We start from the raw sequence: 54,064 nt of genomic DNA on the forward strand, positions 1-54,064 counted from the left end.
GATCGGGTCGAACGGCATCGTCGTACTCCTCACGTGGGCCAGATGACAGGGATCAGCAGGACGGCGACCGCGAACCACGCCAGCGTGGTCGCGAGGCCGAGCTTCCAGTAGTCCGAGAACGTGTAGCCGCCCGGCCCCATCACCATCATGTTCGCGGGCGTCGCGATCGGCGTGAGGAACGAGGCGGCGCCGGCCACCGCGACCAGCATGAGCACCGGGGCCAGCGCGACGCCCGACTCGCCGGCGATGGCGACGGCGATGGGGGCGACGATCAGCACCGTGGCGGTGTTGCTCACCACCTGGCCCAGCAGCAGCGTGAGCACGAAGAGCGCCGCGAGGACCACCCGCGGGCCGCCGTCGCCGATCACCTGCAGCACCCAGCCGGCGACGAGGTCCGCGGCACCGCTGGAGGCGATCGCGGTGGACAGCGGGATCAGCCCGCCCACCAGCACGACGGTCTCCCAGGAGACCGCGCGGTACGCGTGCGCGACGCCGACGACGCCGGTGATCACCATCGCCGCCGCGCCGACCAGCCCCGCGATCGCCGGCGGCACCACCCCGCTGGCCAGCAGCGCGACCGTGGCCACCAGCACGACGATCGCGCGCCACGCCTTGGGCCCCAGGGCGACCGTCTGCCGGCGCACCAGCTCGGGGTTGTCGACGATGAGCACGTCGTCGTCGGCCTCGAGCGCCTCGACCACCGGCCAGGGACCGTGCACCAGCAGCGAGTCGCCCTCGGCGAGGCTGAGGTGGTCCCCGCCGCGGTCCTTGCCCAGGCGGCGCACGCCCAGGATGGTCACGCCGCCGCGCACCACCCCCGCGAACACCACCTCGCCGATCAGGCGCGAGCGCGGGCGCACGACGACCTCCCCCACCCCGACCTCGCGGCCGAGGAGCGCCTCGCGCGTGCTCCGGGTGAGCGGCGTCGTCGCGACCGTGAGCGCGTGGTCCTCGACCAGGTTGGCGATGCCGACGCTGTCCCCGGACACGACGACCACGTCGCCCACGCGCAGCACGTCGGCCTCGTCGGCGGGCAGGCCGTCGGCGCGCTGCACCCCGATGAGCACCACCCGGTCGGGGACGGACACCTGGTCGCGCCGCAGCCCGACCACGTCCGAGCCGGCGTCGACCGTGAGCCGGAAGAAGCCGGCGTCCAGGCTGTAGTGGTCGACCAGCGTGTCGATGTGCGCGGAGTAGTCGGCGGGCAACGACGTCGGCGACCGGTCGGGCAGCAGCCGGCGACCCGCCACGAGCGCGACCCCGATGGTGGCGAGCACGAGCGGGACGCCCATCAGCCCGAACTCGAAGAAGCCGAACCGCTCCCCGGTCGCCTGGTCGAGCGCGTCCGAGACGATGACGTTGACCGTGCTGCCGCTCAGCACCAGCAGCGCGCCCGCGCTCGCCGCGAACGCCAGGGGGATGAGCATCTGCGACGTCGACTGCCGCGAGCGCCGGGCGGCCACGACCACGATCGGGATCAGCGCGGCGGCGGCGCCGTTGGGCGTGACGAGCGCGGCCATGACCGCCGACAGGCCCATGAGCGCCACGAGCAACCGGCCGCGGCCCGTCCCCGCCCGGGCGATGAGCTGCTGCCCGGCCCACGCGGTGACCCCCGAGGACTCGAGGCCCTCGCTCAGGACGAACAGCGAGGCGATGAACACCACGACCGGGTCCCCGAACCCGCCGACGGCCTCGGCCGCGGTGACCAGGCCGGTGAAGTACAGGGCCAGCGCCGTGAGCAGCGCGACCACGCTGACGCTCAGCCGGTTCCAGATGAACAGCCCGACGCAGCCCGCGAGGACGAGCAGACTGACCGTGGCGTCGGACACATCGCCAAACTAGGGCACAAGCACCACGCTGCGGTCCAACCTCGGCGCACCCGTCGCCAGCAGCCAGAGCAGGAACGCGATCTCCGACAGCCCGCCCACCATGCCGAGGGCGGTCGAGGCCGCGTCCGCCGCCGGTGCGACGAGCTCGACCGCGAACCCCGCCAGGTACCCGAGCCCGCCGACGACCAGCGCGTACCCGAACCCCCGCGGCACCCATCCCGACCGCACGACGAGGTAGCCCAGCGGGACCAGCCACGCGCCGAAGAAGATCTGCGCGATCAGGTATCCCACCCCGTGCAGGTCGAGGAACAGCACCGCGAGCTCGTCGGACCCCCGCTGTGCCGCGAGCAGCGCGCCGGCCTGGTTGACCATGTTGAGGCACTGGATGGCCACGCTGATCGCGTTGAGGGTGAGCATCGCGACCGCCGCGGTGCGGTCGACCTCCCGGAACAGGGCATAGAGCGCGATGCCGACGAGCGCGAAGCACGTGAACGCGACGAGGTCGGCGGCGAACGCGACCTTCATCAGCCCGGCGTGCTCCCGGAGGGCCGCGGCGACGTCGTCGGCACCCCGGACCGTGGCCCGGGCGAACAGCTCGGCGAACCCGCCGAGGACGGCGACGACGAGGTAGAGCAGACCGGCGAGGCGTGCAGTGCGCATGGCTGTGCCCTTCGACTGGCGTGCGGGGGATCCGGGCGGGTCAGCCCGGGTACTGGAAGACGTCGTCCAGCGGGACGCCGAAGACGCGGGCGATCTGGAACGCCATCTCGAGCGAGGGCGAGTAGCGGCCCTGCTCGATCGCGATGACGGTCTGGCGCGTGACGCCGATGCGCGCCGCGAGCTCGGCCTGGGTCATCTCGCCGTGCGCGAACCGGAGGGTGCGGATGGAGTTGGTGACCGCGGTGGGCTTCACCATGCGGAGAAGTCCCGGCGGTAGGCCGCGAGCTTGGTGACGGAGCCGAGGATCGCCGACAGGACGAAGCAGAGGTAGATGACGTTGGCGATCCAGAACCAGTCCACCTCGAGCATGGCCAGCGCCATGGCCGCGAGCGCCCCGATGACGACGAACGACTGGCCCGTGTACTCGCCCAGCCGGTTGATCTCCCGGTCGCGCTGGTCCTTGACGTGGCCGTCGCGACGGTTGGCCAGGGAGACGAGGATGCTGCCGACGATGGATGCGACGATCGCCAGACCGATCGACCAGAGCAGCGGCGCGACGTAGGCCACCTCGGTCAGCGGGGTGTCGCGGGCGCGGCTGAGGATCACCGCGACGTACGCCCCGTACGCGAGCACGGCGACCACGGCGAAGACCCAGACGTTGCGTTCCTCGTACGACATCGGTGCTCCTAGGCGACGGTGAGGACGGTCTTGCCGCGGGCGTGCTCGGCCACCAGGCGCCGGAGGGCCTCGGGTGCGTCGCTCAGAGGGTAGGTGCGCTCGACGGCCGGCGTGACCAGCCCCGCCTCGGCGAGCTCCCGCAGCCGCTCGAGCTTGGCGCGGCTGCGGGTGGCCGTGACGGGACGCAGGTGCTGGCCGACGACCAGGTTCACGACCACGGCCCGCGCGAGGCGACCCATCGGGCCGATCACCGCTCCGCCGCCGCCGGACGACAGCGCGAGGGTGCCGTGCGGCGTCAGCGCGCGGCGGCACGCGGCCAGCGACCGGTTGCCGACGAGGTCGACCACCAGGTCGTAGCGGTGCGCGCCGGTGGTGAAGTCCGAGCGGTCGTAGTCGAGGACGTGGTCCGCGCCGAGGCCTCGCACCAGCTCGACGTTCCGCCCGCTGCACACGCCCGTGACCTCCGCGCCGAGCGCCTTGGCGATCTGCACCGCGAACGTGCCGACGCCGCCCGACGCCCCGTTGACCAGCACCGCCTGCCCGGGCCGGACGCCCGCGAGGCAGTCCAGCGCCGTCCCGCCCGCGAGCGGCAGGGTGGCCGACTCCGCGAAGCCCAGGTTCGCCGGCGCGCGGGCGACGACCGACGCGGGCACGCACACGTACTGCGCCCAGGCGCCGGTCACGGCCTCGGCGAACACGTCGACGCCCGGCTCGAGGTCGGTCACCCCGGCGCCCACGGCGACCACCGTGCCGGCCACGTCCTTGCCGGGCACCGGGCGCTTCGGCGCGCGGAGCCCCGTCACGGCCCGGATCAGCGACGGTCGGCCGGTCACGGTGGCGACGTCGGCGAAGTTGAGGGACGACGCGTGCACCCGGATCTCGACCTCGCCGGCCCGCGGGGCCCGCCGGGGCACGGTCCGGTGGTCGAGCACGGTCTCGGGCGACCCGTAGGCGCGCTGCACGATCGCCTGCATGATGCGGGTCTCGGTCTCGCCGCTCATCGGAGCCTCCGGTGTAAAGAATTGCTGACATGGCGAAGGTAAGACGAACCAGACACCATGTCAAGAGTTCTTTACACGACTACAGCACCCGCGCGAGGGCCTCCAGCGCCGCGAGCGGGTCCGGGCCGACCGGGATGAGGACCGTCGTGGTGACGCCGGCGTCGTGCAGCTGCCCGATCCGCGTCCTCGCCCCGGCCGCGGTCCCCACCACCGCGAGCTGGTCGACCCACTCGTCGGGCAGCGCCGCCGCGAAGTCGGCGCGGCTGGGCGCGGAGGCGCGCAGGGCGCGGAACTCGTCGGCGAACGGCAGCGGCGCGATGTGCACGTCCCAGTCCGGCTCGCCGATCCACTCGAGGGCTGGCCGGACGACGTCCCGCGCCGCCGAGGCGTCGTCGTCGACCGCCGCGACGCAGTAGGCCACGATCCGGTGCTCGCGGGTCGGCGCGATGTGGCGCAGGGCCTCGGCGACGTACTCGGGCGTGACCGGCTCGGCCAGGACCGTGCCGTCCGCCGACCGTCCCGCGAGCGCGAGCGACTTCGGCCCGCGGACGCCCGCCAGGACGCGCGTGGTCGGCGGCACGGACTCGAGCTGCACGCCGTCGAGCGTCACGTAGCGCCCGTCGGTGCTGGTCCGCGAGCCGGCCAGCACCGCGCGCACCGCCTCGAGGTGCTCCTCGAGCATGGTCAGCGGGCTCTGCGGCCAGGCGCCGACCTGCCGCATCCAGCCCGGCATCCCGTGCCCGATCCCGACGTCGACCCGCCCCGGGAACAGCTCCGCCAGCGTCCCCGCCTCCATCGCGGTGAACGCCGCGTTGCGCACCGCGGCCGGCAGGATGCCGATGCCCACCCGGAGGCGCTCGGTCATCGCGAGCGCGGCGGCGGCCTGCGCGACGCCCCCGCGGAAGAAGCAGTCCTCGACCACCCAGAGCTCGTCGAACCCGAGCGCCTCGGCCCGCTGCGCGTACGTCCGGAACCGGTCGGCGGGCAGGTCCCGGGGGAGCATGACGCCGACGGCGCGCTCGGTCATCAGATCTCCTTGATCACGCGCGCGGGGTTGCCCACCGCGACGACGTTGGCGGGCAGGTCCTTGGTGACCACCGAGCCGGCACCGACCACCGTGTTGTCGCCGATGGTCACGCCGGGGCACACGATGACGCCGCCGCCGAGCCAGACGTTGTCGCCGATGGTGATCGGCCGGGCGGCCTCGAGCTTGGCCCGCCGCGGCTCCGGGTCCACCGGGTGGATCGGGGTCAGCAGCTGGACGTTCGGGCCGATCTTGGTGTCGTCGCCGATCTGGATGTGCGCGACGTCGAGCGCCACCAGCCCGAAGTTCACGAACGACCGCGCGCCGAGGTGCAGGTGCACCCCGAGGTCCACGTACAGGGGCGGTCGGATCCACGAGCCCTCGCCCAGCGAGCCGAGCAGCTCGCGGAGCCGGTCGACGGCGTCGTCGTCGCCCTCGCGCACCGCCTGCGCGAACCGCTCGGCCCGGGCCTGCGCGGCGGCGGTCAGAGCCCCGATCTCGGCGTCGGCCTCGTACCAGTCGCCGGCGACCATGCGCTCGTACTGCGTGCGGGTGTCCTCGTCGGTCATGCGTCCGACGCTCTCACAGCCGCGGGTCCACCGGCTCCGACTCGAGCGCGAGCACCGCGAACACCGGCTCGTGCACGCGCCACAGCGGCTCACCCGCGGCCAGCCGGTCCAGCGACTCCAGGCCGAGCGCGTACTCGCGTAGCGCCAGCCCGCGCTTGCGGCCCAGCGACCGGACCTTCAGCCGGTCCAGGTGCTGGGTGTACTCCGGCCCGTAGATGATCCGCAGGTACTCGCGGCCGCGGACCTTGAGCCCGGCCTGCACCAGCCCGCGCCGGCCGTGCACCAGGTTGGCGAACGGCTTGACCACCATGCCCTCGCCGCCGGCCGCGGTGAGCTCCTCCCACCAGTCGATCCCCGCCTGCGGCTCGCGGACATCGAGCTCGAGGCGCCCCGTCCGCCGGAACAGCACCGGATCCGCGTCGACCAGCCGGTCGATCGCGGCCAGGTGCCAGCCGTGGTCGCGGTCGTGGAACGTGGCGCCCTCCGCGGCGAGCACCTGGAAGGGCGCGAGCTGGACGCCGTCGAGCCCGTCGGTCGGCCAGACGTAGCGGCGGTAGGCCTCGACGAAGGCGTCCGCGTCCACGGCCCGCCGCCTGGTCCGGTCCAGCAGGTCCCCGACGTCGAGGCCTCTCGACTCCGCGGCGACCAGCGTCGACACCGCCGCCGGCAGCATCGCGCGCGCGGCCGCGCCGGTCGCCGCGTACTGCTCGCGCAGCAGCGGCCCGGCCTTGAGCGACCACGGCAGCAGCTCGCCGTCCAGCAGCAGCCAGTCGGTGGCGAGCTCGTCCCAGAGCCCGGCGGCGGTCACTGCGGCGCGGACGCCCGAGAGGAAGACCTCTGTCAGCGGCCGGTCGAAGAAGGCCCGCCCGGTCCGCGTCCACACCGCCCCGGTCTCGCCGTCCGGCGCACCGAACCAGCGGAAGCCGTCCCGGCACACGAGCACGGTCGCCCGCGACCCCATGTGCTTCTCCTCGCAGATCACTCGCGTGACGCCGCTCGCCGCGAACGCCGAGAACGCCTCCGACGGGTGCTCCAGGACCCCGGGCAGCGGCGACGTCGCGACGGGCGCCATCGTCGGCGGCAGGTACGGGACCCAGCGCGGATGCAGCGCGAACCGGCTCATCACCTCGAGCGCGGCGACTGCGTTCTCCTCTTCGATCGTGACCCGCCCGTGGTGCCGCGTCTCCACCGACCGCCGACCGAGCACGTCCTCGATGTCCAGCACGTCGTCGGGCCGCGTCGCCGCCGGGACGAGGAACGGCTTCGCAGGCTCGTACCAGACCCGCTCGGCCGGCACCTGCACGAGCTCCTTGCTCGGGTAGCGCAGGGCGGTCAGGTGACCGCCGAACACCACCCCGGTGTCCAGGCACATCGTGCGGTTGACCCACTGCGGGACCGGCGTCGGGGTGTGCCCGTAGAGCACCATCGCGCGGCCGCGGTACTCGTCGGCCCACGGGTAGCGCACCGGCAGGCCGAACTCGTCGGTCTCCCCGGTGGTGTCCCCGTACAGCGCGAAGCTGCGCACCCGACCCGACGTGCGCCCGTGGTACGCCTCCGTGAGCCCGGCGTGCGCGACGACCAGCCGCCCGTCGTCGAGCACCAGGTGCGACACCAGCGCGTCGGCCCAGGCCCGGACCTGCGCCGAGAACGCCGGGCCCTCCGCGGCCAGCTGCTCGAGCGACGTCTCGAGCCCGTGGCTGACCGTGACCTTCCGACCGTCCAGCGCACGGACCAGCTTGTGCTCGTGGTTGCCGGGAACCGCGAGCGCGTGGCCCGCCGCGGTCATCCCCATGGCCAGCCGCAGGACGCCGGGCGTGTCCGGCCCGCGGTCCACCAGGTCGCCGAGGAACACGACCGTGCGCCCCTCCGGGTGCGAGGCGTCGACCGGTCGACCCTCGTCGTCCCGGACGAGCACGTACCCGAGCTTGTCGAGCAGCGTCTCCAGCTCCGACCGGCAGCCGTGCACGTCTCCGATGACGTCGAACGGCCCGTGCTCGGTGCGCAGGTCGTTGTGCAGCCGCGTGCGGACGATCGTCGCCTGCTCGACCTCCTCAGGCGTGCGCAGCACGTGCACCTGCCGGAACCCCTCGCGCGCCAGGCCGCCCACCGCCCGCCGGACCAGGTCGCGCTGCCGCGTCACCACGCGCTGCGGCAGCTCCCGCGCACCCCGTCCGCGGTTGCGTTCGAGGCAGACCTCCTCGGGCAGGTCCAGCACGATGGCGACCGGCAGCACGTCGTGCGCGCGGGCCAGCTCGACCACGTGCTTGCGCGCGTCGCGCTGCGCGTTCGTCGCGTCGACCACCGTCAGCCGGCCGCGGTCCAGGCGCTTGCCGACGACGAACGACAACACCTCGAAGGCGTCCTTGGTGGCGTCCTGGTCGGTCTCGTCGTCGGACACCATCCCCCGGCAGACGTCGCTGGACACGACCTCGTAGCGTCCGAAGCGCTCGGCCGCGAACGTCGACTTCCCCGAGCCCGACGCCCCGACCAGCGCGACCAGCGCCAGCTCCGGGATCTCCAGCGCGCTCATGCGGCCGCTCCCCGCGTGAAGACGAGCAGCTGCGTCGGCGGCCCGACCTCGGGGTCGACGTCGCCGACCGCTCCCGTACGGACCGTGTAGCCATACGCCGCGCAGACCCCGGCGGCCCACGCCTCGCCCTGCGCCCGGGTCCACTCGAACCGGTGGTCGGCGTGCCGCATGGTCCCCGCGAGCAGGGTCGGGTACCGCACGTTGAACTCCTCGTTCGGCGTGGTGACGATGACCGTCCGCGGGCGCGCCTCGCCGAACACGGTCCGCTCCAGCGCCGGCAGCCGGTCGAGGTCGACGTGCTCGACCACCTCCATGAGCACCACGGCGTCCGCCCCCGCCAGTCGCGCGTCCCGGTACGTCACCGACGACTGCACGAGCGTCAGCCGGGCGCGCACGGTGTCAGGCATCCGGTCCAGCCCCAGCCGCTCGGCCGCCTTCCGCAGCGCGCGGTGCGACACGTCGGCACCGACCACCCGCGTGAACGCCGGGTCGGCCAGCAGCTCCCGCAGCAGCGCGCCCTCCCCGCACCCGAGGTCCACCACCGACGCGGCCCGCGCCGCCCGCAGCTCCGCGAGCACCACCTCCCGCCGGGTCGCGGCGAGCGGCGGAACAGCCGACTCGATCTCGGTCTCCGCCACCACGCCCAGCCGCTCCACCGCGTCGGCCACGTACTCGCGCCGGTGAGCCAGCGACCGGCGCAGGATCCAGTCCCGCTCCGGGTGCTCGCCCAGCCAGTCGCCGGCGCTGCGCACCAGCTTGTCCACCTCGTCCGGACCCACCCAGTAGTGCTTGCCGCCGTCGAGCGCGGGGAGCAGCACATACAGGTGCCGCAGGGCGTCGGCGACGGTGAACGTCCCGGTCAGCCGCACGTCGGCGTACGGCGCGTCCCCCCACGCCGACACCTGCGGGTCCAGCGGCGCGACCCCCACGGCCACCGTCCACCCGAGCGGCTCGAACAGCCGCCCGACCAGCTCCGGGTCCCCGTCGTCGGGCACCGCCGGCACGCGGACCTCCAGCGGCAGCGGGACCCCGACCAGGTCCGGCCGTGTGGCGCACGTGCCCGCCATCGCGGACCGGAACACCCGCCCGAGCGCCACGGCCAGCAGCGAGCTCGCCGCGTACCCCCGGTCGTTGACGTAGGCCGCGAGGGCCTGTCCGTTCCCGAACCGGCCGCCGCGCACCAGCTCGACCGGGTCGACCTCGAGCAGCAGCGCGACCGTGCACCTCCGGTCGTCCGACTCGGGGTAGAAGACGTGCGCCCGGCCGACGGACAGGTCGAACGTCTGCACGCGGTCGGGGTGCTTGTGCAGCAGGAAGCCCAGATCGCTCGCGGAGTCGGCCGTGGAGGTCAGGGTGAGGAACACGGGCTCATTGTGTCGACCACCGTGCCCGCGGTCGTGGCCTTTACCCCTGGGCCGCCCGGAGGAACTGCTCGAGCAGCGGCCCGGCGGTGGTCGAGCCGTAGTCGCCCACGTCGACGAACACGGCCACGGCGAGGTCACCCTGGACGGCGATCATCCACACGTGGTTCTGCAGGTTGCCGGCGTCCCCGAACTGGGCCGTGCCGGTCTTGGCCGCCACCGGCTCCCCGGGGACGTCCTGCAGGAACGCCGCGCCGCCCTCGGTGACCACGCCGCGCATGAGGTCGTGCAGCGTCGCGGCCTCGGCCGCGGTCAACGGCACGGCCGGTCGGGTGGTCTCGGTGGGGGCGGCGCTGGTCTCGTCCGCCGACGGCTCGGGCGTCGCCGCACCCTCGGCCGGGAGCACCAGCCGCGGCACCACGGTCGACCCGTGCGCGACCGACGCGGCGACCGTCGCCATGCCGAGCGGGGAGGCCAGGACCCGGCCCTGACCGATCATCGACGCGGCGTGGTCCGTGCCGTCCGAGTCGCCGGGCACGTCGCCCAGGAACGCGGGGAAGCCGAGCGCCGCGTGCGAGTCGAGGCCGAGCGAGCCGGCCGCGTCGATCAGCGCGTCCTGGTCCGCCGAGTCGCGCGCCGAGATGAAGGCCGTGTTGCACGAGTTGGCGAAGGCCGTGCGCAGGGGGATGGTGCCCAGCTTGTCGGTGGGGTACTCGGGGAAGTTGGTGAAGCTGCGGCCGTCGACCGACACGGTGGCCGGGCACGTCACGGCGCTGTCCGGCGTCAGCCCGGACCGCAGCAGCGCGAGCGCGCTGACCACCTTGAACGTGGACCCTGGCGCGAACTGGCCGAGCGTGGCGGTGGACATGCCCTCGCCGCCGGCGCCGCTCGCCGCGGCGAGGACGTCACCGGTCGACGGGCGGATCGCCACGATCGCGCTGGCCGGCCCGACCCCCGCGAGCACGTCCTCCGCGGCGTTCTGCAGCCCGACGTCGAGCGTCGTGAGCAGCGGCGTGCCGGGCGTCGGCTGGACGTCGTAGAGCTGGCGCGGCGCCGTGCCGTCGGCCTGCGAGGCGCTGATGGTCAGCCCCGGCAGCCCGCGCAGCTGCGCGTCGTACTGCCGCTGCAGGCCCGACAGGCCGGCCAGGTCGCCGGCCGCCACCGCGCCGTCGGACTTCTCCACGATCTCCGCCGTCGCCTCGCCGACCGCCCCGAGGATGGGCCGGGCGAACCGGCGGCTCGGGGCCAGGGGCAGGGTGCCGACGACGTCGTGGACCCCGGGCATCGCCGCGAGCGTCGCGAGGTCGTAGCCGGGGTCGCCGTCGCGGACGGTGATCGCCTCGACGAACGCCTTCTCGCCCGCGGCCGCCACCTTCGCCGCGTACGCCTCCACGTCGAGACCCAGGGCCGCGGCCAACGCCCGCGCGGCCGCGTCCTGGTCCGCCGCCGCGATCCGCGTCTTGTCGATCCCCAGCCGGTGCACGGTCCGCGGCTCCACGATCACGGCGCCGTTCGCGCCGAGCACGTTGGCCCGCTCTGCGCGCGTGCGGGTGACGGAGAGGACCTCGGCCTGGGTGAGGTCGGGCGCCAGCAGGGTGGGCGCCCAGGCGACGTGCCAGACGTCGTCGTCGTCGCGGGTGAGCCGGGCGTGCGTCTCGTACGTCCAGTCCGCGTCGCTCTCGTCGACGTCCCACGTGAACCCGAGGGTCGCCGTGGCCAGGTCCTCGTCCTTCTCGTCCACCGTCGTGGACACCACGGTGACCTTCGGCTCCCACGGCGCGAGGCCCTCGTACGCCGCGGTGCGCAGCGCGGTCGCCGCGTCCACGTCGTCCTGGCCGCCCGCGAACGGCGCGTGCGAGAAGTCCCCGGACGTGAGCGCCGCCGCCAGCGCCTTGGTGGCGCCCTCCGGGCCCGGCGGCTCCGCCGAGCACGCCGTCAGGCCAGCGGCCGCCACCAGCAGGGCGAGCCCGCCCCCCGCCCAGCGGCGTCGAGCCCCCGTGCGTCCACCCGCGAACCTCATGCTGTCCTCTCGTCGTGCGGCACCAGCGCCGCGACCTGCACGATCACCCCCGCGAGCGTGCCATCACCCGGCGGTCCGGCGGGCGCGAACGGCGCACCTTTCACCACTCCTCCCCAGACGGCTCAACCGAGCACGCCCGCCGGGTCGTAGGCCCGCCGCACCCGGTCGAGGCGCTCGGCGGTCGCCTGGTCCCACACCGCCGCGCCGGTGCCGGCGAAGTTCGGGTTGAGCTCCGCCGCGGTCCAGGGGCGGACCGCCTGGGCGATCCGGTCGGCCGCGGCGGGCATGGTCGTGGCGAACTGCGACGGGTCGAGGCCGACCACGCTGAGCGTGAAGGCCGCCCCGCGGCCCGAGACCGCCGAGCCGTCCACGCCGTCCGGCCTGGCGACGTGCCGCACCTCCGCGGCGACGAAGGGCTGCTGCACCCCGGGCCCGACGACCTCGAGCAGCGCCGTGGCCAGGTCGTCGTCGGCGCCGCTCAGCATCGTGCCCCGCACCCAGCTGGGCGCCGGGTCGGTGGGGTCGTTGTGGATCTCCGCCGCCCGCGCCACGGGCAGCACCCCGACCGTGTCGGCCACCGTCGGCGCGAGCGCGCGCAGGGGTGCCGCCACCCGCTCGCCGGTCGTCGCGTCCCCGGGACGGGCCACGCGGAGCACCAGCACGGTCCGGCCGCGCAGGAACGGGGGCACGGCGTCGATCGGCGGGAAGCGGACGATCGCCGCGCTCGTCGTCGTCTCCGGGTCCGCCTCCGCGGTCCACGCGAGCCAGCCGCGCAGGGCCGCCTCGATGTGCTCGGTGTCGAAGAACAGCGCGCCCGCGTAGAGCTCGGGCATCGCGACCAGCCCCAGCCGCACCTGCGTCACCACGCCGAGGCCGGTCTTGCCGCCGCGCAGCGCCCAGAACAGGTCCGGGTGCTGGTCCGCCGACGCCTCCAGAACCTCGCCCGCACCGGTGACGACGGTGACCGACTCGATCCGGTCGGAGCTGATCCCGTGGCTGCGGACGAACGGGCCGATACCCCCGCCGAGGAGATAGCCCACCACGCCGACGTGGGGGGACGAGCCCGCGATCGCCGCGAGCCCGACGGCATCGGCCACCGGCACCACGTCGGTCCACGCGGACCCGGCGCCGATCGTCGCGACCCGCGTGGCCGGGTCGACCGTGACCCCGCCCAGCCGGTCGGTGGTGAGCAGGACGCCGGACGTCACCGGGGTCACCGAGCCGTGGCCCGTCGCCAGCACCGCGACGGGCACGCCCTGCTCGGCGGCCCACCGCACGGTCTCGACGACGTCCTGCGTGCTCGAGGCCCCGACCGCCACGTCCGGGGTGTGGGTCACGGCTCTGTTGTGGGCGGCGACCTCGTCGGCGAACCCCTCGTCGTCCGGGGTCAGCACGGGGCCGGTGACGCGGGAAGCGAGGGGATGGGACATGCCGAGCGCTCCTTGCGGGGTCGGGGTCAGGGGAAGGCTGCCACGAGAGCGGCCTCGGGAGCACGACCTTTCCACCGACCTCCGACAGCCGGCCCCGACCTGCGACGCTCAGGGGGTGGCCGACGACTTCACCTACGTCACTCGCGAGCCGCCCGGCCCGCTGGGTCGGTACGTGGCGAGCATCTGGTACGCCCGCGGCCGGCTCCGGGCGCCCGCCGAGCGCATCGCCCCGACCGGCTCCGCGGTGCTCGGCCTCGTGCTCGGGCCGCCCATCGTGCAGGTCGCGCGGAACGGCTCCGGCGACATCCACCTGGCTCGCACAGGGTTCCTGCTCGGCCCGGACGACCGGCCGATGCTCAACCGGCCGCTGGGCGAGACGTGGGCGGTCGGGGTCGTCGCGACGCCCGTCGGCTGCGCCACCGCCTTCGGCGTCGACCCGCGGGCCGTGCGGGGCCGCGTGGTGGGCGCGGAGGCGTGGGCGCCCTTCACCGCGGTGCGCCGGGAGCTCCTGGACCTCGACCAGCCCTCGGCGATGCTCGCGGCGGTGGAGCGGGCCCTGCAGGACTCTGCGGCGCTGCGCGAGCCCGCGCTGCCTCGGTGCACCGCGGCGGTGGAGGCTGCCGTCGCGGCCCTCGTCGAGGACCCGGGCCGGCCCGTCGCGGCCGTCGCGCGCGAGGTCGGGCTGTCGCACGGCCACCTCGACCGGGCGTTCCGGCGGGTGGTCGGGCTGCCGCCCGGCACGTTCGCGCGCGTGGTCCGGATGCGGGACCTGCTGGCGTCGCTGGACACCGGGCGGCCGGTCGGCTGGGGCCAGGTGGCCGCCGACCGGGGCTGGTACGACCAGGCGCACCTGATCCGGCACTTCCGTCGGCACACCGGCACGACACCCGCCGCCTACGTGGCCGCCTACCGTGCGGTGTACGGGTCGGAGCCGACGGAGCCCGGGTTCGCCCCGGTGGTCAATTCCGTCCAAGGCGCGACGCCAGGGAGCGGCTAGCGTCGTTCGCATGGCACTCGCGATCGACACGACGACGACCGTCGCGGCACCACAGGACGCCGTCTGGCGCGCGCTCACCGACTGGTCGCTGGCGCACCGGTGGATGCCCGGCGTCACCACGATGCGCGGCCCGCTCGAGCCGGGCGCGGTCGTGACGTTCACCGTCCGCGGCGCCGACCGCACCGCCGTCGTCGAGGTGCTCGACCCCCCGCGGGCCCTGGCGCTGCTCTCCCGCTCCGGCCCCGTCACCGCCGTCTACACCTACACGCTCGCCGCACGGCCGGGCGGCACGACTCTGCGCCTGGTCGCCGACGTGGTGGTGCGCGGGGCGCTGCGCCCGATGGCCCCCGTGATCCGCCGGTCCATCGCGAAGGAGGACGGCGTGCAGCCCGAGCGGCTGCGCGCGCTCGTCGAGGAGGTCAGCCGACCAGCCGGCTGACCGCCCGGTGCAGGTCGGCCCGCACGTGGTCCGGGTCGGCCCATCCGGTGAGCGCCACGCCGTGCACCAGGCCCAGCACCTGCCCCAGCAGCCGGTCCGCGGGCCAGTCGTCGTCGCCGCGCTGCGCGCGCAGGGCCGCGACCTTCTTGCCGGTCGACTCCACCGACTGCGGGAGCCGTGCGAGCACACCGGGCCGCTCCAGGTTGTGCCACATCAGCAGCCGGACCAGCTCGGGGTGCGCCAGGTTGAAGTCGAGCAGCCGGGCGGCGTAGCCGGGCAGGTCCACGGCGTCGAACGGCACGGCGTCCAGCAGCTGCTCGATGCGGTCCTCGATCACCCGGTCGAACAGCTGGTCCTTGCTGCCGAAGTAGGCGTAGATCCGCTGCTTGTTCGCCCCGGCGCGCTCGGCGATCCGGTCGACGCGCGCGCCGGCCAGCCCGCGCTCGGCGAACTCGTCGGCGGCGGCGTCCAGGATCCGGCGCGGGGTGTCGGCGGCCATCACGCGGGCAGCGCCGTGCCCGTGAGGTCTTGTGCCACGGCCCACAGGCGCGCCGCGGTGTCGTCGTCGCGCATCCGGCGGTTGAGGCTTGCGGGCCCGGTGGGCCCGACCATGCCGAACCGGCCGGACGGCCCGTAGTAGCCGCCCTCGGCCGCCAGCGGGTCGGTCGCCGCGAAGAGCATGGGCTCGGCCCCCTCGGGCGGCAGCTGCGACGGGACGAACGGCAGGCGGCCGATGGGCGAGCGGTGGGTCGTCTCGCGGCCCAGGGAGGCGCCCGCGGTCTGCAGGTTGGTCCGCGTGAACCCGGGGTGGGCGGCGTTGCTCATCAGGGGCCAGCCGCGCTGCGCCGAGACCCGGGACAGGTGCCGGGCCAGCAGCAGGTCGGCCAGCTTGGACTGCGCGTAGGAGCGCGTGGGGCTGTAGCGCCGACGGGTCCACTGCAGGTCGTCGATCCGGATGCGGCCGACGTTCGCCATGCCGCTGCTCATCGTGGTGACCCGCGGGGTCGGCGACTCCAGCAGCAGCGGCAGCAAGCGGTTGGTCAGGGCGAACGGGCCCAGGTAGTTGCTGCCCATCTGCAGCTCGAACCCGTCCTCGGTCTCGAACCGGGTGGGCGGCGCCATCACGCCGGCGTTGTTGAGCAGGGCGTCGAGGTGCGGCAGGTCGCGGCCCAGGGCGTCGGCGAACGCCTGCACCGACGCCAGCGAGGCCAGGTCGACGATCCGCACCTCCGCCGAGGCGTCGGGGTGCGCGGCCAGGATCTCCGCGAGGGCCTTGTCGCCCTTCTCGGCGTTGCGGACCGCGAGCACGACGTGGGCTCCGGCGGCGGCCAGGCGCTCGGCGGCCTCCCGCCCGGTGCCGCTGTTGGCGCCGGTGACGACGAACGTGCGGCCGGTCTGGTCGGGGACTGCGTACATCGGGGGCTCCTCGCCACGGACAACCAACTAGTTAGTTGGCACGGTGTCACGCACGTCTCCCCCCGTCAAGAGGCAGCCGCCGCGCCGAGAGGGTCGAATGGAGGCATGAGCACCGTCCCGAACGTCACCCTGAACAACGGCGTGCAGATCCCCCAGCTGGGATTCGGCGTCTTCCAGATCGACCCCGCCAAGACCAAGGACGCGGTCCTGCAGGCCTTCGAGGTGGGCTACCGCCACATCGACACCGCGCAGATGTACCGGAACGAGAAGGGCGTCGGCGAGGCCGTCGCCGCGTCCGGCCTCCCGCGCGACGAGGTCTTCGTCACCAGCAAGCTGAACAACGACTCGCACGACCCCGAGGTGGCGGCGGCGGCCTTCGACCGGACGCTCGACACGCTCGGTCTCGAGCACGTCGACCTGTTCCTGATCCACTGGCCGCTGCCGACCGTCAGCAACTTCGTCGAGACCTGGAAGGCCATGGAGGACTTCTACCGGTCCGGCCGCGCCAAGGCGATCGGCGTCTCCAACTTCCAGCCCCACCACCTGCGCCGCCTCAACGCCGAGACCACGATCACGCCCGCCGTGAACCAGGTCGAGGTGCACCCCTACCTCACGCAGGAGGAGGTCCGCGCGTTCGACGCCGAGCACGGCATCGCGACCGAGGCGTGGAGCCCCATCGCGCAGGGCAAGGTGCTCGACGACCCGACGATCGTGCGGATCGCGGAGTCGCTGGGCAGGACCCCCGCGCAGGTCACGCTGCGGTGGCACCTGCAGCGCGGCGACATCGTGTTCCCCAAGTCGGTGACCCGCAGCCGCATCGAGGAGAACTTCGCGCTCTTCGACTTCGAGCTCAGTGACGTCGACCTGGCGGACATCTCCGGCCTGAACCGCGACGAGCGGACGGGCCCGAACCCGGACACGTTCGACTACGTTCCCCGGTAGCTGTCGATCCGGCTGCTCACCGTTCGTACAGAGGGTGAGCAGCCGGCGCAGGGCCGGCGCAGCCCGAGGAGGACGTGATGAGCCACTACCTGCTGAGCGTGATGGAGCCTGCCGGCCCGATGCCGGACGCGGAGTTCCTGGACCCGATCATCAAGGCCGTCGGCGAGGTCGACCAGGCCATGAAGGACGCCGGCATCTGGGTGTACGCGGGCGGCCTGCACGACCCGAGCACGGCCACGGTGCTCCGGGCGAAGGACGGCGAGGTCATCCCGACGGACGGTCCGTTCGTCGAGGCCAAGGAGCACCTGGGCGGCTTCACCATCGTCGACGTCGACGACCTGGACGCGGCGCTGGACTGGGGCGGCAAGCTGGCCGTCGCCACGACGCTGCCCATCGAGGTGCGGCCCTTCCGGTACCAGTGACGGCTGTCGGTGCCGACGACGTCGCGCGGGTGTTCCGCGCCGAGCACGGCCGCGCCGTCGCCGTCCTGACCCGCTCCTTCGGCGACCTCGACGTCGCCGAGGAGGCGGTGCAGGACGCGTTCGTCGCCGCGCTCCAGCACTGGCCGGGCGAAGGGCTGCCCCCGAGCCCGGCGGGCTGGATCATCACGACGGCCCGGCGCAGGGCCATCGACCGGCTGCGCCGGGAGGCGTCCCGCGACGACCGGCACGCCCAGGCCGCGCTGCTGCACGAGCGCGACGACCCGGTGGAGGTGGGGCCCGTGCGCGACGACCGCCTCCGGCTCGTGTTCACCTGCTGCCACCCGGCCTTGTCGGTCGAGGCGCAGGTGGCGCTCACGCTGCGGCTGCTGGGCGGCCTGACCACCGAGGAGATCGCCCGGGCCTTCCTGGTGCCCGAGCCGACGATGGCGCAGCGGCTGGTGCGGGCCAAGGGCAAGATCCGCGACGCCCGCATCCCCTACCGGGTCCCGCGCGACGCCGACCTGCCCGACCGGCTGCGCGCGGTGCTCGCCGTGGTCTACCTCGTGTTCACCACCGGCTCCGCGGCCCTCACGCGGCAGGACCTGTGCGCCGAGGCCATCCGGCTGGGCCGCTTGCTGGTCGAGCTCATGCCCGACGAGCCCGAGGCGCTGGGCCTGCTCGCCCTCATGCTCCTCACCGACGCCCGGCGGGACGCGCGGGTGTCGTCCACCGGCGACCTCGTCCTGCTGCGCGACCAGGACCGCTCGCGCTGGGACGTCGCCGAGCTGGACGAGGGTCGGGAGCTGGTCCGCCGCTGCCTGCGCCGGGACCACCTCGGGCCGTACCAGCTGCAGGCCGCGATGCAGGCGGTGCACAGCGAGCCGGCGGGCACCGACTGGCGGCAGATCGTGCTGCTCTACGACCAGCTCGGGTCGATCGCGCCGAGCCCGGTCGTCGCGCTGAACCGCGCGGTCGCCGTCGCGGAGCTTGACGGACCCGCCGCAGGCCTCGCGCTGGTGGACGGGCTACCCCTCGAGCGCTTCTACCTGTTCCACGCGGTGCGCGCGGACCTGCTGAGGCGCCTGGACCGGTCGGCCGAGGCGGTCGAGGCCTACGACGCCGCGCTGGCGCTGACCTCCATCGACGCCGAGCGCTCGTTCCTGACGCGCAGCCGCGACGCCGCCCTCAGCGCAGCCGCTCCACCAGGGCCGCCCGCACCGTGAACCACTCCGCGGCGACGATCGAGAAGTAGGCCGTGTCGCGCAGGCCGCCGTCGGTCGCGACCGTGTGGACGCGCCGGACGCCCTCGAACCGCGCGCCGACCCGCTCGATCGCCTTGCGCGACGCCGCGTTGCGCGCGTCCGTCTTGAGCGTCACGCGCAGGGTGCGCCACGTCTCGAACGCGTGCGTGAGCAGCAGCAGCTTGGTCTCGGTGTTGACCGCGGTCCGCTGCGCCGACGCGGCGTACCAGGTGCTCCCGATCTCGGCGACGGAGGGCGGGTTCGCGTCGGTCGGCGCACCGCCGGACCCGATGCCCGGCGGCCACGGCGCCGGGTCCTGGAACACCTCGAGGTCGAGGAACCGCGTGCTGCCGACGATCGCGCCGTCGGACACCCGCCGCACCGCGAACGGCACCGCGCGACCCCCCGCCGCGTGCGCGAGCGCGCCCTCGACGTACGTCCGGGTCTCGTCGAGGCCGTCGGGCACCCACGTGTACCCGTAGCTCCCGCGCTCCTCGGCCGCGGCCGCGGCCAGCCCGTCGACGTGCGCCAGGGCGAGCGGTTCGAGCCGCACGTGGCGGCCGGTCAGGGTGAACGACTCGAGCATGGCGTCATCCTGCCCGACGACGGGCACCTCACCGGACGGCATCCTCCGCCGCCGAGGCCGCCCGGGCCATGAGCAGGTTCCGCTCCCGCTGCGTCGGGGCCAGGGACGCGGCCCGTTCGAGCTCGTCCGCCGCCTCGTCGCGACGCCCGAGCCGCAGCAGGACGTCCGCGCGCACGGCCCCGTACAGGTGGTACCGCGCCAGGCGGGGATCCCCGCGCACGGCGTCGAGCGCGTCGAGCGCCGCCTGCGGCCCGTCGGCGTGCAGCACCGCGACCGCCCGGTTGAGCTCGACCACCGGCGACGGGGCCAGCTGCGCGAGCGCGTCGTAGAGCGAGACGACCGCCTCCCAGTCCGTGTCCTCGAACGACCGGGCCCGCGTGTGGCACGCCGCGATGGCCGCCTGCACGGTGTACTGCCCGAGCGGCCGGCCCAGCGAGGTCGCCCGGTCCAGCGCCCCGAGCCCGTGCCCGATCAGCGCGCTGTCCCACCGCGTGCGGTCCTGGTCCTGGAGCAGCACCCCGTCGCCGCGCGCGTCGAACCGGGAGGCCTGCAGCTCCATCAGCGCGACCAGGCCGTGGACCTCGGGCTCGCGCGGCAGCAGCCCGGCGAGGACGCGGCCCAGGCGCATCGCCTCGTCGGCCAGGTCGCGGCGGACCCACGTGGGACCGGTCGTCGCCGAGTGCCCCTCGGTGAAGACGAGGTAGATCACCTCGAGCACCGAGTCCACCCGCGCCGGCAGCTGGTCGGCCTGCGGGACCTCGAACGGGACCTGCGCCTCCGCGAGCGTGCGCTTGGCGCGCGAGATCCGCTGCCCGATCGTCGGCGAGGGCACCAGGTACGCGCGCGCGATCTCGTCGGTGGTCAGCCCGCCGAACAGCCGCAGGGTCAGCGCGATCCGGGCCTCGCGCGGCAGGACCGGGTGGCAGGTGAGGAACACCAGCGCGAGCAGGTCGTCGCCGATGGGCTCGTCGACGATGCGGTCGGCCGGGGCCTCGTCGGCGAGCCCCTGGGCCAGCACCGCGTACTTGGCCCCCCGGTTCTGCTCGCGCCGCACCAGGTCGATCGCCCGGTGCCGCGCGGTCACCATGAGCCACGCGCCGGGGTTGTCCGGGACGCCCGTGGTCGGCCACTGCTCGAGGGCCGCCACAAACGCGTCCTGCGCGAGCTCCTCGGCCAGGCCGACGTCACGGACCAGGCGGGTGAGCGAGGCGATGAGCCGCGGCGACTCGATGCGCCAGACGACCTCGACGGTCCGTCGCGCGTCGGCCATCGCCCCGCTCCCGCGTCAGACCTGCTGCGCCTTGAGGCGGTCCACGATCGCCTGCTCCTTCTCGAGCACCTCCGGCGAGACCACCTGGGCGAAGTCCTCCATCTCGAAGAACGGGCGGATCTCGAGCACCGAGCGCAGGCCCGGCGTGGACGGGCAGCGCTTGGCCCACTCGAGCGCCTCGTCGAGCGAGCTCACCTGCCAGATCCAGTAGCCGGCGATGATCTCCTTGGCCTCCGCGAACGGGCCGTCGACCACCGAGGTCTCCCCGGTCGCCTCCCAGACCACCTTCGCGCCCGCCTTGCTCGGCTGCAGCCCCTCGCCGGCGAGCATGATCCCGGCGTTCACCAGCTGCTCGTTGTAGGCGTTCATCACGCGGAACATCTCTTCGGTGGGCGCGACCTTGTCCTCGTCCGCGCCGTCACCCTTGATCATGACCAGGACCTTCATGACGAGCTCCTTCGTTGTCGGTGCCGCCTCGACGCTAGTGCCGGGGCCGGGCCCTCACCAGGTCGTCGAACGGCGCCGGCCTCTTTCGACACCGCGCGTGGGACGCTGGACCCGTGAACCTGTTCGGGCACCGCGACGGGGTGCCGGCCGACGTCGGCGACGGCTTCGTCGCCGGTGAGGCCGTCGCGCTGCAGACCGCCTTCACGGCCGCCCTCACGGCCACGGAGCGCCGCCGGCTGCCCGCGCCCGTCGAGGTGACGTTCGAGACCGAGGGCGGCGAGCACGTCGTGGTCGTGTGCCGCAACCACACCGTCGGGTTCGTGCCCCCGTCGCACGAGGAGTCGGTGCGCGCGCAGGTCCGCGCCGCCGGCCGTGCGCACCTCGAGACCACGGGGCAGGTGTACCGGGACGACGACGGCGTGTGGCGGCTCTGGGTCGGACCGCCTCGGCCGGGCGGCTTCCCTGCGCCCGAGCCCGGTGCCGACACCCTCAAGGCGCCCCAGCGCCGGATCTTCGGACTGGCGCTGCCCGACGACTGAGCGGCTATGGTAGGTGTACTAGTTCGTCTACCAAAGGATGCCTCCATGGCCGCGCTGTACACCGCCATCGCCACCGCGACCGGGGAGGGCCGCGCCGGGGGACGGGCGGTCAGCGACGACGGGACCCTCGACCTCACGCTCGCGGTGCCCACCGCGCTCGGCGGCCGCGGCGACGGCACCAACCCGGAGCAGCTCTTCGCCGCGGGCTGGGCGTCCTGCTTCCACTCGGCCCTCAAGTCGGTGGCGGCGGCCGAGAAGACGGTGCTCTCCGACTCCGCGGTCGTCGCGGAGATCGGCCTGGTGGCCGACGGTGCGGGCGGCTACACCATCGAGGCGGCGCTGCACACCGAGGTCGCCGGGCTCGACCAGGCCACGGCCGAGCGCCTCGTGGCCCGCGCGCACGAGGTGTGCCCGTACTCCAACGCCACGCGGGGCAACATCGCCGTGCGGCTGACCACCACCACGGACGCCGCGGCGTGAGCGCCGCCGGCTCGGCCCGCGCGCTCGCGGCGGTGCTCCGCGGCGAGGTCGTCGCGGACCCGCCCAGCCGGGGCAGCGGCGTGCGCCGGACGGTCGGGCGCCTGGGGCTCGGCGCGGTCCTCGCGCTCGCCGGCACCACGCACCTGACGGTCGCGCGCGAGGAGTTCCAGGCGCAGGTGCCCACGTGGTTCCCGGCCGACCCGGACGCCGTGGTGCTCGCGTCCGGCGTGGTCGAGATCGCGCTGGGCGCCGCGCTGCTGGCGGCACCCGGGCGGCGGCGGGCGGCCGTCGGGTGGCTCGCCGCCGGCTTCTTCGTGGCGATCTTCCCCGGCAACATCTCGCAGCTGGTCACCCGGACCGACGCCTTCGGGCTCGAGTCCGACACGGCGCGCGCCGTCCGCCTGGTCGGTCAGCCGCTCCTGGTGCTCTGGGCCCTGTGGTCGACGGGCGCCTGGCGGTCGCTGCGCGCGGCGAGGGCGGCCCGGACGTGGTGACCCTGGCCGACGTGCCGCGTCCCGGTGCGCCCGTGGTGGGTCGCCCGACGCGCGACGGTGGGCAGTCGGACGTCGCGCGCCGGATCCTCGACGCGGCCGCGCCGCGGTTCTACCGCGAGGGGATCCGCGCGGTCAGCGCCGACGCCGTGATGGCCGACGCCGGGGTGTCGAAGGTGACGTTCTACCGGCACTTCCCGACGAAGGACCACCTGGTCGAGGCCTACCTCGAGACGGTCGCTGCGGCCGAGCGGCACGCCGTCGCCACCTGGCGCGTCGAGCACGACGGCGACCCGCGGGCGGTCCTGGCGGCCTACGCGGACCAGCTGGCGGACCAGGTGTGCGGGGCCGGGTTCCGCGGGTGCCCGTTCCTCAACGCCGCAGCCGAGTACCCCGACGTCACGCACCCGGTCCGGGCCGTGGCCGAGCGGCACCGCGAGTGGCTCCGCGACGTGGCTGAGGCCCTGGTCGTCGAGCTGGGCTTGCCTGAGCCGCGCTCCGTCGCGGTCCAGCTCGTCATGCTGCGGGACGGCGCCATGGCCACGGGCGCCGGCGTCGAGCCGGCCGAGGTCGGCCGGGCGCTGCGCCGCGCCGGTCGAGCCGTCCTCGCCTGAACGACGACGGGCCCGACCGCTGGGTCGGGCCCGTCGTCGTCACGCGTCAGCTCACGGTGCGGGGTACTCCTGCACCACGCTCGGACCCTGGATGGTCGGCGTCACGGGGTCGCCCGTGTCGTTGACCACGTGGTCGATGGTGCCCGCCGCGTTGAGCGAGACCGTCAGGATGTCGTGCAGCCGCACGCCCGGCGTGACCGGCACCTCGTACGCCCGGGAGGCGTGCAGGGTCGGGTTCACGTTGGTGTAGATGTAGCTGCCCATGCCCCAGGCCTCGTGGGTCTTGACCTTGTCGCCCACCTTGTAGGCGGCCCAGCCGTCGACCCCGTCGTGCTGCCAGGACGCCTGGTCGGGCGCGTCGTACGGCAGCTCGTTCTGGAACATGATCGTCTTGCCGCGCTCGCCGTTCCAGACGACGTTGTACTTCTGGTAGTGCTCGGAGAACAGGCCCGTCGCGGTGACGTCGTTGCCGTTCACCAGCACGCCCGTGTCGGCCGTGTTGATGGTCCAGCCGACGCCCGTGCCGTGGTCGGCACGCCAGGCCCACGTGTGGTCGATGATCGTCTGGTTGGTGTTGACCACCAGGCTCTGGGTGGCCTTGCCCACGTGCTCGCCGCCGATGCGGAAGAACACGTCCTGCACCGCGGTCGGGTTGCTCGCGCTGCTCAGTAGGGGCTTCTTGAGCTTGGCGTCGAGCGCCGAGATCTTGGTGCCCAGCTGCAGCAGCGCCGGCGAGTTCGTCGGGCCGGCGTCGAACATCAGGCCGGCGATGTCGATGCCGGGGACGTCGAGCGTCTGCATCGCGACCACGCCGTTGTCCGGCACGATCGTCGCCAGGCCGAGGCCCAGCACGACCGCGTTGGGCCACAGCACGTTGAGCGTCTTGTTGACGTGGTAGACGCCGGGCGTGAACAGCACGTTCTTGCCGAGCGCCAGCGCCGTGTTGATCTTCGACGCGCTGTCACCGGGCTTGGCGACGAAGAAGCTGCTCAGCGGCAGCGACCGTCCGGGCGTGCTGCCCGTGGCCCACGTGGTGCCGACGGTGTTCGTCCGGGCCGAAGGGACGAAGACGTTGTACTTCCCCGCGGCGTCGACGTAGAGGTACGGCTTCTCCCGCGAGGCGGGGGTGGTGTCCAGCGTCGTGTACTTGTTGGTGCCCGGCGCGACCCCGAAGTCCGTGGCGGGAGCGCCCTGGACCCCGGCGAAGACCTGGTTCCAGACGCTGTTGCTCCAGCCGGCCACCGAGCCGTTGCGCACCAGGAACTGCTGCTGGCTGCCACTGACCACGAAGGGCAGGGCGGAGTCGGCGATGAACCCGCCCGACGCATACTGCGGTCCGGCGGTGCAGTAGTCCATCAGGCTGACGTTGGCGCCCGTGACGCTCACGCGGCGCATCGGTGCGGCCTGCGAGACGGCCCAGAAGTTGGCCGAGCCGCGGCAGCCGTCGGCGTTGCCCACCTGGTAGTGGATGCTCAGGTTGGACAGCGACCGCCAGAAGTTGACCAGCGCGGTGCAGTCCGTCGGGGCGCCGGGCGCCGTCGGGAAGCACTGGTTGTAGACCTCGATGGCGCCGTTGATGACGACGTCGCCGGGGTTCTGCCCGAGGCCCGCCACCTCGGTGAAGTAGCCGACCTGGAACCGCAGGGGCTGCTCGGCGGTGCCGTACGTGCCCGGCTTGAAGAGCAGGGCGTACCGTCCGTCGCCGAACTGCGCGGGGACCTGCTGTGCGGCGATCGCGTCGACCTTCGCCTGGATCTCCGCGATCGGCTGGCTGGGGTCGAAGACGATCACGTTGGGGCCGAGGTCGACGGCCGGTGCGGCCGCCTGGGCCGGGGCCGCGAGGAGCGGCACGAGCGCGAGGCTCAGGGCCGCGACGACCGCCGCGGTCGCCCGCCTGCGGTGGTTCGGAGCCTGCTGACGCGTACGAAGGAGCATGAGGGACGGACCTTTCTCCGCACAGGGCACGTCGCAAGACGGACCCTCGCGCGCGAGGAGGCACCGTCGTTGGCGCCGTGCAACCGGACTTTTTGTTGCCGGCCAGGACAAAAGGTACAGGTCAGGTGACTCGTGTCAACCCTGACAGGTCAGTAAGTGTTTTCCCGTTCGGACGTTCACTCGGTCGGCGTCAGCCGTGCGGAAGAGCCGTCGCGGCCAGCCGGGCGATCCACGCGGGCGTCACCAGCCCGCGGCCGCGGTCCGTCACCACGCGCAACCGCGCGGCCGCCACCTCCGACCGGCTCACCTCGACCACCGGCCGGGTGGCCGACGGACGGACCGGCGCCTCCGCGCCGACCGCGACGAAGTCGGCCTCGTCACCGGCGCCCCGGTCCTCCACGGTGCGGAGCACGTCGAGCGAGAGGCCCGCCAGGAACGCGTCGTCGTCGGCGCTCGCCAGCGGTGACGACGCCAGCAGCGCGAGGGCGTCCAGCCCCACCGAGCGCTTGGTGTCGTCCGGGTCGAACGCCAGGTCCACGGCCCACTGCACACGGGCCCACCACTGCGACCGTGCGTCGGCGCCGGTGCGCTGGCGGACCGTGAGGATGCCGATGATCAACGCACCGATCGCGCCGATGGCCGCCACCAGCGGGCCCAGCGTCGCGACCACCACGTACCAGGGCTCGTCCGCCGCCACGCTCGCCAGACCCATCGCCACCTGCACCGTCATCGCACGCCCTCCGTCGACACCGCTGGCGAGCGTAGCGGGAGGCACTGTCGCGGGGCCCGCGAGCGGTCGATAGTGGGTGCTGACGTTCCGCCCCGACGCTCGAGGGAGAGGCTGATGGCCGGTACCGGCACCAAGGACGACCCGTGGCAGCTGACGACGGCGCCCGGCTCGTCGGCCTACACGATGTACCGGGACGAGTCCGCCGACCCGCCCGCCCTCGTCTGCCAGGTGGGGTCGACCACCTTGAAGTACCACCTGAGCGCGATCGACGACCTGCACGCCTGGCTGCTCGCGCAGGGCGACTGGGTGCCGCTCGGTGCGGCGGACGAGCAGAAGCCCGCCGCCGCCGGGAGCGTCGAGGCCTGGGGTCGCGACGAGAGCAACCCCGTCGGCGGCTGGTACGGGCTGCGCAAGGGGTACCGCGGTCGGTTCGGCATGTACCTGCCCCCGCTGCTCGAGGCGCTCGGGCTCGTCGAGCTCACCCACGACGCCCGCAACAACACCGTCCGCGCGATCCCCTCCTGACGCCCGCGCTGAGCGCCCGCTGAGAGCCGGAGGCGGGCACGACTCGTGCGCGCCTAGCGTGACCCTTCGACGACGGAGGGCGCATGGGCATCACGGCGGTCTGGGGCGTGACGGCGGCCGAGCAGCGGCGGGAGTACCCCTGCGACCTGCTGATGCCCGCACCCGCCGGCCGCCTGCTGCGAGGCGTCGACGCCGCCGCGCCGGCCGACGTCGTGTACCGGTGGCTCTGCCAGTTCCGGGTCGCGCCCTACAGCTACGACTGGATCGACAACCGCGGCCGGCGCAGCCCGCGCGTCCCGCTGCCCTGGTGCTGGGAGCTGGAGGTCGGGCAGACGTTCTCCCGCATCTTCACGCTCGACTCGTTCGTCCCCGACCGGCACCTGACCGTCCGCATGGCACCCGGGGTGGGCACCCGCATGTTCGGCGACGTCGCCGTCACGTACGCCGTCATCACCACCGCCCCGGCGCACACCCGACTGGTGGCGGTCCTTCGCGTCGCCCCGCCCAGCTCCCGGGTCCACGCCCTGCGCGGGTGGCTGCTGGCCTGGGGCGACCTCGTGATGATGCGCAAGCAGCTCCGCACCTTCGCGAGCCTCGCCGAGGCCGAGCACCGCTCGTCTACCGACCGGATCAGCCCGCGTCCAGCGTGACGTCCAGCCGCAGCCAGTGCGTGCCGTCCGCGTCGATCGCCATGACCCCTCTGCCCGCGATGCCCGCGAGCTCGCCCGTGCCGCTCGACGGGACGATCGCCAGGTGCTCGTCGAACCGGTCGGTCCCCCGCGTCGACGCGGCGTGCACGAAGTTGAACGACCCGGCACGCCCGTCGAGGCTGCCCTCGAACGACTCCATCGCCACGTACGTGCCGACTCCCCGCTCCGGGTCGAACGCCGACGTGAACAGCGTGGTCGACCGCCCCTGGACGGCGCCCTCGTAGTGCTTGGTCATCGTGGCGACGCCGACGGCCAGCGCCGTGACCACCGGGTCCTCCTGCGCGACCGGCACTCCCGCGAAGCCGCTGACCGTGAACTTTCCCTCGATGATCATCCGGGCACGCTAGCGGCCGTCACCGACACCCGGTTGCCCCGGGCGTGAAGCCTGCGAGGTTGCGGCTGCCGAGTGTCCGGGTGGTTGGTGTCAGAAGGGTGGGTTGCCGGGGTGGGGTGGGGGTGGTCGGTGGTGCAGGGCGTGGTCGGGGACCAGGACGGGCGTGGGGTGGCGGGCGTAGGTCAGGCCGTGTCGGTCGGTCCAGGTGGAGACCCCGGTGGCCGGGTCGTAGGTGACCTGCCACCAGCGTTTCGTCTTGGCTTGGTGGTGGTGCTTGCACAGCGCGTGCAGGTTCGCCGCGCACGTCTGCGGCTCGAGGCCCTGCTCGTGGTCTGACCGGTGGTGGTCATAGGGGGTGCGGTGGTCGATCTCGCAGCGGGTGGCGGGTTGCCGGCAACCGGGGAAGGTGCAGGTCACGTCGCGGGCTTGCACAGTGCGGGTCAGGTCGGCGCCGGGTCGGTAGGTGTGGGTGTCCACGACGCAGGCTTGCCCGGTGGGGTCGGTCAGGATGCGCCGCCAGGTGGCGTCCTGGGCCAGCTCGCGGGCGACCTGCGCCGGGATCGGCCCATACGAGGCCAAGAACCCGGGGTTGTTGTCCAGCCCGGCCAGGGTGGACGCGGCGACGGTGACCTGCAGCGCGGTCCGTTGCCCGTGCTTGCGGGGCAGCGGGGTGCCGTCCGGGGTGGTCTGCCGGTCGAGGATGGCGGTGAAGATGTCCGCGAACGCGTCCGCCCGCCGCTGGTCCACCGTGCGGGTGTCGCCGTCCACCCGGGCGTTGCCGGCGAGGGCGTCGATCGCGGTGAACGCCGCGGTGGCGTCGGCGGCGGGCAGGTAGGCGATGAGGCGGGCCATCGCGTCGGGGGCCGGGTCCAGGAACACCCCACGCCGCTCGCGGGCGGCCACCCGTTGCTTGTCGCCCGCGTCCGGGTCGGCGGCCAGGACCATGGTGCGCACGTGCCGGGCCAGCTGCGGCGCGGTCAGGTCTGCGGCATGCGCGACGGCGTCGTGGATCACCGCGTCGCGCACCGCGCCGCCCAGGCTCGTGCCGGCCTGGGCCTCGGTCAGGATCACGTCGATCTTGCGCGCCTCGATGCCCCCGGTCGCCCACGCATCGGCCAACACCGGGTGGGCGGCGGTGGCGTCGGCGCGCAGCACCAGGTCCTGGGCCAGGCGGCGGGTGCACACCAGGGCGCACGCCACCTCATCGGCCACCCGCACCAACGGGTCCATCGCCGTACGCGCGACCAGCTCCCGCACGAACGTCGCCTGGGCCGCTTGGGCCATGGCGATCACCTGCTGCCACGCCGCGACCCCGTTCACCAGCGCCGCCCCGGACACCTCCGCCACCGGCACCGAGACCAGCATGGCCACCAGGGCGGCCAGGTCCACCGGCAGCGGGAACCCCTCCACCGCACCCAGGTCGACAACGCCAGCACCGCGCACGGGCTCGGGCGCCGCACCTGGACGCGCCCCCCGACCCGAATCCGCCCACACCAGCGCAGGCAGGGGCAGGACATCCGAGGACACGGTCGATGCGCCCCCGACGGCGGGAGAGCCTGCAGCGGCGGAGGACCCAGCGGGCACGGGGGTGTCCGAGGCAGCGACCGACGCGGCGGGCACGGCACGAGTCCGCCTCGGGCCGTCCACGGCGAGGTCGTCGACCTGCGGACGCTCAAGCACCGCCGTCACCCCGACCACCTCCCTCCGCACCCGCACACCCGAACCAGCTATCGAACAAGTGTACGATCGACCGCCGACATTCGGTGCCTGACCTGCAAGGTTGTGGACAGCCGGGACCGTCGGCAGAGCAGTCCTCAGCCGACCGACCCGTTCCGGGCCACCAGCTCCGCCCCGATGGCCGCGAGCTCGGCCCGGACAGCCGGCGGCTCGAGCACCTCGACGGCACCCCCGAACCCCGCGAGGTGCTCCGCGACCGACCGGGCGGTGTGCGACGCGACCTCGACGACCGCCCGGCCGTCGTCGTGAGCACCCACGACCGTGGCGTGCCGCCCGAACCTCCCCTGCAGCCCGGACACCAGGAAGTGGTCGACGAGGACCGTCGCGGAGACGCGCGACCGCCGCTGCTCGACGTCGTCGACGATGGACGACCAGATCTCCCCGGCGTCGAGGTCGTCCGGTCGTGCGGCCGGCACGTCGAGGACAGTCAGCGAGCGGATGCGATCGAGCCGGAAGGTGCGCCGGCCCGACCGGGTACCGGCGACGAGGTACCAGACCGACTCCTTGTCGACGAGCGCCCACGGGTCCACGGTCCGGGTCGAGAGGCCGCGGGACCGCCCGTCGTAGGTCAGCGACACCTGCCGCCGACGGACGACCGCCCCCTGGAGCTCGTCGAGCCACGGCGATCGGGCGCGCGCCGACCCGCCCCACCCGACGGGGTCCACGACGAGCGCGCGGCCCGCCGCCTCGGCGTCCGCGCGAAACGTGGCGGGCAGCGCCCGGACGAGCTTCCGCAGAGCCGACGTCGCGTCGACCGACGACGAGGACGAGGCCCGCCCGATCAGCAGGAACAGCGCCTGCGCCTCGGCGGAGGTCAGGCCGGTGAGGTCGGTGCGGGCGCCGCCGACGAGCGACCAGCCACCGCCACGCCCCGGCTGCGGGTAGACGGGGATGCCGGCCGTGGACAGCGCCGAGAGGTCGCGGCGGGCGGTCGCGACCGACACCTCGAGCTCCGACGCCACCTCGGCGGCGGTCAAGCGCCCGCGCGCCTGCATCAGCAGGAGGGTGGCCACCAAGCGGTCCGCGCGCACCCCAGAAGAGTCGCAGACAAAGTGCTCAGAAGGTGAACACTTCAATCGCGAGAGTGGAGGCATGACCACGACACAGAGCACGTTCCGCGGCCTGGCCAACGTCTCGATCTTCGCCGACGACCTCGCCGCCGCCCGCACCTGGTACACGGACCTGCTCGGCCTCGAGCCGTACTTCGTCCGCGACGGCTACGTCGAGTTCCGCCTCGGCGACCACCACGACGAGCTCGGCATCGTCGACCGGCGCTTCGCCCCCGCGAGCGGCGGCCCGTCCGGCGCGATCGTCTACTGGCACGTCGACGACCTCGAGGGCACCTGGCAGCGCCTCCTGGCGAAGGGCGCGACCGTGCTGGACGGGCCGCGCGAGCGCGGTCACGGCTTCGTCACCGCGTCCGCGGTCGACCCCTTCGGCAACGTGGTCGGCCTGATGACCAACCCCAACTGGCTCGAGCGCGCGGCCATGTAGTGGGCGCGCACGGGCGGGGACAACCGCTCCAGCGAGTACCGCAGGGCCGTCCGGGGCAGGGTCGCGGCGTGCTCGTCGAGAAAGGCGAGCAGCCGGGCCTCGTCCTTCTTGCCGGCCTCGCGCAGCAGCCACCCGACGGCCTTGTGGATGAGGTCGTGCCGGTCGCCCTCGAGCAGGGCGGCCAGCGCGAAGGTGTCGTCCAGGGACCCGGCCTTGACCAGCGGGAGCGTCGCGACGATCGCGATGCGGCGCTCCCAGAGCGAGCTCGACCCGGCGAGCCGGTAGAGCACCGAGGCGGACGCGCCCTGCAGCACGGCGAGCCCCAGCACGTACGGCGCGCTGGCGTCGACCAGGTCCCAACCGTTTACGCGGTCGGTGCGCCGCAGGTACAGGTCGAGCAGCTCCCGACGACGGTCGGCCGGGGTCCGACCCGCCGCGCACTCCCGCGCCATGACCTTCAGCGCGAGCAGCCGGACCTCGTGCCGCGCGTCCTCGAGCAGGGACTCCAGCTCCGCGACGTCCAGCCCGACGCACGTCCGCGCCACCGAGACCACCTGCGGCACGGTCAGGCCGAGGAAGACATCCCCCTCGCCGTACCCCCCGGGCCCGGTCTGGAAGAAGCGGGCCATGGCCTCCGCCCGGGCCGGGTCGGCAAGGGCGACGAGCTGGTCGACGGGAGCGCTCATGACCGGGTCCCGACGACGACCGTGCCGCCCGACTCCTCGTCGCGCACCACGCGCGGCAGCAGGCCGGACGCCGCGAACGCCGCCGACGCCGCCGGCACCTGGGCCTCGCTGGTCTCCACCAGGAGGTGGCCCCCCGGGCTGAGCCACCGCGGGGCCACCGTGGCCACCCGGCGCAGCACGTCCAGGCCGTCGGCCCCGCCGTCGAGCGTGACAAGCGGCTCGTGCAGCCGCGCCTCGGGCGGCATGGTGCCGATCGCGTCCGTGGGCACGTACGGCACGTTGGCCAGCAGCAGGTCGACCCGACCGCGCAGCTCGGCGGGCAGCGGCGCGTCGAGGTCCCCCTCGACCACGCGGCCGCCGACCGTCTCCACGTTCCGGCGGGCGCACCGGACGGCCGCGGGCTCGACGTCGGCGGCGGTCAACGAGACGGACGGGAGCAGAGAGGCGAGCGCGACACCCAGGGCCCCGGATCCGCAGCACAGGTCGACCACCTCGACCGGGCCGGGCGGGGCCAGCCGTGCCGCCTCGTGCACCAGCAGCTCCGTGCGGCGGCGCGGCACGAACACCCCGGGGTCGATCTCGATGCGCAGCCCGCAGAACGACGCCCAGCCGACCACGACCTCCAGCGGCTCGCCGGCGACGCGGCGCGCGACCAGGGAGTCGAGATCGCCCGCGGCGTCGAGAAGGATGGTCGCCTCGTCCTCCGCGAACACGCAGCCGGCGGCCCGCAGCGCCGCGGTGATCTCGGCGTGGGTCGGCGTCACGCCCGGCAATCTACGCCGGGCCGCTCACGCCGGGGTGATCCGCACGATGACCCGGTTGTCGTCCCCCTTGCGGCCCAGCTTCTCGATGCCCATCATCACGCGGTACTCGAGGCCGTACTTCTCGACCATCACCGCGTTGCACCGCTCGCGGGCCGCGTCGTCGTCCAGGACCTCGGCGACGCCGGTGACCGTGGGGGCGTCGTCGTCGACCTTGCCGAACCGGCTGCTGGGGGTCAGCTCGACCCGGGGGTCGCGACCGAGCCGCTTGACCTTGCCGCTGCCCCGCGGCGTGGTGACCAGCAGGGCGTCGCCGTCGCGGCCGACCCAGACCGTCGTCGGCACCCCCACCCCGGTCTTGCGGAACGTGGTCAGGGAGATGAACCCCTCGTCGGCGAGGGCGTCGAAAGTCGTCATGCGCGATGGTCACCCACGCAGAAGGCGGCCGCACCCCGGGGGGTGCGGCCGCCTCGTGGACGAGCGGGTCAGGCGGTGGCGTAGCCCCGGACGGGCTCGCCGCCTGCGGCTCCGACGTACTGCTTGGAGTCGTAGCCGAGGATGTACAGGAAGATGATGCTGAGGAAGATCAGGCCGATGGTGAAGCCCACCCCGTGACCGAACGACGTCGACAGGCTGTGCAGGATGATGATCCCGAAGATGAGCCCGACGACCGGGATCAGCAGCAGGATGAACCACCACATCGGCTTGCCGGCGACCTTGATCAGCACGAGGGAGTTCCAGATCGGGACGAAGGCCTGCCAGACCGGCTCGTCGGCCTTGCGGAAGATGCCGACCAGTGCGAACGCGGCGAGCAGGTAGCCGACGAGGCCGCTGACGTAGACGCTCGGGCCGACGGCGGTGGACGTCGTGGTGGCCACCTCGGTGGCGAGAGATGTGATCATGCGCGGACAGTAGCGATGATCAGAGGCCCTTGTGAGGCAAATCGCGCGCCGTCCTGCGAGTTTCTGGGAGCCCGCTGTGCGCGCCGGTCCCATTGCTCCCTCGTCGTCCTGCTCCTACCGTTACCAGGACACACGGCGACGGCCCGGGCACGTGGGCCCCCTCGGAGAGGCCCGCCCCATGACGGTTCCGCAGGTGTCCCTGAAGGCCCAGCTCTGGCGCAGGAAGCCCATCACCGCGGCGCAGGTGCGGTCCAGCGAGGGCCTCGAGAGGTCGCTCGGCACGTTCACGCTCATGATGTTCGGCGTCGGCGCCACGGTGGGCACCGGCGTCTTCTTCGTCATGCACGAGGCGGTGCCCGACGCGGGCCCGGCGGTGGTCATCTCGTTCCTGCTCGCGGGCCTCGCGGCAGGCCTGTCCGCCCTGTCGTACGCCGAGATGGCGTCCGCCGTCCCGGTGTCCGGGTCCACCTACTCCTACGCGTACGCGACCCTCGGCGAGGTGGTCGCGATGGGCGTCGCGGCCTGCCTGCTGCTCGAGTACGGCGTCTCCACGGCGGCCGTCGCGGTCGGGTGGAGCGGCTACCTCAACCAGCTGCTGCACAACCTGATCGGCTGGCAGGTGCCCACCGCCCTGTCGGCCGCCCCGTGGGACGCGGACCCCGGGTTCATCAACCTGCCCGCCCTGCTCCTCGTCGCGATGTGCGCCCTGCTGCTGGTCCGCGGCGCGTCCGAGTCCGCCAAGGTCAACGCGACGATGGTCGTGATCAAGCTCGGCGTGCTCGTGATGTTCGTGGCCATCGCGTTCACCGGCTTCCACGCCGACAACTTCGCCGACTTCGCCCCGAAGGGCGTCGCGGGCATCACCGCGGCCGCCGGCACGATCTTCTTCACGTTCATCGGCCTCGACGCGGTCTCGACCGCCGGCGACGAGGTACGGGACCCGCAGCGGACCATGCCGCGCGCGATCCTGGGTGCCCTGGGCATCGTCACCACCATCTACGTGCTGGTCGCCGTCTCCGCGCTGGGCACGCAGCCCTGGCAGGAGTTCGCCGACCCCGAGCAGGGCGAGGCCGGGCTGGCCAAGATCCTCGAGAACGTGGTCGGCGCCTCGTGGCCGGGCACGATCCTGTCCGCGGGCGCGGTCATCTCGATCTTCTCGGTGACCCTGGTGACGATGTACGGGCAGACGCGCATCCTCTTCGCGATCGGCCGTGACGGCCTGCTCCCGCGGGCCTTCGCCCGGGTCGACCCCCGCACGCACACGCCGGTCAACAACACGGTGATCGTCGCGGTCGTCGTCGGCCTGCTCGCCGCGTTCATCCCGCTCGACTACCTGTGGGACCTGGTGTCGATCGGCACCCTCATCGCGTTCATCGTGGTGTCCGTCGGCGTGATCATCCTGCGCCGCACCCGGCCCGACCTGGCCCGCGGGTTCCGGGTCCCGGGCTACCCGGTCACGCCGATCCTGGCCATCGCGGCCTGCGTCTACATCCTGTCGGGCCTGCACTGGTACACGTACGCCTGGTTCCTGCTCTGGCTCAGCGTCGTGCTGGCCTTCTACTTCCTCTGGGGCCGCAAGCACTCGATCCTCGAACGCGCGGTCGAGGCCGGCATCCTGCTCGAGGAGGACCTGCGGTGACCATCGTCGTCGGGGCCAACCCCTTCGGAGACGCCCACGGGGCGATCGACCTCGGCGTCACGCTGGCCCGCACGCTGCCCGAGGCCACCGGGCCGAACGTGCTCGTGGTCGCGACCGTGGTGCCGCCCGGCTGGTCCGTGCCGTCCATGGCCAGGGTCGACGGCGAGATGCGGGAGTGGGTCCAGGGGCGCGCCGACGAGGCGGAGGCTGCGGCGCTGGACTTCCTCGAGGGGCGCGACGCCGGGCTGACCGTCGAGTTCGTGCGCCTGCACGAGCGGTCGACGCCCCGGGCCCTCGCGGCGCTGGCCGAGGCGCGGGACGCCACGGCGCTGGTGCTGGGCTCGTCGCCGGACGGGCCCGAGGGCCGCGTGGTCGTGGGCTCCACGGCCAACCACCTGCTGCACTCGTCACCCGTGCCGCTCGCCCTCGCCCCGCGGTCGTACCGCGGCACCCCCGATCCCACCGCGCGCCGCCTCACCTGCACGTTCGGCGGGTCCGACCTCGCCGCCGCGGGGGTCCGGTGGGCCGCCCGCCTGACCCGCGAGATCGACGTCCGGCTGCGCATCTGCTCGTTCGGGGTCCGCTCGGCGACGATGTACCCGCCCGAGATCGGCACCGACATCGAGTCGGAGGTGTCCGAGCAGTGGCGCACCCAGATGGTCGAGGCGCAGGCCGCGCTGCGCGCCCGGCTCGGCGACGCGCTGGACGACGACGTCGAGCTGGTGGTCACGTCGGGCGCCAGCTGGTCGGAGTCGATGACCTCGGTCGACTGGCTGCCCAACGAGCTGCTGATCCTCGGGTCCTCCGACGCCGGCGCCCTGCGGCGGGTGTTCCTGGGCACCCACGCGACGAAGATCATCCGGCACTCCCCGGTCCCCGTCCTGCTGGTGCCGCGCGACGAGCTCTGACTTGCGTTCGAGCGCGCTCGAAGTCCTAGCGTCGTCGGTATGACACAGAAGACCTGGTTCCTCACCGGCACGTCCCGCGGGTTCGGCCTCGAGTGGGCGACCGCGGCCCTGGAGCGCGGCGACCGTGTGGCCGCGACCGCCCGGGACGTCTCCTCGCTGGACGCGCTGGCCGCCCGGTTCCCCGACACCCTGCTGCCGCTGGCGCTCGACGTCACCGACCGCGCGGCCGACTTCGCCGCCGTGGCGCGGGCGCACGACCACTTCGGGCGGCTCGACGTCGTGGTCAACAACGCCGGGTACGGCCAGTTCGGGTTCACCGAGGAGCTGTCCGAGGCCGAGCTGCGCGACCAGATGGAGACCAACCTGTTCGGCGCGTTCTGGGTGACGCAGGCTGCCCTGCCGTTCCTGCGCGCGCAGGGCAGCGGCCACATCGTCCAGGTCTCGTCGATCGGCGGGATCTCCGCGTTCCCCAACATCGGCGCGTACCACGCGTCCAAGTGGGCGCTCGAGGGGTTCAGCCAGGCGCTGGCGCAGGAGGTCGCCGGGTTCGGCATCCACGTGACGCTGGTCGAGCCGGGCGGGTTCTCGACCGACTGGGGCGGCTCGTCGGCCCGGCACGCGACGCCGATCGCCGCCTACGACGAGGCCCGGGCGCAGATGGCCGAAGCGCGGGCCAAGCGCATCGGGACGCCCGGCGACCCCACGTCGTCCGCCGCCGCGATCCTGCGGGTGGTCGACGCCGAGCAGCCGCCGCTGCGCGTGTTCTTCGGCGCCTCGCCGCTGGGCACCGCGAAGGCCGACTACGCCTCGCGCATCGCCACGTGGGAGCAGTGGGACGACGTGGCGCAGCTGGCTCAGGGCTGAGGGGCGCCCTCGGTCAGGTCCTCCGACTCGTCCGGCTGGTAGACGCAGACCCACAGGGCGTCCGGCCGGACGCCGACCTCGAGCGTCGCCGACGGCTCGATCACGTCGCCGTCCAGCTGCCGGGGCTGCGGGCGGTCGCTGGTCACCGTGATCCGCGACCCCCGCAGCACCTCCATGTTGGGCACCTTGTGGCGGCCCGGGCGCAGCACGCCGAACGCGGTCTGGATCCAGTGGCCGAGGTTCTTGGGCGCCAGCACGGCGACGTCCATCTGGCCGTTGTCGGGCTCGGCGTCGGGCAGCAAGTTGACCCCGCCCTGCAGGCGTCCGACGTTGCCGATGAGCACGGTCCGGGCACGGCGCCGCAGCACCGGGTAGTCGTCGACCTGCACCTCGACCTTCATCTCGGCGTCGTTCAGGTGCTTCAGCGCCGAATACACGTACGCGACCGAGCCGAGCACGGCCTTGAGCTTGGTGGGTGCGTCGTCGACCATCGCCGCGTCCAGGCCCATGCCGGCCATGACCGCGAAGGTCTGGCCCTCGACCTCGCCGAGGTCGACCGCGCGGCGTCCCCGGTCCAGGGCGAGCTGCACGCCCTCGATGGTGTCGGTGGGGACGCCCAGGTTGGTGGCCAGCAGGTTGCCGGTGCCACCGGGCAGGATGGCCAGCGCCGCGTCGGTGCCGGCGAGCCCGTCGATGCAGGCGCGCACGGTCCCGTCGCCGCCCGCGACGAACACGACCTCCGCGCCGTCGGCCACCGCCTGCTTCGCCTGGCCCGTGCCGGGGTCCTCCGCGGTCGTCTCCAGCCAGGCCGGCTCGGGCCAGCCGGCGGCCGTCAGCTGCTCGAGGATCTGCGCCCGGAGCTCGTCGAGCCCCTCGACGCGGTTCGGGTTGACGATCACCGCCGACCGCAGCGGGGCGTGGTCGAGCCGTTGCTCGGCGGGCGTCTCGCGGTTGATCGTCACGTCGGCGAGTGTCCCCCGGGCGTCTCCGCCCGGCCACCCGAGAACCATCGGTCCCTGGTCAGGCGGAGAGGATGGTCGTCCGGTGTTCGACCCCGGGCGCCGTACGCTGCCGCCCGTGATCACCGACGAGCTCGACGCCTGGACACCCAGCAGCGACGCGCAGGCCGGGTTGCTGGCGCAGTACCAGGCCTTCGTCGACGCGTCCGGCCCCGCCGCCGTCGACCGGTCGCTCGGCCCGCAGCACCTCACCGCCAGCTGCTTCGTCCTCACGCCGGACCACTCCCGGGTGCTGCTCTGCTTCCACCGCAAGGGCCAGTTCTGGGTGCAGCTGGGCGGGCACCTGGAGCCGGGCGACACGTCGTTGGCCGACGCCGCCCTGCGCGAGGCCCGCGAGGAGTCGGGGATCACCGACCTCCGGCTCGAGGGTCCGCTCCCCGCGGACCTGCACCGCCACGACCTCTCGAGCGCCTTCGGATCCTGTCGCGTGCACTGGGACGTCGGGTTCGTCGCCTACGCGTCGGAGGGCTCGGAACCGGTGGTCAGCGACGAGAGCGAGCGGGTCGCCTGGTTCTCCGTCGACGACCTGCCGCCGGGTGCGCCCGCCGACTTCGCGGAGCGGCTGGGCACCGTGCTCGCCGAGGTCAGGGCCAGAGCGGACCGGCCGACGCCGCCGCGAGGCTGAGCTCGGCCGAGCCGGCTACGGGTTGATCGCGACGACCTGGATGGTCCCGCCGGTCATCGCGCCCGAGAGGCACTCGGCCACCCGCCGGACGTCCCGGACGGTCGCGTCCGACGCCAGGTCCGCCGTGACGTACGACGCCGGAAGGTCGTCGGTCGTCGCGGTGGTCGCGACCGACGCATCGTCCAGGCAGGCGCTCCAGCCGCCGGCCGGGTGACGCAGCACCACCTGCCACGGCCCGTCGGCGGGGATGGCCAGCGACCGGCGCCACGTCAGCCCCGCCAGCGCGGACAGCGCGAGCCCGGCGGCGACGAGCAGCGCGACGATCGCCCCGAGCCTGCCTCGCACCGCGCGCATGCGTCGATGATAGTCATTGCACCATCTGGTTCAGTGTCGTATGGTGAACCGCATGGTTCAGCATGAGACTCTCGACCGGATCTACTCGGCGCTCGCCGACGCGACCCGGCGCGACATCCTCACGCGGCTGGGCGAGGGTCCCGCGAGCATCGGGGAGCTGGCCGAGCCGTACGGGATGACCCTCACCGGCATGAAGAAGCACGTCCAGGTCCTCGAGGACGCCGGCCTGGTCAGCACCGAGAAGGTCGGCCGCTCGCGGCAGTGCCGTCTCGGGGAGGAACGACTGGACGACGCCATGGCGTGGATCTCCTTCTACCAGCGGCTCTGGGAGCGTCGGCTCGACGGTCTCGAGGCCTACTTCACCCTGCAGAAAGGCACCGACTCATGAGCACCACCGACACCCTCGAGCTGCGCATGACCCGCGTCCTGCCCGCCACGCCGGAGGAGGTGTTCGACGCCTACACCGACGCGGAGAAGCAGAAGATCTGGTTCTCGATCCTCGACGAGACGCCCGGCATCGTCGAGATCTCCGTCGACCTGCGGGTGGGCGGCCGGCAGACCGCCGTCTGGGGCAAGGACGCCGACAGCCTCTTCCGCGAGACGCAGACGTTCCTGGTCATCGACCGCCCGCACCGCCTGGTCACCGAGTCGTCCGGCAGCAGCCCCGACGGCATGACCATGACGACGCACATCGAGGTGACGTTCGGGGCGGTCGACGGCGGGACGCTGATGAGCGTGCAGCAGAGCGGGTTCCCGAACGTGGAGATGCGCGACTTCTTCACGCAGTACGCCTGGGTGGGCGCGTTCGACCGCATCGAGGCGTACCTGCTCCGCTGACCGCGTCGGCGGACCGTGCGACCATGCGGTCGTGACGCGGACCGAGCAGGCCATGTGGCGCCCGGGCTCCGTCCGGGACGCGGCAGGGGGGCTCGCCGCGCTCACGCTCGCCACGTTCGTCGCGATCACCACCGAGCTGGTCCCCGTCGGGCTGCTGCCGCAGATCAGCGCCGACCTGGAGGTCACCGAGTCGATCGCCGGCCTGCTGGTCACCGTCTACGCGTTCATGGTGGCGGCGCTGGCGATCCCCCTGACCCTGGGCACCCGGCGGCTCCCCCGCAAGGGGCTGCTGCTGGGCACCCTGGCCGCCTACACCGCCAGCAACGCGCTGGTCGGCATCGCGCCCACGTTCGCCGTCGTGGCGGGCGCCCGCGCGGTCGGCGGCATCGCGCACGCGCTGTTCTTCTCGCTCAGCATCGGGTACGGTTCGCGCCTGGTCGCGCCGCACGTCACGGGCCGCGCGCTCGCCCTGGTCACCGCCGGGGCGTCCGCCGGGCTCGTGCTCGGCGTCCCCCTGACCACGGCGCTGGGCACCGCGATCGGCTGGCGCAACGGGTTCCTCGTGCTCGCCGGCGCCTGCGCCCTGGCCACCGTGCTCGTCGCCACCCTGCTGCCCGGCGTCTCCGCCGACGACGCCCCGCACGCCGACGACACCCGCACCGACCGGCGCCGCCGGCTCGGGATCGTGTCGTCGGCGAACACCCTCACCTACCTCGCGCAGTACGTCGTCTACACCTACGTCTCGGTGATCCTGCTGGCCACGGGCCTCGCGGAGACCGCGGTCGGCCCCGTGCTGCTCGGCCTCGGCGCGGTCGGGCTGCTGGGCACCGCCTACGCCGCCGCCTCCCTGGACCGGAACCCGCGGCGCGGCACGCTCGTGGTGCACGCCCTCATGGGGCTCGGGCTGCTCGGCCTCGGGCTCGCGTTCCCGACGAGGATCCCGGTGCTGGTCGCGGCCGCGTTGTGGTGCGGTGCCTTCGGCGCGATGGCGTCCGTGTTCCAGACCGCGGCGATCCGCACGCGCGGCGCCTCCCCGGACGTCATCGGCGCGCTGGTGAACTCGACCGCGAACGTGGGCATCGGCGGCGGCGCGGCCCTCGGCGCGCTGGTGCTCGTGGGCCCGGGTCTGGGCGCCCTGCCGTACGTCGGCGCCGGCCTCGTGCTGGTCAGCCTCGTCGTGATCCTCGTGGCCCGCCGCGCGTTCCCCGCACTCACGGGCTGACGGAGCCCGCCCGCATCGCCACCGCGACCCACGTCCGCCACGGCCGCCAGGCCTCCGCCACCTCGGTCAGACGGTCCGGCGACAGCGGCTCGTCCTCGCCGAGCGCGCGGGCGACCACCGACCGCACCATCGGCTCGTTCACCGGGAGCACGTCGGTGTGCCCGAGCGCGCGCACGGTGACCAGCTCGGAGTAGAACGGCCCGATGCCGTCGAGCCGCTGCAGCTCGGTCGCCGCCGCGGCCGGGTCCAGCGCACGGAGCGTCGCGGTGTCGAGCGCCCCGTCCAGGGCCGCGCGCGCGATGCCGTGCAGGCGCGGGATCTTCGGGGCTGGGATGCCGGAGAAGTCGGCGACGCCGAGCAGGTCGGCGGGCAGCGGCACGGCGGCCAGCTGTTGGCCGGCCACCTCGAACACCCGCCCGTGCGCCCGGGCCAGCGCGGCCCGGACGCCCGCCATCTGGCGCTGCGGGCGGCGGGCGGAGAGCACCGACCACAGCAGCGCCTCGTACGCCGAGTAGAAGAGCGGCGGGCGCAGGCCCGGCCGCCGGGACTGGGCCGCGCCGACCAGCGGGTCGCGCGCCCCGAGCTCGTCGTACCCGGTGGCGTCGACGTCGACCGAGAGCACGCGCGCGACCTGCGCCGCGACCAGGGACGGGTCGGCGTCGCCCAGCACCTCGCACGACAGGACGTCGGGCGCCGGCTGCGTGACGGCCGCACCCACCTGGGTGACGTAGCCGTCGAGGCAGAACGCCAGCCGCATCACCGACCCGTCGCCGGCGTCGCGCTGACCGAACCCGAAGCCGATGCTCTGGACCAGGTCGAAGCGACCACGCACGGGGATCTCGATGACGGCCATGCCCGGCACGCTAGGACGGGCCACCCACACGGGACCTCAGCCGGCGACCGGCTCCCCGGCGGGCGGCGGCGGCGGCGCGACCTGCTTCTTCGGCAGGTCCTCGCCCGAGAGCCACGCCCACCAGGCGCTCCGTGGGCCGCCCTGCAGCAGGACCGCGCGGGTCAGCAGCGTGAGCGGCACGGCGAGGATGGCGCCCAGCGGCCCGATGACGAACGTCCAGAAGATGACGGACACGAAGCTCAGGGTCAGCGTGATGTTGACGGCGTCCGCGACGAACTTCGGCTGCACGAGCACCTGCAGCACCACGTTGACGGCGCTGTAGACCGCGACCACCGCGAGCGCCAGCGGCCACCCGCCCACCACGAGGGCGAGCAGCGTGGGCGGGATGACGCCGATGACGAACCCGATGTTCGGGATGAAGTTGGTGACGAACGCGAGGACCGCCCACACGGCCGGGGCGGGCACCCCGAGCGCCCAGAGCGCGAGCCCGTCGATGATCGCGACCACGGCACCGAACGACGCGCTGACCACGAAGTAGCGGCGGACGCCGATGTTGAACGTGGTGGCCCGGCTCAGCACGTCGCCGTGCGTGGCCCCGAACCGGTCGTCGGCGCCGTCGTACCGGGCGGCGTCGACCGCCATGAAGATCACGTAGGTGACCACCACGAACAGGGTGCTGAGGATGCCCAGCACGGCCCCGCCCAGCGACGCGGCGACGCCCACCAGCTGCGAGGGCTGCAGGGCGTCCCGGATCGAGTCGATCGAGCCCTGGTCCACGCCGATCGACGCGAGCCACGCGGTCACGTCGGAGATCGACGACTGCAGCTCGGTCAGGTAGTCCTGGACCAGCCCGCCGAACTGGATGCCGGCGAACACGAGCATCGCGATGAGCGCCAGCAGGATCAGGTAGACGACGATGATGACGACCGTGGTGGCCGCCGCCGGACGCCAGCCGCGGCGCTCCAGCGGGTGCCGCACCGGGTGCACGATGATCACCAGCACGGCCGCCAGGAACAGCGGCGCGAGCACCTCTCGCGCGGCGTGCATCCCCGCGAGCACGACGACGCCGGCCGAGAGGAACAGCAGCGTGCGGGTGGAGGGCGCGAGCCCCTGGGGCGGTGCCATCAGGTGCGGGGCTCCTTCGGTCGGCAGGGTGCACGCACGATAGCGCGGGGGTCAGCCGGTGGCCCGCCACTCGCGCGGGGTCGTCCCGAAGGCGTCGCGGAACACCCGGCCGAAGTGGGACGCGTCGGAGAACCCCCAGCGGGCGCCGATCGCCCCTACGGTGAGGTGGGCAGACCGGGGGTCGCGCAGGTCGCGTCGGCACTGCTCGAGGCGCTGCTCCCGGATCGAGGCCTGCAGCGCGACGCCGGCGCGCGACAGCGACGCGTAGAGGTGCCGGACGGAGACGTGGTGCGCCGCGGCGATCGTGGCGGCGGACAGGTCCCGGTCGGCGAGGTGCGTCCGGACGTACTCCTGGACCCGCAGCACGAGCGGATGGCTCGCGCGGGGCCCGTCGGCGACGTGCATCGAGATGAGCGCGCGGAGCAGGTCGATGCTCGGTCCTGCCACCAGGTCGGCTGCCTCGGGACGGTCCAGGACACCCGAGCTGCCCAAGGAGCCGACATACGGCGCGACGACGGCGGCGAGCGGGTTGTTGTCGGGGCCGATACGCAGGCAGGCCACGGCATCGATGGTGCCCTGCGGCAGTGCGAGCGCGCTGCGCGGGACCTGGACGTGGTGCAGCACGGTGCTGTCGGTGTGGAGCACCGTGTACGGACGGGTCGCGTCGTAGACGGCCATGTCGCCCGTCCGGAGCACGGCCCGGCGGCCGCCTTGAGCGACCACCGTCGTGCCCGAGACCTGCACGGCCAGGAACACGGTGGGGTCGTCGTCCTTCCGTGCCGCCGACGCCGACCGGGCGGACGAGAAGGTGATCGTGCCGGGCCGGTCGTGTGGCGGCAGGTCGTCCGAGCGCAGGACCAGGCTCATGCCGGAAACCTCACATGTCGGGCGTCACGGATCCGCCCACGGTAGGCGCGCCACCCGGCACCCGGCATACGTCACCTGACGGCAGATCGTGCACGGACGGACCAGAACCGTGCACCCGACGGCTACCCGGAAGTTGCTCACGGTCCTGACACTGACCGGACACGTGCCGTCGCCCGGAGGGAACCGACCATGAGCCCGACCGTCGTCCTGATCCACGGATCGTTTGCCGATGCCTCCGGCTGGGGTGGTGTCATCACCCGCCTGAACGCCGCCGGCTACACCACCCTCGCCCCCGCGAACCCGCTGCGCGGCGTCGCAGCCGACGCCGCGTACGTCCGGTCGGTCCTGTCGACCATCGAGGGACCGGTCGTCCTCGTCGGCCACTCGTACGGCGGCGCGGTCATCACCAACGCCGCCGTCGGCGCCGACAACGTCAAGGCGCTCGTCTACGTGGCGGGTTTTGCCCTCGACGACGGCGAGGCCGTCGGCGCCGCCACCGCCCTGGGCAGCGACGGACCCCCGCCGGACCTCACGCAGGTCCTGCAGTTCCGACCGTTCGGCGCGGGGGAAGGCGACGTCGACGCCTACCTCAAGGTCGAGATCTTCCACCAGGTGTTCTGCCAGGACCTTCCCGACGACCTCGCCGCGGTCATGGCGGCGACCCAGCGCCCCAGCGCCCTGGCGACTCTCGGGGAGCCGTCGGGCCCGCCCGCCTGGAAGAGCGTCCCCGCCTGGTACCTGGTCGCGTCCTCCGACCGGGTCATCCCGCCCGCCGCCGAGCGGGTCATGGGTGCGCGCGCCGGAGCGACGGTGGTCGAGATCGAGAGCTCGCACGTCGCGATGATCAGCCACCCCGACGAGGTCACCGCCCTGATCCAGCAGGCCATCGACGCGGTCGGCTGACGTCCCTAGGCTCGGCCGGTGATCACCCCGACGCCGGTCGAGCTGCCGGACGGCCGGACGCTGCGCGCGTACGACGTCGTGCCGGACGACGACGCGCGCCTCACCGTCGTCTGGCACCACGGCACCCCGAACGTGGGCACGCCGCCCGAGCCGCTGCTGCCCCTGCGCGCGGGCGTCCGCTGGGTCTCCTACGACCGCCCCGGGTACGGCGGGTCGACCCCGCACCCGGGGCGCGACGTGGCGTCGGCCGCCGGCGACGTGGCCGCGATCGCCGACGCGCTCGGCATCGACCGGTTCGCCGTGCTCGGCCACTCGGGCGGCGGACCGCACGCGCTCGCGTGCGCGGCCCTGCTGGGCGACCGGGTGCTCGCCGCGGTCGAGGGCTCCGGCACCGCCCCGTTCGGCGCCGACAGCCTCGACTGGTTCGCCGGCATCAACCGCGCCGGCACGGCCGAGCTGCACGCCGCCGTCGCCGGGCGCGAGGCGCTCGAGCGCGAGCTGACCGACAGCGAGTACGACCCGTCGATGTTCACGGCCGCCGACCACGAGGCCCTCGAGGGCGTGTGGGGCTGGTTGGGCCGGATCGCCGGCGAGGCGCACGCCGGCGGCATCGGCGGGATGGTCGACGACGATCTCGCCTACGTGGCGCCCTGGGGGTTCGACCCGGCCGACATCGCGGTGCCCGTGCTCGTGCTGCACGGCGACGACGACCGCGTGGTGCCGCCGGCGCACGGGCGCTGGCTCGCGGACCAGATCCCGACGGCCGAGCTGTGGCTGCGGCCCGGTGCTGGGCACGTCTCGGTGCTGGACGCGGCCGAGGACGCTCTCGACTGGCTGCTGTCCCGCTAGGAACCGGGGCATCATGGCGGGCATGACGGTCCAGCTCCGACGGGTCTACGACCAGCCGTCCGACGGCGACGGCCTGCGCGTGCTGGTCGACCGGCTGTGGCCGCGGGGGCTGACCAAGGAGCGGGCCGCGGTCGATCTCTGGCTCAAGGAGGTCGCGCCGACGACCGAGCTGCGCCGGTGGTTCCACCACGAGGAGCAGTCGTTCGACGAGTTCGCCCGGCGATACCGGGCCGAGCTCGCCGACAACCCGGCGGTCGCCGAGCTGCGGCGGGTCGTCGCCGAGCACCCCGTGGTGACGCTGGTCTACGGCGCGCAGGACCCCGTCCACAACCAGGCCGCGGTGCTGCGGGACCTGCTCGCGTGACGGCGGCCGAGCCCGTCGAGGCAGTCGAGCGGCACGCCTCCTGGAAGGAGCTGTTCTTCGACCTGGTGGTCGTCGCCGGCATCGGCCAGCTGGCCCACCTGCTGCACGAGGACATGGGCTCGACGACGCTGGGCCTGTACGCCGTGCTCTACCTCGCGTTCTGGATCTCGTGGGCGGGCTTCGCCGTCTACGGGAACATCGCGGGCGACGACGCCCGGACCCGGGTGCTCATCACCGCGATGATCGGCCTGGCCGTGATGGCCGCCGCCGTGCCGGGCATCCACGGCGCGCGGGCCGCGGCCTTCGTCGTCGCGTACGTGGTGCTGCGCTGGCTGGCCGGCGCCGTCTTCTCCCGCGGCAAGGTGGTCCTCGACTGGCCCCTGGCGCAGTACGGGCTGGGGGCCGTGCCGTGGCTGGTGTCGCTCTGGGTGGCGGCGCCGGCCCGCTACTGGCTGTGGGCGGCCGGCATCGTCATCGACCTGGTCGTGCTGCTCACGGCGTCGTCGGCGCGCACCATGCAGAACGCGGAGGAGAAGCTCGCCCGCGCCCAGGCGTCACCGCGCCGGGGCGGTCCCGGCAACGGCCGGACGTTCGTCCTCGAGGGTGCGCACACGCAGGAGGAGCACCTGGCGGAGCGGCTCGGCCTGTTCGTCATCATCGTGCTGGGCGAGGGGCTCATCCAGATCATCGACGCCGCCGCCGGCTCCGAGGAGTGGGACCGCAGCACGGCCGTCGTCGCGCTCGGCGCCTTCGCGCTGCTGGCCTCCGTGTGGGCCGCCGGGCTGCTGCACGGCATCGCCGGCATCCCGCAGCTCAAGCCGCACGTGGTCGCCCCGCGCATCGTCATGCTGCTGCATGCGCTCCTCACGGGCGCCCTGGCGGCCCTCGCGGCGGCGCTGGGCATCGCGGTCGAGCACACGCACGGCGACCTCCCGGTCGACGCCCGCGCCCTGCTGTGCGCGGCGGTCGCCGCCTACTGCGCGATCGGGGTGGTCACGGCGATCCTGGTGGGCACCAGCCGGGCCTGGCTGCTGGTGCGCGGCGTGCCGAGCGTCGTCGTCCCGGTGGTGCTGCTGCTGGTCGGGTCCTCGCTGTCGGTCGCGGTGCTGGTGTGGGCGCTGGTCGCGGTGGTCGTCTGGCTCGCGCTCCAACCGCCCGAGGGCGGCCGGCGGCCGCGCTAGATTTCCGTCGACGAGAGGAGACCGACATGTCGTTCCAGGCGTACCTGGACACCCTCGAGGACAAGACCGGGCTCACGCCACGACAGCTGGTGGCGATCGCGCACGAGAAGGGGCTCGACGCCCCGGGCGCCAAGGCGGCGGGCGTGGTGACGTGGCTCCAGGAGGACTACGGGGTCGGCCGCGGCCACGCCATGGCCCTCTGGCACGTGATCACCAAGGGCCCGACCATCAGCACCAAGCACGTCGGCACCGACGGCGTGCATCGCGACGAGAGCGACACCCTCTGGCTGAACGGCAAGGCGACCAAGCCGAGCTGACGCTCACGCGGCGCGGCCGGCGCGGCGTGGATACGCTCGCCGAGGCGGCGACGCCGCTGCACGGCTGGGAGACGAGGGAGTGTCCATGAGCATCAACGACGACGACATCACCAGCGAGCCGGCACCCGCAGGGGAAGGCGTGGCGGACGGCGGCGCGAACGCGGGCGGCCACGACGGCGGGGCGGACGGCGGTGCGGGCGAAGGACCGGCCGACGGCGGCGCGAACGCCGGCGGGCACGACGGCGGGGCGGACGGCTCCGCGTAGTGCCGGAGCACACCCTCACGGAGCGCGGACCGGTCACCACCCGGTCCGCGCTCTCGCGCTGCATCGACGTCGCGGAGGAGCAGTTCGCTCGCGAGCACTGGGGGCGCGCACCCCTGCTGTCCCCGGCGCACGACGACTTCACCGATCTGCTCTCCCCGGCGGCCGTCGACGAGCTGGTGAGCCGACGCGGCCTGCGCACGCCGTTCGTCCGCCTGGCGCACGAGGGCGACGTGCTGGCCCCGGCCCGGTTCACCGCCTCCGGCGGGCTGGGCGCCGAGGTGGCCGACCAGGTGTCCGGCGACAAGGTGCTGGCCGAGTTCGCCGCGGGCGCCACGATCGTGCTGCAGGGGCTGCACCGCGTGTGGCCCCCGCTGGTCGACTTCACGCGCCGCCTGGTCGAGGAGCTGGGTCACCCGGCGCAGGTCAACGCGTACGTCACGCCACCGTCGTCGCAGGGGTTCTCCCCGCACTACGACACCCACGACGTGTTCGTCCTGCAGGTCTCGGGCGAGAAGCACTGGGTCATCCACGCGCCGGTGCACCCCGACCCGCTCACGGACCAGGTGTGGACGGACCACCGGGCGGCCGTCGCGGAGGCCGGGCGCGGCGAGCCCGTCATCGACCGCGTGCTGCGCCCCGGCGACGCCCTGTACCTGCCGCGCGGGTGGATCCACTCGGCGACCGCCCTGGGCGACACCTCGATCCACCTCACGGTCGGCGTGGCCGCCTACACGCGGGCCGACGTCGTCGACACCCTGCTCGGCGTGGTCGGCGACACGGCGACCCTGCGCGCGTCCCTGCCCCTCGGCATCGACGTGGGCGACCCCGACCAGCTGCGACCGCTCGTCGAGGCGACACTGGCGGACCTGGTGGCCGCGCTCGCCTCGACGGCCGACCCCGCCCTGCCGGCCGCCCGTCGGCTGCGCGCCCGGTTCGCCCGGGACACCCGCCCGGAGCCCGTCGCCCCGCTGGCGACCCTGAGCGCGATCACCGCGCTGGACGAGCACACCCGGGTCCGCTGGCGCGCGGGCCTCGGCGGCGTGCTCGAGGCAGCCGGCGACCGGGTCCGGCTCACCGCCCGCGGCACGGTGCTGTCGCTCCCGGTCGAGGCGTCGCCCGCGCTGCACGCGCTGCGGACCGGGGAACCCGTCGCCGTCGGGGCGCTGCCCGGGCTCGACCTGGCCAGCGCGCTCGTGGTCGTGCGCCGCCTGCTGCGCGAGGGCGTGGTGGTGACGGCGGAGTGAGCGAGCCGTGGGTGCCCTGCAGCGACGCCGCCCGGTCGCGCCGGGACCCGCTGGTGGCCACCGGCTCCCACGGCGACCGGTGGTTCCTCGTCGAGAACCAGGCGGGCTGGGGGCGGCACGCCCTGCTCGACCCGCCGTTCGACCGCGCCCTCGGCCGCGCGCTGGTGCACCGGATCGAGGGCGAGGGCATCCGTCCGCTCGCCATCCGGAGGCCCGGGCGGCGTGCCGCGCAGGACGGGACGCGGTGGGCGCTGGTCGACTCCCGGCCGGGGCGGGAGTCCGTGCGGTGGGGTCGGGTCGACCAGGTGGACGAGCTTCTGGAGGTCCCGCTCGACGGGTCGGCCGGGGAGCCGTCGGACCGCCCGGTCTTCGCCGTCTGCGCGCACGGCCGGCACGACCGGTGCTGCGCGGTGCGGGGCCGCGTGGTCGCGGCGCGGCTGGCCGACGCGTACCCGGAGGAGACCTGGGAGTGCTCGCACCTGGGCGGCGACCGGTTCGCGGGCACGATGGTCCTGCTGCCGCACGGCCTCGCCTACGGCTGGGTCGACGACGCCGACGCGGTCGCGGTGGTCGACGCTTACCTCGCCGGACGCGTGGAGCCGCGGTTCCTGCGCGGCCGGAGCGCCTACCCGCACCCGGTCCAGGCAGCGCAGCACTTCGCCCGCGCCGAGCTGGGGGACGACGGCCTCGACGCCTACCCGCCGCTGCACCAGGAACGCACCGACGCCGGCTGGTCGGTGCGCCTCGGCGCGGCGGCCGGTCCGGTGACGGTCACGCTCGTCGAGACGTCGTCGGCACCGCTGCTCTCCACGTGCGCCGCGACCCGCGCCCTGCCGGTGCGGGAGTGGGCGCTCGCCGGGATGGCCTACGGCACGAGGTAGCCCGCGGCCCGGAACAGCTCGTACCACTCGGCGCGGGTGAGCGGGATGTCCGACCCCTGCGCCGCGCCCTGCACGCGGTCCGGGCTCGTGGTCCCCAGCACCACCTGCATCTGCGCGGGGTGGCGGGTGATCCACGCGGTGGCGATGGCGATCGGCGGCACGTCGTACGTGTCCGCGAGCCGGTCGATCACCGCGTTGAGCTCCGGGTAGTCCGGCGAGCCGAGGAAGACGCCGGTGAAGAAGCCGGCCTGGAAGGGGGACCACGCCTGGATCGTGATGTCGTTCAGGCGGCAGTAGTCGAGGATGCCGCCGTCGCGGTCGATCGACTGGTCCTCGGCCTGCATGTTCGCCGCGACGCCGCGGGCGATGATCGACGAGTGCGTGATCGACAGCTGGAGCTGGTTGGCCACGATCGGCTGGCGCACGTACTTCTTCAGAAGCGCGATCTGCCCGGGGGTCTGGTTGGAGACGCCGAACGCGCGCACCTTGCCCGCGGCCTCGAGCTGGTCGAACGCCCGCGCCACCTCCTCGGGCTCCACCAGCGCGTCCGGGCGGTGCAGCAGCAGGATGTCCAGGTAGTCGGTGCCGAGCGCCGCCAGCGAGCCGTCCACCGACTCGATGATGTGCTCGTAGGAGAAGTCGAAGCCGTCGGGCGGCACGATCCCGCACTTGGTCTGGATGACCAGCTCCGCACGGTCGGCCGGGGTCAGCCGCATCGCCTCGGCGAACCGGCGCTCGCACGCGTGCATGGCGCCGCCGTAGATGTCGGCGTGGTCGACCATCGTGATCCCGGCGTCCCGCGCCGCGCCGACCAGCCCGCGGATCTCGTCGTCGGACTTGTCGGCGATGCGCATGAGCCCCAGGACGACGTTGGGGACGACGATGTCGGTGCCGGTCAGGGCGAAGGTCTTCACGGGGGACATGGTGCGCCTAGCCGGGCCGGCGTGCCAGCAGGGTGGCCTGCGGGCTCTTCTCGCGGTCGGGCTGCGGCTCGCGGACCAGCTGTGCGCTGACGACGAGCCCCGCGGCCCGCAGCGCGGCGGCGACCGACTCGGGGGCGTGGCGGTAGGCGTCGGCCGAGACGTCGTGCCCGTACGCGTGGGTCATGGGCCGGACCGCGTCGTCGCCGGCGTGCCACCCGAGGAGCAGGTGCCCGCCGGGCGCGAGCACGCGGGCCAGCTCGGCCGCGAGCGCGGGCAGGTCCGCCGGGGACGTGTGGATGATCGAGTACCAGGCCAGCACGCCGGCCAGCGAGGCGTCCGGCACGTCGAGCGCGGTCATCGACCCCACCGCGAACTCGAGCGTCGGGTAGGTCTCCCGGGCGACCGCGATCATGCCGGGCGACAGGTCGACGCCGTCCGCGACCACCCCGACCGAGCCGAGCCAGTCCGTCATCCGGCCGGTCCCGCACCCCGCGTCGAGCACCCGTCCGGCGCCCCGCACGCGGTCGGCGAACGCGGTCAGCATCGCGCCCTCGAGGCCCGACTCCGGGTCCAGGCCCGTGACCAGCTGCCCGTAGGCGACCGCGACGGTGTCGTACATCGCGCGCGTGGCGGCCACGTTGTCGGCCCTCACGCCGTCACCAGGAAGCCGGCGCCGAGCAGCACCTCGTCCCGCGACGACGGGCCCACCAGCAGCTCGAACTGGCCGGGCTCGACGATGCGGTGACCGGCGGCGTCGACGATGGTGCAGTCCGCGACCGGCAGCTCGAGGCCCACCGTCACCCGGGCGCCCGGCTCGACGAGCACCTGCCGGTAGGTCTTGAGCTCCTTCTCGGCCCACGTCACCGTGGTGACCGCGTCCCGGACGTAGACCTGGACGGTCTCGAGCGCGGGCCGGTCGCCCGTGTTGTGCACCGTGACCTGTGCCCGGACCGTGTCGCCGGAGCCGAGCACGGGCTCGAGCACCCGCAGGTCCTCGTAGGTCACCGTGGTGTACGAGAGGCCCTCGCCGAACGCGAACGGCACCCGCTGCGTGAGGTCCGCGTACCGCGTGCCGTGCTGGGCCGGGAGCTGGTTGTAGTAGACGGGCAGCTGACCGACGTGCTCCGCGAACGAGAGGGGCAGGCGGCCCGACGGCTCGATCTGACCGAGCACCAGCTCGGCGATCGCGCGCCCGCCGCGCATGCCCGGGTTGGCGGCCCACACGATCGCGGCCGCGTCCCTCGCCGACGGCGGGAGCACGTGCGGCTTGCTCGCGATCACGACGACCACCAGCGGCGTGCCGGTCGCGGCGAGCGCGTCGAGCAGCGCGACCTGCCCGCCGACCAGCTCCAGCGTGGCCGTCGACCGGCCCTCGCCGACGAGCTCGATGCGGTCGCCGACGACCGCGACGACGACGTCGGCCGCCTCCGCCGCAGCGACGGCCTCGGCGATCAGGTCGGCGTCGGGCGGCGCCGGGAAGACGACCTGCGGCCGGGGCTGGCCGTCGGGGAAGTACTCGCCCTCGGGGTCGGCGCCGAGCGTGAGGATGTCCGCGCCGCGGGCGTGGGTGACCGTCCACCCGTCGGGCGCGTGGGACCGGAAGCCGTCGAGCACCGTCTGCGTCAGCTCCCGCGGGTGCCCGTCGGGGAGCCAGTCCGCCTGGCCGGACGCGCCGGCCCAGTCGCCCAGCTGCGTGTGCTGGTCGTCGGCGTTGGGGCCGACGACCGCGATCGTGCGCGTGCTCGCGTCGAGCGGGAGCACGCCGTCGTTGGTGAGGAGCACGAGCGAGCGGCGGGCCACCTCGAGGTTGAGCTCGACATGCTCCGCGGAGCCGATGACGGCCTGCTGGCGCTCGACGCTCGGGTGCCGGGCGTCCTCGAACAGGCCGAGCTCGAACTTCAGCGTGAGGATCCGCCCGACGGCGGCATCCAGGGCGGTCTCGTCGAGCATCCCGCTGCGCACGGCCTCCTGCGCGCCCTCGAAGAACCCGGGCGTGGTCATGACCATGTCGTTGCCGGCGCGGACCGCGGCCGCCGACGCGTGCGCGTAGTCGGGCTGGATGTGCTGCTCCCAGACCATGCGGCCGACGTTGTCCCAGTCGGTGATGAGCGTGCCGCTGTAGCCCCACTCGCCGCGCAGCACCTCGTTGAGCAGCCAGTCGTTGATCGTGATGGGCACGCCGTCCATCGACTGGTAGCCCAGCATGAACGTCCGGCAGCCCTCGCGGGCCACGCGCTCGAACGGCGGCAGGAACCACGAGCGCAGCTTGCGGCGGCTGAGGTCGGCCTCGCTGGCGTCGCGGCCGCCCTGCGTCTCGGAGTACCCGGCGAAGTGCTTGGCGGTGGCGAGGATCGCGGTGGGGTCGGACAGTCCGTCGCCCTGGTAGCCGCGGACCATGGCCGACGACAGCTCGCCGATGAGGAACGGGTCCTCGCCGAACGTCTCGCTGACCCGGCCCCAGCGCAGGTCGCGCGCGATGCAGAGCACCGGCGAGAAGGTCCAGTGGATGCCGGTCGCCGCCACCTCGACGGCCGTGGCGCGCGCGACCCGCTCCAGCAGGTCGGCGTCCCAGGTGGCCGCCATGCCGAGCTGCGTCGGGAAGATCGTCGCGCCCTCCCAGAAGGAGTGGCCGTGGATGCAGTCCTCCGCGATCAGCAGGGGGATCCGCAGCCGCGTCCGCGCGGTGAGCTCGTGCGCCTGGCGCACCCGCTCGGGCGAGGTGTGCAGGATCGACCCGACGTGCAGGTTGAGCACGAGGTCCTCGACGCCGTCCTTGGCGTTGAGCTGCATCATCTGCCCGACCTTCTCCTCGAGCGTCATGCGCCCGACGAGGTCGGAGACGCGCTCGGCGACGGGAAGGGACGGGTCCTGGTACGGCGCGGTCATGAGACGTCCTGATCGGATCGATTCGAGCACGGTGGGGCTGCCGAACACCCTAGAGGAGCGGGGCTCAGGGCTCCCGGCGGACCGCGATCACGTTGTCGGTGACCTCCGCGACCTCGCCGGCCGGTCCGGTCGCCGTCCGCCGCGGGGCGGCGAGGCGCTCCGTGACCCAGCCGTCGCCGAGGTCGAACGAGGCGAGCGACTCGGCGGGCGGCGGGAAGGTGGCGTCCTTCTTCCAGGCCCACGGCGAGACCGACGCGTGCTCGACCACCAGCAGCAGGCCGCCGGGCGCGACCAGCCCCGCGGCGCGGTGCAGGACCTCGCTGCGCGGGAACTCCGCCGGGCCGTGCAGGTACGTCGCCGTCACGAGGTCGAACGCGCCGGTCGGCATCGACACCTGGAGGTCGTGCTGCGCGACGCCGACCCGGTCGGTCAGGCCGGCGTCGGCGGCGGCCTGCGCCACCCGGGCCAGCGCGACCGACGAGGCGTCGACGGCCGTGACCTCCCACCCGAGCGACGCGAGCCAGAGGGCGTCGCCGCCGTGGCCGCAGCCGAGGTCGAGGGCGCGGCCGGGCGTCGTGGCCAGGGCCGTGACCGCCTCGACGACGACCGCGTTCGGGCGCGTGCCCCACGACGGGTCGACGACGGCGTAGTGCTCGTCCCAGTAGCTCGCGCCGTGCGTGTGGGCGTGGGTGTGGGTGTGCTCAGTCATGGTCGACACCCTCGGCGGCATCCTGCGCTCGGGGCAAGGTGGATTGCCGGTCCGGCAAGCCGACCGCGGCCACCAGCCGCCGCACCACCGCGGAGGGGTCGGACTCCCACTCGGCGGCCAGCACCTGCAGCACCTGCCAGCCGCCGGAGCGCAGGGCGGTCGGCTGGGTGATCCGCCGCTCGTCCAGGGACAGGTCCGCGAGGCGCGACGACTGGTCGACCAGCACGCCGACCGTGTGCACCAGTGACCCCGGCGGGCGCAGCGCGAGATCGCAGCGGAACGCCGACTGCCCGACGCCGGCGACCACCGCGACACCGGCCGCGCGCACGGCGTCGGCGATCTGCTCCACGATCGGGCTCGGGGGCGGGACCGCCGGGCGCCCGGTGCGCTCCCGCAGGCCCGCGAGCACCCCGTCCGCGGCGGCGGCAT

At 73.9% G+C, this 54,064-nt stretch carries 63 protein-coding genes (2 of these 63 running past the window's edge); 27 read left to right on the forward strand and 36 right to left on the reverse strand.

The genetic code is table 11. The features are described 5' to 3' along the window. From AB5970_RS00285 to AB5970_RS00340, 12 genes are all read right to left on the reverse strand, one after another. Positions 1–18: the start of a leucyl aminopeptidase gene (locus AB5970_RS00285; RefSeq protein WP_370501896.1), read on the reverse strand. The gene continues 1,461 nt to the left of window position 1, outside the view; the window shows 18 of its 1,479 coding nt (coding positions 1–18); the start codon lies at positions 16–18; its stop codon lies beyond the left edge, outside the window. A gap of 11 nt (positions 19–29) precedes the next feature. Then, positions 30–1,829 (reverse strand): SLC13 family permease, encoded by a 1,800-nt coding sequence (locus AB5970_RS00290; protein ID WP_370501897.1) that lies wholly within the window; start codon positions 1,827–1,829, stop codon positions 30–32. Between the two features lie 9 nt (positions 1,830–1,838). Then, entirely contained in the window at positions 1,839–2,489 is a 651-nt protein-coding gene (locus AB5970_RS00295; protein ID WP_370501898.1) for a DUF4386 domain-containing protein, read from the reverse strand. A gap of 40 nt (positions 2,490–2,529) precedes the next feature. Then, a complete protein-coding gene (locus AB5970_RS00300; RefSeq protein WP_370501899.1) occupies positions 2,530–2,745 on the reverse strand; it encodes a helix-turn-helix transcriptional regulator in 216 nt (71 codons plus the stop codon). Next, positions 2,739–3,167: a hypothetical protein gene (locus tag AB5970_RS00305; protein ID WP_370501900.1), complete on the reverse strand. Its 429-nt coding sequence runs from the start codon at positions 3,165–3,167 to the stop codon at positions 2,739–2,741. Before AB5970_RS00305 ends, AB5970_RS00300 begins: the two co-directional genes overlap by 7 nt. A gap of 8 nt (positions 3,168–3,175) precedes the next feature. Next, complete coding sequence (locus AB5970_RS00310) at positions 3,176–4,168, reverse strand: NAD(P)-dependent alcohol dehydrogenase (protein WP_370501901.1); 993 nt, start codon at positions 4,166–4,168, stop codon at positions 3,176–3,178. 79 nt (positions 4,169–4,247) lie between these two features. Continuing rightward, on the reverse strand, positions 4,248–5,195 hold the full coding sequence (locus AB5970_RS00315; RefSeq protein ID WP_370501902.1) for an LLM class flavin-dependent oxidoreductase: 948 nt from the start codon (positions 5,193–5,195) through the stop codon (positions 4,248–4,250). Beyond that, positions 5,195–5,761, reverse strand: coding sequence for a sugar O-acetyltransferase (locus AB5970_RS00320; RefSeq protein ID WP_370501903.1), 567 nt, complete (start codon positions 5,759–5,761; stop codon positions 5,195–5,197). The genes AB5970_RS00315 and AB5970_RS00320 overlap by 1 nt, the downstream gene beginning before the upstream one ends. A gap of 13 nt (positions 5,762–5,774) precedes the next feature. Further along, positions 5,775–8,291, reverse strand: a complete 2,517-nt coding sequence (locus tag AB5970_RS00325) for a polynucleotide kinase-phosphatase (RefSeq protein ID WP_370501904.1) — start codon at positions 8,289–8,291, stop codon at positions 5,775–5,777. Further along, on the reverse strand, positions 8,288–9,655 hold the full coding sequence (locus AB5970_RS00330) for a 3' terminal RNA ribose 2'-O-methyltransferase Hen1 (protein ID WP_370501905.1): 1,368 nt from the start codon (positions 9,653–9,655) through the stop codon (positions 8,288–8,290). Before AB5970_RS00330 ends, AB5970_RS00325 begins: the two co-directional genes overlap by 4 nt. A 40-nt stretch (positions 9,656–9,695) precedes the next feature. Next, on the reverse strand, positions 9,696–11,672 hold the full coding sequence (locus tag AB5970_RS00335; protein ID WP_370501906.1) for a penicillin-binding transpeptidase domain-containing protein: 1,977 nt from the start codon (positions 11,670–11,672) through the stop codon (positions 9,696–9,698). 122 nt (positions 11,673–11,794) lie between these two features. Continuing rightward, entirely contained in the window at positions 11,795–13,102 is a 1,308-nt protein-coding gene (locus AB5970_RS00340) for an FAD-binding oxidoreductase (RefSeq protein WP_370501907.1), read from the reverse strand. A 115-nt stretch (positions 13,103–13,217) separates the two neighbouring features. Between AB5970_RS00340 and AB5970_RS00345 the strand changes: the two genes are divergently transcribed. Together AB5970_RS00345 and AB5970_RS00350 are read left to right on the forward strand one after the other, a co-directional pair. After that, positions 13,218–14,099: a helix-turn-helix domain-containing protein gene (locus tag AB5970_RS00345; RefSeq protein ID WP_370501908.1), complete on the forward strand. Its 882-nt coding sequence runs from the start codon at positions 13,218–13,220 to the stop codon at positions 14,097–14,099. A gap of 10 nt (positions 14,100–14,109) precedes the next feature. Beyond that, positions 14,110–14,538 carry an SRPBCC family protein gene (locus AB5970_RS00350; protein WP_370501909.1) on the forward strand — a complete coding sequence of 143 codons (429 nt, stop codon included), beginning with the start codon at positions 14,110–14,112 and terminating at the stop codon, positions 14,536–14,538. Here AB5970_RS00350 and AB5970_RS00355 read toward each other — a convergent pair. Both AB5970_RS00355 and AB5970_RS00360 read right to left on the reverse strand, forming a co-directional pair. Next, positions 14,519–15,037, reverse strand: coding sequence for a TetR/AcrR family transcriptional regulator (locus tag AB5970_RS00355; protein ID WP_370501910.1), 519 nt, complete (start codon positions 15,035–15,037; stop codon positions 14,519–14,521). The two genes, AB5970_RS00350 and AB5970_RS00355, sit on opposite strands and share 20 nt — an antisense overlap. Then, positions 15,037–15,954 (reverse strand): SDR family oxidoreductase, encoded by a 918-nt coding sequence (locus tag AB5970_RS00360; protein WP_370501911.1) that lies wholly within the window; start codon positions 15,952–15,954, stop codon positions 15,037–15,039. Before AB5970_RS00360 ends, AB5970_RS00355 begins: the two co-directional genes overlap by 1 nt. A gap of 105 nt (positions 15,955–16,059) precedes the next feature. Here AB5970_RS00360 and AB5970_RS00365 point away from each other — a divergent pair, with 105 nt between their 5' ends. The 3 genes from AB5970_RS00365 to AB5970_RS00375 all read left to right on the forward strand — a co-directional run bounded on the left by AB5970_RS00365 (position 16,060) and on the right by AB5970_RS00375 (position 18,541). Then, complete coding sequence (locus tag AB5970_RS00365) at positions 16,060–16,896, forward strand: aldo/keto reductase (RefSeq protein ID WP_370501912.1); 837 nt, start codon at positions 16,060–16,062, stop codon at positions 16,894–16,896. Between the two features lie 77 nt (positions 16,897–16,973). Then, the gene (locus AB5970_RS00370; protein WP_370501913.1) at positions 16,974–17,318 is read left to right on the forward strand and encodes a YciI family protein; all 345 of its coding nucleotides are present in this window, start codon (positions 16,974–16,976) and stop codon (positions 17,316–17,318) included. Beyond that, positions 17,315–18,541: an RNA polymerase sigma factor gene (locus AB5970_RS00375; RefSeq protein WP_370501914.1), complete on the forward strand. Its 1,227-nt coding sequence runs from the start codon at positions 17,315–17,317 to the stop codon at positions 18,539–18,541. The genes AB5970_RS00370 and AB5970_RS00375 overlap by 4 nt, the downstream gene beginning before the upstream one ends. Here AB5970_RS00375 and AB5970_RS00380 read toward each other — a convergent pair. Genes AB5970_RS00380 through AB5970_RS00390 form a run of 3 tightly spaced genes read right to left on the reverse strand, consistent with a single transcriptional unit; the run spans position 18,504 to position 20,862 of the window. Further along, positions 18,504–19,145: a GNAT family N-acetyltransferase gene (locus AB5970_RS00380; protein WP_370501915.1), complete on the reverse strand. Its 642-nt coding sequence runs from the start codon at positions 19,143–19,145 to the stop codon at positions 18,504–18,506. The two genes, AB5970_RS00375 and AB5970_RS00380, sit on opposite strands and share 38 nt — an antisense overlap. A 28-nt stretch (positions 19,146–19,173) precedes the next feature. Then, a complete protein-coding gene (locus AB5970_RS00385; RefSeq protein WP_370501916.1) occupies positions 19,174–20,415 on the reverse strand; it encodes an RNA polymerase sigma factor in 1,242 nt (413 codons plus the stop codon). A gap of 15 nt (positions 20,416–20,430) precedes the next feature. After that, the gene (locus AB5970_RS00390) at positions 20,431–20,862 is read right to left on the reverse strand and encodes a YciI family protein (RefSeq protein ID WP_370501917.1); all 432 of its coding nucleotides are present in this window, start codon (positions 20,860–20,862) and stop codon (positions 20,431–20,433) included. Between the two features lie 113 nt (positions 20,863–20,975). On the opposite strand from AB5970_RS00390, the gene AB5970_RS00395 reads away from it, so the two are divergent. The 4 genes from AB5970_RS00395 to AB5970_RS00410 are packed head-to-tail and all read left to right on the forward strand — an operon-like array spanning position 20,976 to position 22,986. Continuing rightward, positions 20,976–21,401, forward strand: a complete 426-nt coding sequence (locus tag AB5970_RS00395; RefSeq protein ID WP_370501918.1) for a hypothetical protein — start codon at positions 20,976–20,978, stop codon at positions 21,399–21,401. Positions 21,402–21,446: 45 nt separating this feature from the next. Further along, positions 21,447–21,881, forward strand: a complete 435-nt coding sequence (locus tag AB5970_RS00400; RefSeq protein WP_370501919.1) for an organic hydroperoxide resistance protein — start codon at positions 21,447–21,449, stop codon at positions 21,879–21,881. Between the two features lie 32 nt (positions 21,882–21,913). Beyond that, entirely contained in the window at positions 21,914–22,375 is a 462-nt protein-coding gene (locus tag AB5970_RS00405; RefSeq protein WP_370502522.1) for a DoxX family protein, read from the forward strand. Next, positions 22,318–22,986, forward strand: a complete 669-nt coding sequence (locus tag AB5970_RS00410) for a TetR/AcrR family transcriptional regulator (protein WP_370501920.1) — start codon at positions 22,318–22,320, stop codon at positions 22,984–22,986. The genes AB5970_RS00405 and AB5970_RS00410 overlap by 58 nt, the downstream gene beginning before the upstream one ends. A 51-nt stretch (positions 22,987–23,037) precedes the next feature. On the opposite strand, the gene AB5970_RS00415 is transcribed toward AB5970_RS00410, so the two are convergent. Together AB5970_RS00415 and AB5970_RS00420 are read right to left on the reverse strand one after the other, a co-directional pair. Continuing rightward, positions 23,038–24,921, reverse strand: a complete 1,884-nt coding sequence (locus tag AB5970_RS00415; RefSeq protein WP_370501921.1) for an adenylyl cyclase — start codon at positions 24,919–24,921, stop codon at positions 23,038–23,040. Positions 24,922–25,111: 190 nt separating this feature from the next. Next, positions 25,112–25,651, reverse strand: a complete 540-nt coding sequence (locus tag AB5970_RS00420; RefSeq protein WP_370501922.1) for a hypothetical protein — start codon at positions 25,649–25,651, stop codon at positions 25,112–25,114. Positions 25,652–25,765: 114 nt separating this feature from the next. Between AB5970_RS00420 and AB5970_RS00425 the strand changes: the two genes are divergently transcribed. Both AB5970_RS00425 and AB5970_RS00430 read left to right on the forward strand, forming a co-directional pair. Then, positions 25,766–26,176, forward strand: a complete 411-nt coding sequence (locus AB5970_RS00425; RefSeq protein WP_370501923.1) for a DUF6855 family protein — start codon at positions 25,766–25,768, stop codon at positions 26,174–26,176. An 83-nt stretch (positions 26,177–26,259) separates the two neighbouring features. Continuing rightward, entirely contained in the window at positions 26,260–26,826 is a 567-nt protein-coding gene (locus AB5970_RS00430) for an SRPBCC family protein (RefSeq protein ID WP_370501924.1), read from the forward strand. Here AB5970_RS00430 and AB5970_RS00435 read toward each other — a convergent pair. From AB5970_RS00435 to AB5970_RS00445, 3 genes are all read right to left on the reverse strand, one after another. Continuing rightward, positions 26,807–27,220 (reverse strand): DUF3224 domain-containing protein, encoded by a 414-nt coding sequence (locus AB5970_RS00435; RefSeq protein WP_370501925.1) that lies wholly within the window; start codon positions 27,218–27,220, stop codon positions 26,807–26,809. The genes AB5970_RS00430 and AB5970_RS00435 overlap by 20 nt on opposite strands. A 90-nt stretch (positions 27,221–27,310) precedes the next feature. Then, positions 27,311–28,663: an HNH endonuclease signature motif containing protein gene (locus tag AB5970_RS00440; RefSeq protein ID WP_370501926.1), complete on the reverse strand. Its 1,353-nt coding sequence runs from the start codon at positions 28,661–28,663 to the stop codon at positions 27,311–27,313. Between the two features lie 371 nt (positions 28,664–29,034). Further along, entirely contained in the window at positions 29,035–29,970 is a 936-nt protein-coding gene (locus AB5970_RS00445) for a helix-turn-helix transcriptional regulator (protein ID WP_370501927.1), read from the reverse strand. A gap of 79 nt (positions 29,971–30,049) precedes the next feature. Between AB5970_RS00445 and AB5970_RS00450 the strand changes: the two genes are divergently transcribed. Continuing rightward, on the forward strand, positions 30,050–30,451 hold the full coding sequence (locus AB5970_RS00450; RefSeq protein WP_370501928.1) for a VOC family protein: 402 nt from the start codon (positions 30,050–30,052) through the stop codon (positions 30,449–30,451). Here the strand turns inward: AB5970_RS00450 and AB5970_RS00455 are convergent. The 4 genes from AB5970_RS00455 to AB5970_RS00470 form a co-directional block, all read right to left on the reverse strand. Continuing rightward, positions 30,358–31,137: a DNA alkylation repair protein gene (locus tag AB5970_RS00455; RefSeq protein WP_370501929.1), complete on the reverse strand. Its 780-nt coding sequence runs from the start codon at positions 31,135–31,137 to the stop codon at positions 30,358–30,360. The genes AB5970_RS00450 and AB5970_RS00455 overlap by 94 nt on opposite strands. Next, entirely contained in the window at positions 31,134–31,901 is a 768-nt protein-coding gene (locus AB5970_RS00460) for a putative protein N(5)-glutamine methyltransferase (protein WP_370501930.1), read from the reverse strand. Before AB5970_RS00460 ends, AB5970_RS00455 begins: the two co-directional genes overlap by 4 nt. A gap of 24 nt (positions 31,902–31,925) precedes the next feature. After that, on the reverse strand, positions 31,926–32,315 hold the full coding sequence (locus tag AB5970_RS00465; RefSeq protein WP_370501931.1) for a PPOX class F420-dependent oxidoreductase: 390 nt from the start codon (positions 32,313–32,315) through the stop codon (positions 31,926–31,928). Between the two features lie 68 nt (positions 32,316–32,383). Then, positions 32,384–32,800: a DUF5684 domain-containing protein gene (locus AB5970_RS00470; RefSeq protein ID WP_370501932.1), complete on the reverse strand. Its 417-nt coding sequence runs from the start codon at positions 32,798–32,800 to the stop codon at positions 32,384–32,386. A gap of 178 nt (positions 32,801–32,978) precedes the next feature. Here AB5970_RS00470 and AB5970_RS00475 point away from each other — a divergent pair, with 178 nt between their 5' ends. The 3 genes from AB5970_RS00475 to AB5970_RS00485 are packed head-to-tail and all read left to right on the forward strand — an operon-like array spanning position 32,979 to position 36,211. After that, entirely contained in the window at positions 32,979–34,439 is a 1,461-nt protein-coding gene (locus AB5970_RS00475) for an APC family permease (RefSeq protein ID WP_370501933.1), read from the forward strand. Continuing rightward, complete coding sequence (locus AB5970_RS00480; protein ID WP_370501934.1) at positions 34,436–35,347, forward strand: universal stress protein; 912 nt, start codon at positions 34,436–34,438, stop codon at positions 35,345–35,347. The genes AB5970_RS00475 and AB5970_RS00480 overlap by 4 nt, the downstream gene beginning before the upstream one ends. A 39-nt stretch (positions 35,348–35,386) precedes the next feature. After that, a complete protein-coding gene (locus tag AB5970_RS00485; protein ID WP_370501935.1) occupies positions 35,387–36,211 on the forward strand; it encodes an SDR family oxidoreductase in 825 nt (274 codons plus the stop codon). On the opposite strand, the gene AB5970_RS00490 is transcribed toward AB5970_RS00485, so the two are convergent. Continuing rightward, positions 36,202–37,173, reverse strand: a complete 972-nt coding sequence (locus AB5970_RS00490; protein WP_370501936.1) for a diacylglycerol/lipid kinase family protein — start codon at positions 37,171–37,173, stop codon at positions 36,202–36,204. The two genes, AB5970_RS00485 and AB5970_RS00490, sit on opposite strands and share 10 nt — an antisense overlap. A gap of 115 nt (positions 37,174–37,288) precedes the next feature. Here AB5970_RS00490 and AB5970_RS00495 point away from each other — a divergent pair, with 115 nt between their 5' ends. After that, entirely contained in the window at positions 37,289–37,855 is a 567-nt protein-coding gene (locus tag AB5970_RS00495; RefSeq protein ID WP_370501937.1) for an NUDIX hydrolase, read from the forward strand. Positions 37,856–37,870: 15 nt separating this feature from the next. On the opposite strand, the gene AB5970_RS00500 is transcribed toward AB5970_RS00495, so the two are convergent. Continuing rightward, positions 37,871–38,209: a hypothetical protein gene (locus tag AB5970_RS00500; RefSeq protein ID WP_370501938.1), complete on the reverse strand. Its 339-nt coding sequence runs from the start codon at positions 38,207–38,209 to the stop codon at positions 37,871–37,873. A gap of 52 nt (positions 38,210–38,261) precedes the next feature. On the opposite strand from AB5970_RS00500, the gene AB5970_RS00505 reads away from it, so the two are divergent. From AB5970_RS00505 to AB5970_RS00515, 3 genes are read left to right on the forward strand one after another with little or no spacing between them, the layout of a single operon-like run. Next, positions 38,262–38,597 (forward strand): ArsR/SmtB family transcription factor, encoded by a 336-nt coding sequence (locus AB5970_RS00505; RefSeq protein ID WP_370501939.1) that lies wholly within the window; start codon positions 38,262–38,264, stop codon positions 38,595–38,597. Beyond that, positions 38,594–39,046: an SRPBCC family protein gene (locus AB5970_RS00510; RefSeq protein WP_370501940.1), complete on the forward strand. Its 453-nt coding sequence runs from the start codon at positions 38,594–38,596 to the stop codon at positions 39,044–39,046. Before AB5970_RS00505 ends, AB5970_RS00510 begins: the two co-directional genes overlap by 4 nt. Positions 39,047–39,077: 31 nt before the next feature. Beyond that, entirely contained in the window at positions 39,078–40,268 is a 1,191-nt protein-coding gene (locus AB5970_RS00515; RefSeq protein WP_370501941.1) for an MFS transporter, read from the forward strand. Here AB5970_RS00515 and AB5970_RS00520 read toward each other — a convergent pair. From AB5970_RS00520 to AB5970_RS00530, 3 genes are read right to left on the reverse strand one after another with little or no spacing between them, the layout of a single operon-like run. Beyond that, on the reverse strand, positions 40,258–41,121 hold the full coding sequence (locus AB5970_RS00520) for a DNA-3-methyladenine glycosylase family protein (protein WP_370501942.1): 864 nt from the start codon (positions 41,119–41,121) through the stop codon (positions 40,258–40,260). The two genes, AB5970_RS00515 and AB5970_RS00520, sit on opposite strands and share 11 nt — an antisense overlap. Positions 41,122–41,157: 36 nt before the next feature. Next, positions 41,158–42,246: an AI-2E family transporter gene (locus tag AB5970_RS00525; protein ID WP_370501943.1), complete on the reverse strand. Its 1,089-nt coding sequence runs from the start codon at positions 42,244–42,246 to the stop codon at positions 41,158–41,160. A 51-nt stretch (positions 42,247–42,297) separates the two neighbouring features. Next, positions 42,298–43,113: a helix-turn-helix domain-containing protein gene (locus AB5970_RS00530; RefSeq protein ID WP_370501944.1), complete on the reverse strand. Its 816-nt coding sequence runs from the start codon at positions 43,111–43,113 to the stop codon at positions 42,298–42,300. Between the two features lie 189 nt (positions 43,114–43,302). Between AB5970_RS00530 and AB5970_RS00535 the strand changes: the two genes are divergently transcribed. The 8 genes from AB5970_RS00535 to AB5970_RS00570 all read left to right on the forward strand — a co-directional run bounded on the left by AB5970_RS00535 (position 43,303) and on the right by AB5970_RS00570 (position 49,117). Then, positions 43,303–44,016, forward strand: coding sequence for an alpha/beta fold hydrolase (locus AB5970_RS00535; RefSeq protein WP_370501945.1), 714 nt, complete (start codon positions 43,303–43,305; stop codon positions 44,014–44,016). A gap of 18 nt (positions 44,017–44,034) precedes the next feature. After that, positions 44,035–44,865 (forward strand): alpha/beta fold hydrolase, encoded by an 831-nt coding sequence (locus AB5970_RS00540; protein WP_370501946.1) that lies wholly within the window; start codon positions 44,035–44,037, stop codon positions 44,863–44,865. 22 nt (positions 44,866–44,887) lie between these two features. After that, positions 44,888–45,229 carry a DUF488 domain-containing protein gene (locus tag AB5970_RS00545; protein ID WP_370501947.1) on the forward strand — a complete coding sequence of 114 codons (342 nt, stop codon included), beginning with the start codon at positions 44,888–44,890 and terminating at the stop codon, positions 45,227–45,229. Continuing rightward, positions 45,226–46,410: a low temperature requirement protein A gene (locus tag AB5970_RS00550; protein ID WP_370501948.1), complete on the forward strand. Its 1,185-nt coding sequence runs from the start codon at positions 45,226–45,228 to the stop codon at positions 46,408–46,410. The genes AB5970_RS00545 and AB5970_RS00550 overlap by 4 nt, the downstream gene beginning before the upstream one ends. Positions 46,411–46,436: 26 nt before the next feature. Beyond that, the gene (locus AB5970_RS00555; RefSeq protein ID WP_370501949.1) at positions 46,437–46,727 is read left to right on the forward strand and encodes a DUF4287 domain-containing protein; all 291 of its coding nucleotides are present in this window, start codon (positions 46,437–46,439) and stop codon (positions 46,725–46,727) included. A gap of 85 nt (positions 46,728–46,812) precedes the next feature. After that, complete coding sequence (locus AB5970_RS00560; RefSeq protein WP_370501950.1) at positions 46,813–46,992, forward strand: hypothetical protein; 180 nt, start codon at positions 46,813–46,815, stop codon at positions 46,990–46,992. Next, positions 46,992–48,236 (forward strand): cupin domain-containing protein, encoded by a 1,245-nt coding sequence (locus tag AB5970_RS00565; protein ID WP_370501951.1) that lies wholly within the window; start codon positions 46,992–46,994, stop codon positions 48,234–48,236. The genes AB5970_RS00560 and AB5970_RS00565 overlap by 1 nt, the downstream gene beginning before the upstream one ends. Continuing rightward, positions 48,233–49,117: a sucrase ferredoxin gene (locus AB5970_RS00570; protein WP_370501952.1), complete on the forward strand. Its 885-nt coding sequence runs from the start codon at positions 48,233–48,235 to the stop codon at positions 49,115–49,117. The genes AB5970_RS00565 and AB5970_RS00570 overlap by 4 nt, the downstream gene beginning before the upstream one ends. On the opposite strand, the gene AB5970_RS00575 is transcribed toward AB5970_RS00570, so the two are convergent. The 5 genes from AB5970_RS00575 to AB5970_RS00595 all read right to left on the reverse strand — a co-directional run. Next, complete coding sequence (locus tag AB5970_RS00575) at positions 49,102–50,031, reverse strand: aldo/keto reductase (RefSeq protein WP_370501953.1); 930 nt, start codon at positions 50,029–50,031, stop codon at positions 49,102–49,104. The genes AB5970_RS00570 and AB5970_RS00575 overlap by 16 nt on opposite strands. A gap of 16 nt (positions 50,032–50,047) precedes the next feature. Then, complete coding sequence (locus AB5970_RS00580) at positions 50,048–50,692, reverse strand: class I SAM-dependent DNA methyltransferase (RefSeq protein ID WP_370501954.1); 645 nt, start codon at positions 50,690–50,692, stop codon at positions 50,048–50,050. Then, positions 50,689–52,926 (reverse strand): glycoside hydrolase family 3 N-terminal domain-containing protein, encoded by a 2,238-nt coding sequence (locus tag AB5970_RS00585; protein ID WP_370501955.1) that lies wholly within the window; start codon positions 52,924–52,926, stop codon positions 50,689–50,691. Before AB5970_RS00585 ends, AB5970_RS00580 begins: the two co-directional genes overlap by 4 nt. 64 nt (positions 52,927–52,990) lie before the next feature. Continuing rightward, on the reverse strand, positions 52,991–53,635 hold the full coding sequence (locus tag AB5970_RS00590) for a class I SAM-dependent methyltransferase (RefSeq protein ID WP_370501956.1): 645 nt from the start codon (positions 53,633–53,635) through the stop codon (positions 52,991–52,993). Continuing rightward, positions 53,628–54,064, reverse strand: the 3' portion of a protein-coding gene (locus AB5970_RS00595; protein ID WP_370501957.1) for an AAA domain-containing protein. The gene runs 4,645 nt beyond the window's last position; the window shows 437 of its 5,082 coding nt (coding positions 4,646–5,082); its start codon lies beyond the right edge, outside the window; its stop codon occupies positions 53,628–53,630. Before AB5970_RS00595 ends, AB5970_RS00590 begins: the two co-directional genes overlap by 8 nt.

Source organism: Cellulomonas sp. ICMP 17802 (assembly GCF_041295535.1).
Lineage (GTDB): Bacteria > Actinomycetota > Actinomycetes > Actinomycetales > Cellulomonadaceae > Cellulomonas.

Excerpts from the sequence above, each read along its gene's own strand:
- AB5970_RS00295 (WP_370501898.1), bottom strand. The coding sequence starts at position 2,489 with ATGCGCACTGCACGCCTCGCCGGTCTGCTCTACCTCGTCGTCGCCGTC.
- AB5970_RS00300 (WP_370501899.1), bottom strand. The coding sequence starts at position 2,745 with ATGGTGAAGCCCACCGCGGTCACCAACTCCATCCGCACCCTCCGGTTC.
- AB5970_RS00305 (WP_370501900.1), bottom strand. The coding sequence starts at position 3,167 with ATGTCGTACGAGGAACGCAACGTCTGGGTCTTCGCCGTGGTCGCCGTG.
- AB5970_RS00310 (WP_370501901.1), bottom strand. The coding sequence starts at position 4,168 with ATGAGCGGCGAGACCGAGACCCGCATCATGCAGGCGATCGTGCAGCGC.
- AB5970_RS00315 (WP_370501902.1), bottom strand. The coding sequence starts at position 5,195 with ATGACCGAGCGCGCCGTCGGCGTCATGCTCCCCCGGGACCTGCCCGCC.
- AB5970_RS00320 (WP_370501903.1), bottom strand. The coding sequence starts at position 5,761 with ATGACCGACGAGGACACCCGCACGCAGTACGAGCGCATGGTCGCCGGC.
- AB5970_RS00325 (WP_370501904.1), bottom strand. The coding sequence starts at position 8,291 with ATGAGCGCGCTGGAGATCCCGGAGCTGGCGCTGGTCGCGCTGGTCGGG.
- AB5970_RS00335 (WP_370501906.1), bottom strand. The coding sequence starts at position 11,672 with ATGAGGTTCGCGGGTGGACGCACGGGGGCTCGACGCCGCTGGGCGGGG.
- AB5970_RS00340 (WP_370501907.1), bottom strand. The coding sequence starts at position 13,102 with ATGTCCCATCCCCTCGCTTCCCGCGTCACCGGCCCCGTGCTGACCCCG.
- AB5970_RS00350 (WP_370501909.1), top strand. The coding sequence starts at position 14,110 with ATGGCACTCGCGATCGACACGACGACGACCGTCGCGGCACCACAGGAC.
- AB5970_RS00355 (WP_370501910.1), bottom strand. The coding sequence starts at position 15,037 with ATGGCCGCCGACACCCCGCGCCGGATCCTGGACGCCGCCGCCGACGAG.
- AB5970_RS00360 (WP_370501911.1), bottom strand. The coding sequence starts at position 15,954 with ATGTACGCAGTCCCCGACCAGACCGGCCGCACGTTCGTCGTCACCGGC.
- AB5970_RS00365 (WP_370501912.1), top strand. The coding sequence starts at position 16,060 with ATGAGCACCGTCCCGAACGTCACCCTGAACAACGGCGTGCAGATCCCC.
- AB5970_RS00370 (WP_370501913.1), top strand. The coding sequence starts at position 16,974 with ATGAGCCACTACCTGCTGAGCGTGATGGAGCCTGCCGGCCCGATGCCG.
- AB5970_RS00380 (WP_370501915.1), bottom strand. The coding sequence starts at position 19,145 with ATGCTCGAGTCGTTCACCCTGACCGGCCGCCACGTGCGGCTCGAACCG.
- AB5970_RS00385 (WP_370501916.1), bottom strand. The coding sequence starts at position 20,415 with ATGGCCGACGCGCGACGGACCGTCGAGGTCGTCTGGCGCATCGAGTCG.
- AB5970_RS00390 (WP_370501917.1), bottom strand. The coding sequence starts at position 20,862 with ATGAAGGTCCTGGTCATGATCAAGGGTGACGGCGCGGACGAGGACAAG.
- AB5970_RS00400 (WP_370501919.1), top strand. The coding sequence starts at position 21,447 with ATGGCCGCGCTGTACACCGCCATCGCCACCGCGACCGGGGAGGGCCGC.
- AB5970_RS00415 (WP_370501921.1), bottom strand. The coding sequence starts at position 24,921 with ATGCTCCTTCGTACGCGTCAGCAGGCTCCGAACCACCGCAGGCGGGCG.
- AB5970_RS00420 (WP_370501922.1), bottom strand. The coding sequence starts at position 25,651 with ATGACGGTGCAGGTGGCGATGGGTCTGGCGAGCGTGGCGGCGGACGAG.
- AB5970_RS00425 (WP_370501923.1), top strand. The coding sequence starts at position 25,766 with ATGGCCGGTACCGGCACCAAGGACGACCCGTGGCAGCTGACGACGGCG.
- AB5970_RS00430 (WP_370501924.1), top strand. The coding sequence starts at position 26,260 with ATGGGCATCACGGCGGTCTGGGGCGTGACGGCGGCCGAGCAGCGGCGG.
- AB5970_RS00435 (WP_370501925.1), bottom strand. The coding sequence starts at position 27,220 with ATGATCATCGAGGGAAAGTTCACGGTCAGCGGCTTCGCGGGAGTGCCG.
- AB5970_RS00450 (WP_370501928.1), top strand. The coding sequence starts at position 30,050 with ATGACCACGACACAGAGCACGTTCCGCGGCCTGGCCAACGTCTCGATC.
- AB5970_RS00455 (WP_370501929.1), bottom strand. The coding sequence starts at position 31,137 with ATGAGCGCTCCCGTCGACCAGCTCGTCGCCCTTGCCGACCCGGCCCGG.
- AB5970_RS00465 (WP_370501931.1), bottom strand. The coding sequence starts at position 32,315 with ATGACGACTTTCGACGCCCTCGCCGACGAGGGGTTCATCTCCCTGACC.
- AB5970_RS00470 (WP_370501932.1), bottom strand. The coding sequence starts at position 32,800 with ATGATCACATCTCTCGCCACCGAGGTGGCCACCACGACGTCCACCGCC.
- AB5970_RS00475 (WP_370501933.1), top strand. The coding sequence starts at position 32,979 with ATGACGGTTCCGCAGGTGTCCCTGAAGGCCCAGCTCTGGCGCAGGAAG.
- AB5970_RS00485 (WP_370501935.1), top strand. The coding sequence starts at position 35,387 with ATGACACAGAAGACCTGGTTCCTCACCGGCACGTCCCGCGGGTTCGGC.
- AB5970_RS00500 (WP_370501938.1), bottom strand. The coding sequence starts at position 38,209 with ATGCGCGCGGTGCGAGGCAGGCTCGGGGCGATCGTCGCGCTGCTCGTC.
- AB5970_RS00505 (WP_370501939.1), top strand. The coding sequence starts at position 38,262 with ATGGTTCAGCATGAGACTCTCGACCGGATCTACTCGGCGCTCGCCGAC.
- AB5970_RS00510 (WP_370501940.1), top strand. The coding sequence starts at position 38,594 with ATGAGCACCACCGACACCCTCGAGCTGCGCATGACCCGCGTCCTGCCC.
- AB5970_RS00520 (WP_370501942.1), bottom strand. The coding sequence starts at position 41,121 with ATGGCCGTCATCGAGATCCCCGTGCGTGGTCGCTTCGACCTGGTCCAG.
- AB5970_RS00525 (WP_370501943.1), bottom strand. The coding sequence starts at position 42,246 with ATGGCACCGCCCCAGGGGCTCGCGCCCTCCACCCGCACGCTGCTGTTC.
- AB5970_RS00530 (WP_370501944.1), bottom strand. The coding sequence starts at position 43,113 with ATGAGCCTGGTCCTGCGCTCGGACGACCTGCCGCCACACGACCGGCCC.
- AB5970_RS00535 (WP_370501945.1), top strand. The coding sequence starts at position 43,303 with ATGAGCCCGACCGTCGTCCTGATCCACGGATCGTTTGCCGATGCCTCC.
- AB5970_RS00545 (WP_370501947.1), top strand. The coding sequence starts at position 44,888 with ATGACGGTCCAGCTCCGACGGGTCTACGACCAGCCGTCCGACGGCGAC.
- AB5970_RS00555 (WP_370501949.1), top strand. The coding sequence starts at position 46,437 with ATGTCGTTCCAGGCGTACCTGGACACCCTCGAGGACAAGACCGGGCTC.
- AB5970_RS00560 (WP_370501950.1), top strand. The coding sequence starts at position 46,813 with ATGAGCATCAACGACGACGACATCACCAGCGAGCCGGCACCCGCAGGG.
- AB5970_RS00585 (WP_370501955.1), bottom strand. The coding sequence starts at position 52,926 with ATGACCGCGCCGTACCAGGACCCGTCCCTTCCCGTCGCCGAGCGCGTC.
- AB5970_RS00590 (WP_370501956.1), bottom strand. The coding sequence starts at position 53,635 with ATGACTGAGCACACCCACACCCACGCCCACACGCACGGCGCGAGCTAC.